General features: G+C 73.3%; 52 protein-coding genes and 2 pseudogenes (1 of these 54 running past the window's edge). 22 read left to right on the forward strand and 32 right to left on the reverse strand.

What is annotated here, in order from left to right:
* Window positions 1-132: 132 nt before the first annotated feature.
* The 3 genes from HNR25_RS00005 (at window position 133) to HNR25_RS00015 (ending at window position 2,489) form a co-directional block, all read left to right on the forward strand.
* Window positions 133-933: an exodeoxyribonuclease III gene (locus tag HNR25_RS00005; RefSeq protein ID WP_312862266.1), complete on the forward strand. Its 801-nt coding sequence runs from the start codon at window positions 133-135 to the stop codon at window positions 931-933.
* Window positions 934-971: 38 nt separating this feature from the next.
* Window positions 972-1,754, forward strand: coding sequence for an alpha/beta fold hydrolase (locus HNR25_RS00010; protein ID WP_184638600.1), 783 nt, complete (start codon window positions 972-974; stop codon window positions 1,752-1,754).
* 81 nt (window positions 1,755-1,835) lie between these two features.
* Window positions 1,836-2,489, forward strand: a complete 654-nt coding sequence (locus HNR25_RS00015) for an HAD-IA family hydrolase (RefSeq protein WP_221457789.1) — start codon at window positions 1,836-1,838, stop codon at window positions 2,487-2,489.
* Between the two features lie 370 nt (window positions 2,490-2,859).
* Here HNR25_RS00015 and HNR25_RS00020 read toward each other — a convergent pair.
* From HNR25_RS00020 to HNR25_RS00030, 3 genes and pseudogenes are all read right to left on the reverse strand, one after another.
* Window positions 2,860-3,246: pseudogene (locus tag HNR25_RS00020) on the reverse strand (tyrosine-type recombinase/integrase); the annotation flags it as partial.
* 241 nt (window positions 3,247-3,487) lie between these two features.
* Window positions 3,488-5,047, reverse strand: a complete 1,560-nt coding sequence (locus tag HNR25_RS00025) for an MFS transporter (RefSeq protein ID WP_312862267.1) — start codon at window positions 5,045-5,047, stop codon at window positions 3,488-3,490.
* Window positions 5,048-5,165: 118 nt separating this feature from the next.
* On the reverse strand, window positions 5,166-5,723 hold the full coding sequence (locus HNR25_RS00030; RefSeq protein ID WP_184632255.1) for a TetR/AcrR family transcriptional regulator: 558 nt from the start codon (window positions 5,721-5,723) through the stop codon (window positions 5,166-5,168).
* A 93-nt stretch (window positions 5,724-5,816) separates the two neighbouring features.
* Between HNR25_RS00030 and HNR25_RS00035 the strand changes: the two genes are divergently transcribed.
* Window positions 5,817-5,987: an FAD-dependent oxidoreductase gene (locus HNR25_RS00035; protein ID WP_184632257.1), complete on the forward strand. Its 171-nt coding sequence runs from the start codon at window positions 5,817-5,819 to the stop codon at window positions 5,985-5,987.
* Window positions 5,987-6,466: an FAD-dependent oxidoreductase gene (locus tag HNR25_RS00040; RefSeq protein WP_184632259.1), complete on the forward strand. Its 480-nt coding sequence runs from the start codon at window positions 5,987-5,989 to the stop codon at window positions 6,464-6,466. The genes HNR25_RS00035 and HNR25_RS00040 overlap by 1 nt, the downstream gene beginning before the upstream one ends.
* Here the strand turns inward: HNR25_RS00040 and HNR25_RS00045 are convergent.
* Window positions 6,408-6,830 (reverse strand): hypothetical protein, encoded by a 423-nt coding sequence (locus tag HNR25_RS00045; RefSeq protein ID WP_184632261.1) that lies wholly within the window; start codon window positions 6,828-6,830, stop codon window positions 6,408-6,410. The two genes, HNR25_RS00040 and HNR25_RS00045, sit on opposite strands and share 59 nt — an antisense overlap.
* Window positions 6,827-7,114, reverse strand: coding sequence for a hypothetical protein (locus HNR25_RS00050; RefSeq protein ID WP_184632263.1), 288 nt, complete (start codon window positions 7,112-7,114; stop codon window positions 6,827-6,829). Before HNR25_RS00050 ends, HNR25_RS00045 begins: the two co-directional genes overlap by 4 nt.
* Window positions 7,115-7,274: 160 nt before the next feature.
* Between HNR25_RS00050 and HNR25_RS00055 the strand changes: the two genes are divergently transcribed.
* The 4 genes from HNR25_RS00055 to HNR25_RS00070 all read left to right on the forward strand — a co-directional run bounded on the left by HNR25_RS00055 (window position 7,275) and on the right by HNR25_RS00070 (window position 9,053).
* Entirely contained in the window at window positions 7,275-7,598 is a 324-nt protein-coding gene (locus tag HNR25_RS00055) for a hypothetical protein (protein WP_184632265.1), read from the forward strand.
* A complete protein-coding gene (locus HNR25_RS00060; RefSeq protein ID WP_184632268.1) occupies window positions 7,595-7,981 on the forward strand; it encodes a hypothetical protein in 387 nt (128 codons plus the stop codon). Before HNR25_RS00055 ends, HNR25_RS00060 begins: the two co-directional genes overlap by 4 nt.
* A gap of 452 nt (window positions 7,982-8,433) precedes the next feature.
* Complete coding sequence (locus HNR25_RS00065; RefSeq protein ID WP_246463485.1) at window positions 8,434-8,643, forward strand: hypothetical protein; 210 nt, start codon at window positions 8,434-8,436, stop codon at window positions 8,641-8,643.
* Between the two features lie 32 nt (window positions 8,644-8,675).
* Entirely contained in the window at window positions 8,676-9,053 is a 378-nt protein-coding gene (locus HNR25_RS00070; RefSeq protein WP_184632270.1) for a hypothetical protein, read from the forward strand.
* Window positions 9,054-9,482: 429 nt separating this feature from the next.
* On the opposite strand, the gene HNR25_RS00075 is transcribed toward HNR25_RS00070, so the two are convergent.
* The 4 genes and pseudogenes from HNR25_RS00075 to HNR25_RS27200 all read right to left on the reverse strand — a co-directional run.
* On the reverse strand, window positions 9,483-10,007 hold the full coding sequence (locus HNR25_RS00075) for a GNAT family N-acetyltransferase (RefSeq protein WP_184632272.1): 525 nt from the start codon (window positions 10,005-10,007) through the stop codon (window positions 9,483-9,485).
* The gene (locus tag HNR25_RS00080) at window positions 10,001-10,486 is read right to left on the reverse strand and encodes a rhodanese-like domain-containing protein (RefSeq protein WP_184632274.1); all 486 of its coding nucleotides are present in this window, start codon (window positions 10,484-10,486) and stop codon (window positions 10,001-10,003) included. The genes HNR25_RS00075 and HNR25_RS00080 overlap by 7 nt, the downstream gene beginning before the upstream one ends.
* Before the next feature lie 162 nt (window positions 10,487-10,648).
* The gene (locus tag HNR25_RS00085) at window positions 10,649-11,629 is read right to left on the reverse strand and encodes a DJ-1/PfpI family protein (protein WP_184632276.1); all 981 of its coding nucleotides are present in this window, start codon (window positions 11,627-11,629) and stop codon (window positions 10,649-10,651) included.
* Window positions 11,630-11,678: 49 nt separating this feature from the next.
* Window positions 11,679-12,445 (reverse strand): annotated as a pseudogene (locus HNR25_RS27200) (Tn3 family transposase); the annotation flags it as partial.
* Between the two features lie 482 nt (window positions 12,446-12,927).
* Between HNR25_RS27200 and HNR25_RS00095 the strand changes: the two are divergent.
* The 3 genes from HNR25_RS00095 to HNR25_RS00105 all read left to right on the forward strand — a co-directional run bounded on the left by HNR25_RS00095 (window position 12,928) and on the right by HNR25_RS00105 (window position 15,669).
* Complete coding sequence (locus HNR25_RS00095) at window positions 12,928-13,518, forward strand: RNA-guided endonuclease TnpB family protein (RefSeq protein ID WP_376767387.1); 591 nt, start codon at window positions 12,928-12,930, stop codon at window positions 13,516-13,518.
* 221 nt (window positions 13,519-13,739) lie between these two features.
* Window positions 13,740-15,110 (forward strand): amino acid permease, encoded by a 1,371-nt coding sequence (locus tag HNR25_RS00100; RefSeq protein WP_184638604.1) that lies wholly within the window; start codon window positions 13,740-13,742, stop codon window positions 15,108-15,110.
* Between the two features lie 61 nt (window positions 15,111-15,171).
* Window positions 15,172-15,669 carry an NUDIX domain-containing protein gene (locus tag HNR25_RS00105; protein WP_312862269.1) on the forward strand — a complete coding sequence of 166 codons (498 nt, stop codon included), beginning with the start codon at window positions 15,172-15,174 and terminating at the stop codon, window positions 15,667-15,669.
* Window positions 15,670-15,729: 60 nt separating this feature from the next.
* On the opposite strand, the gene HNR25_RS00110 is transcribed toward HNR25_RS00105, so the two are convergent.
* Window positions 15,730-16,149, reverse strand: coding sequence for an ankyrin repeat domain-containing protein (locus tag HNR25_RS00110; RefSeq protein WP_184632278.1), 420 nt, complete (start codon window positions 16,147-16,149; stop codon window positions 15,730-15,732).
* Window positions 16,150-16,488: 339 nt separating this feature from the next.
* Here HNR25_RS00110 and HNR25_RS00115 point away from each other — a divergent pair, with 339 nt between their 5' ends.
* Window positions 16,489-17,004: a hypothetical protein gene (locus HNR25_RS00115; RefSeq protein WP_184632280.1), complete on the forward strand. Its 516-nt coding sequence runs from the start codon at window positions 16,489-16,491 to the stop codon at window positions 17,002-17,004.
* Between the two features lie 139 nt (window positions 17,005-17,143).
* On the opposite strand, the gene HNR25_RS00120 is transcribed toward HNR25_RS00115, so the two are convergent.
* The 5 genes from HNR25_RS00120 to HNR25_RS00140 all read right to left on the reverse strand — a co-directional run bounded on the left by HNR25_RS00120 (window position 17,144) and on the right by HNR25_RS00140 (window position 25,012).
* Window positions 17,144-18,907, reverse strand: a complete 1,764-nt coding sequence (locus HNR25_RS00120) for a hypothetical protein (protein WP_184632282.1) — start codon at window positions 18,905-18,907, stop codon at window positions 17,144-17,146.
* 34 nt (window positions 18,908-18,941) lie between these two features.
* Window positions 18,942-20,228 carry a site-specific integrase gene (locus tag HNR25_RS00125; RefSeq protein WP_184632284.1) on the reverse strand — a complete coding sequence of 429 codons (1,287 nt, stop codon included), beginning with the start codon at window positions 20,226-20,228 and terminating at the stop codon, window positions 18,942-18,944.
* 48 nt (window positions 20,229-20,276) lie between these two features.
* Window positions 20,277-20,768, reverse strand: a complete 492-nt coding sequence (locus tag HNR25_RS00130) for a hypothetical protein (protein ID WP_184632286.1) — start codon at window positions 20,766-20,768, stop codon at window positions 20,277-20,279.
* Window positions 20,769-20,857: 89 nt separating this feature from the next.
* Window positions 20,858-21,172, reverse strand: coding sequence for a hypothetical protein (locus HNR25_RS00135; RefSeq protein WP_184632288.1), 315 nt, complete (start codon window positions 21,170-21,172; stop codon window positions 20,858-20,860).
* A 240-nt stretch (window positions 21,173-21,412) separates the two neighbouring features.
* Window positions 21,413-25,012, reverse strand: coding sequence for a TM0106 family RecB-like putative nuclease (locus HNR25_RS00140; protein WP_184632308.1), 3,600 nt, complete (start codon window positions 25,010-25,012; stop codon window positions 21,413-21,415).
* Between the two features lie 251 nt (window positions 25,013-25,263).
* Here HNR25_RS00140 and HNR25_RS25540 point away from each other — a divergent pair, with 251 nt between their 5' ends.
* Both HNR25_RS25540 and HNR25_RS25545 read left to right on the forward strand, forming a co-directional pair.
* Complete coding sequence (locus tag HNR25_RS25540; RefSeq protein WP_246463487.1) at window positions 25,264-25,830, forward strand: RNA-guided endonuclease InsQ/TnpB family protein; 567 nt, start codon at window positions 25,264-25,266, stop codon at window positions 25,828-25,830.
* A complete protein-coding gene (locus HNR25_RS25545; protein WP_312862270.1) occupies window positions 25,827-26,183 on the forward strand; it encodes a transposase in 357 nt (118 codons plus the stop codon). Before HNR25_RS25540 ends, HNR25_RS25545 begins: the two co-directional genes overlap by 4 nt.
* Window positions 26,184-26,313: 130 nt before the next feature.
* On the opposite strand, the gene HNR25_RS26340 is transcribed toward HNR25_RS25545, so the two are convergent.
* From HNR25_RS26340 to HNR25_RS00205, 12 genes are all read right to left on the reverse strand, one after another.
* Window positions 26,314-26,964, reverse strand: a complete 651-nt coding sequence (locus tag HNR25_RS26340; RefSeq protein ID WP_312862271.1) for a septal ring lytic transglycosylase RlpA family protein — start codon at window positions 26,962-26,964, stop codon at window positions 26,314-26,316.
* A gap of 427 nt (window positions 26,965-27,391) precedes the next feature.
* Window positions 27,392-28,081: a sirohydrochlorin chelatase gene (locus tag HNR25_RS00155; protein WP_376767388.1), complete on the reverse strand. Its 690-nt coding sequence runs from the start codon at window positions 28,079-28,081 to the stop codon at window positions 27,392-27,394.
* Window positions 28,081-29,271 carry a uroporphyrinogen-III synthase gene (locus HNR25_RS00160; protein ID WP_184632314.1) on the reverse strand — a complete coding sequence of 397 codons (1,191 nt, stop codon included), beginning with the start codon at window positions 29,269-29,271 and terminating at the stop codon, window positions 28,081-28,083. Before HNR25_RS00160 ends, HNR25_RS00155 begins: the two co-directional genes overlap by 1 nt.
* A complete protein-coding gene (gene nirD / locus HNR25_RS00165) occupies window positions 29,268-29,702 on the reverse strand; it encodes a nitrite reductase small subunit NirD (RefSeq protein WP_184632316.1) in 435 nt (144 codons plus the stop codon). The genes HNR25_RS00160 and nirD overlap by 4 nt, the downstream gene beginning before the upstream one ends.
* Before the next feature lie 68 nt (window positions 29,703-29,770).
* Window positions 29,771-32,365: a nitrite reductase large subunit NirB gene (nirB, locus tag HNR25_RS00170; RefSeq protein WP_184632318.1), complete on the reverse strand. Its 2,595-nt coding sequence runs from the start codon at window positions 32,363-32,365 to the stop codon at window positions 29,771-29,773.
* Between the two features lie 255 nt (window positions 32,366-32,620).
* Window positions 32,621-34,060 (reverse strand): FAD-dependent oxidoreductase, encoded by a 1,440-nt coding sequence (locus HNR25_RS00175; RefSeq protein WP_184632320.1) that lies wholly within the window; start codon window positions 34,058-34,060, stop codon window positions 32,621-32,623.
* Between the two features lie 89 nt (window positions 34,061-34,149).
* Window positions 34,150-36,255 (reverse strand): molybdopterin oxidoreductase family protein, encoded by a 2,106-nt coding sequence (locus tag HNR25_RS00180; RefSeq protein ID WP_312862272.1) that lies wholly within the window; start codon window positions 36,253-36,255, stop codon window positions 34,150-34,152.
* On the reverse strand, window positions 36,252-37,646 hold the full coding sequence (locus HNR25_RS00185; RefSeq protein ID WP_184632322.1) for an MFS transporter: 1,395 nt from the start codon (window positions 37,644-37,646) through the stop codon (window positions 36,252-36,254). Before HNR25_RS00185 ends, HNR25_RS00180 begins: the two co-directional genes overlap by 4 nt.
* Window positions 37,647-37,925: 279 nt before the next feature.
* Window positions 37,926-38,789 (reverse strand): metal ABC transporter permease, encoded by an 864-nt coding sequence (locus tag HNR25_RS00190; RefSeq protein WP_184632324.1) that lies wholly within the window; start codon window positions 38,787-38,789, stop codon window positions 37,926-37,928.
* Entirely contained in the window at window positions 38,786-39,577 is a 792-nt protein-coding gene (locus HNR25_RS00195; RefSeq protein WP_184632326.1) for a metal ABC transporter ATP-binding protein, read from the reverse strand. Before HNR25_RS00195 ends, HNR25_RS00190 begins: the two co-directional genes overlap by 4 nt.
* Window positions 39,574-40,512, reverse strand: coding sequence for a metal ABC transporter substrate-binding protein (locus HNR25_RS00200; RefSeq protein ID WP_376767391.1), 939 nt, complete (start codon window positions 40,510-40,512; stop codon window positions 39,574-39,576). Before HNR25_RS00200 ends, HNR25_RS00195 begins: the two co-directional genes overlap by 4 nt.
* A 117-nt stretch (window positions 40,513-40,629) precedes the next feature.
* On the reverse strand, window positions 40,630-41,664 hold the full coding sequence (locus tag HNR25_RS00205) for an iron-siderophore ABC transporter substrate-binding protein (protein WP_184632330.1): 1,035 nt from the start codon (window positions 41,662-41,664) through the stop codon (window positions 40,630-40,632).
* Between the two features lie 303 nt (window positions 41,665-41,967).
* Between HNR25_RS00205 and HNR25_RS00210 the strand changes: the two genes are divergently transcribed.
* A complete protein-coding gene (locus HNR25_RS00210; protein WP_184632332.1) occupies window positions 41,968-42,765 on the forward strand; it encodes an MHYT domain-containing protein in 798 nt (265 codons plus the stop codon).
* The gene (locus tag HNR25_RS00215) at window positions 42,762-43,523 is read left to right on the forward strand and encodes a (2Fe-2S)-binding protein (RefSeq protein ID WP_184632334.1); all 762 of its coding nucleotides are present in this window, start codon (window positions 42,762-42,764) and stop codon (window positions 43,521-43,523) included. Before HNR25_RS00210 ends, HNR25_RS00215 begins: the two co-directional genes overlap by 4 nt.
* A 15-nt stretch (window positions 43,524-43,538) precedes the next feature.
* On the opposite strand, the gene HNR25_RS00220 is transcribed toward HNR25_RS00215, so the two are convergent.
* Together HNR25_RS00220 and HNR25_RS00225 are read right to left on the reverse strand one after the other, a co-directional pair.
* Window positions 43,539-43,874: a DUF2795 domain-containing protein gene (locus HNR25_RS00220; RefSeq protein WP_184632336.1), complete on the reverse strand. Its 336-nt coding sequence runs from the start codon at window positions 43,872-43,874 to the stop codon at window positions 43,539-43,541.
* Between the two features lie 205 nt (window positions 43,875-44,079).
* Window positions 44,080-44,952 carry an LLM class F420-dependent oxidoreductase gene (locus HNR25_RS00225; protein ID WP_184632338.1) on the reverse strand — a complete coding sequence of 291 codons (873 nt, stop codon included), beginning with the start codon at window positions 44,950-44,952 and terminating at the stop codon, window positions 44,080-44,082.
* Between the two features lie 278 nt (window positions 44,953-45,230).
* On the opposite strand from HNR25_RS00225, the gene HNR25_RS00230 reads away from it, so the two are divergent.
* The gene (locus tag HNR25_RS00230; protein ID WP_184638610.1) at window positions 45,231-46,220 is read left to right on the forward strand and encodes an aldo/keto reductase; all 990 of its coding nucleotides are present in this window, start codon (window positions 45,231-45,233) and stop codon (window positions 46,218-46,220) included.
* Window positions 46,221-46,253: 33 nt separating this feature from the next.
* Here the strand turns inward: HNR25_RS00230 and HNR25_RS00235 are convergent, their stop codons facing one another.
* Window positions 46,254-46,961 carry a metal-dependent transcriptional regulator gene (locus HNR25_RS00235; protein WP_184632341.1) on the reverse strand — a complete coding sequence of 236 codons (708 nt, stop codon included), beginning with the start codon at window positions 46,959-46,961 and terminating at the stop codon, window positions 46,254-46,256.
* Window positions 46,962-47,031: 70 nt separating this feature from the next.
* Window positions 47,032-47,613 (reverse strand): DUF421 domain-containing protein, encoded by a 582-nt coding sequence (locus HNR25_RS00240; RefSeq protein WP_221457392.1) that lies wholly within the window; start codon window positions 47,611-47,613, stop codon window positions 47,032-47,034.
* A gap of 355 nt (window positions 47,614-47,968) precedes the next feature.
* Here HNR25_RS00240 and HNR25_RS00245 point away from each other — a divergent pair, with 355 nt between their 5' ends.
* Window positions 47,969-51,346, forward strand: a complete 3,378-nt coding sequence (locus HNR25_RS00245) for a DNA polymerase III subunit alpha (RefSeq protein ID WP_184632342.1) — start codon at window positions 47,969-47,971, stop codon at window positions 51,344-51,346.
* Window positions 51,347-51,398: 52 nt separating this feature from the next.
* Here HNR25_RS00245 and HNR25_RS00250 read toward each other — a convergent pair whose 3' ends face one another.
* Window positions 51,399-52,586 carry an ROK family transcriptional regulator gene (locus tag HNR25_RS00250; RefSeq protein WP_184632344.1) on the reverse strand — a complete coding sequence of 396 codons (1,188 nt, stop codon included), beginning with the start codon at window positions 52,584-52,586 and terminating at the stop codon, window positions 51,399-51,401.
* A 300-nt stretch (window positions 52,587-52,886) separates the two neighbouring features.
* On the opposite strand from HNR25_RS00250, the gene edd reads away from it, so the two are divergent.
* The 3 genes in view from edd to eda are tightly spaced (each overlapping or abutting the next) and all read left to right on the forward strand, a layout consistent with a single transcriptional unit that may run on beyond the window.
* Entirely contained in the window at window positions 52,887-54,707 is a 1,821-nt protein-coding gene (gene edd / locus HNR25_RS00255) for a phosphogluconate dehydratase (RefSeq protein WP_184632346.1), read from the forward strand.
* Entirely contained in the window at window positions 54,704-55,726 is a 1,023-nt protein-coding gene (gene glk / locus HNR25_RS00260) for a glucokinase (protein ID WP_184632348.1), read from the forward strand. Before edd ends, glk begins: the two co-directional genes overlap by 4 nt.
* A protein-coding gene (eda, locus tag HNR25_RS00265) for a bifunctional 4-hydroxy-2-oxoglutarate aldolase/2-dehydro-3-deoxy-phosphogluconate aldolase (protein ID WP_184632350.1) crosses the window boundary here: on the forward strand, window positions 55,707-56,150 show its 5' portion. The gene runs 189 nt beyond the window's last position; the window shows 444 of its 633 coding nt (coding positions 1-444); its start codon is at window positions 55,707-55,709; the stop codon falls past the right edge of the window. The genes glk and eda overlap by 20 nt, the downstream gene beginning before the upstream one ends.

Here is a 56,150-nt window from a genome sequence, read left to right on the forward strand (position 1 = left end):
GACACCACCGCCTCCGCCCAACGCGACGCCGCACGCTCCAACCGCACCTACACCACCCTGCGCGACCTCACCCAGACACCCCCCACACCGACCTGACCCCGCCCCACCGACCGATTGACTACGCTTACCGACGTGCCCACGACGATCACCACCGTCAACGTCAACGGCCTCCGCGCAGCAGCACGCAAAGGAATCCTGGACTGGCTCGACACCACCGACGCCGACATCGTCTGCCTCCAAGAAACCCGCGCACGCCACGACCAACTGCCCACCACCCTCACCCACCACCCCCGCTACCACCTCCTCCTCGCCCCCGCCGACCAACCCGGACGCTCCGGCGTGGCCATCTACACCCGAACCCCGCCCACCACCCACCGCATCGGCTTCCACACCCCCGAATTCGACACCGCCGGCCGCTACATCGAAGCCGACATCGGCGACCTCACCCTCGCCAGCATCTACCTGCCCTCCGGCGACGTCGGCACCTCCCGCCAAGACACCAAACACCGCTTCATGGACGCCTTCCTGACCTACCTCACCCACCGCACCCGCGACACCACCGCCCACGGCCGCCACTTCCTCCTCTGCGGCGACCTCAACATCGCCCACCACACCCCCGACCTCAAAAACTGGCGCAACAACCGCACCCACTCCGGATTCCTCGACCACGAACGCGCCTGGCTCACCCGACTCCTCGACCACACCCGCACCACCGACGTCATCCGCCACCTCCACCCCCACCAAAACGGTCCCTACACCTGGTGGTCCTACCGCGGCCGCGCCTTCGACAACGACGCCGGATGGCGCATCGACTACCACCTCGCCACTCCCGAACTCGCCGCCACCGCAACCCGCCCCCGCGTCGAACGCGCCCCCACCCACGACACCCGCTGGTCCGACCACGCACCCGTCACCGTCACCTACACCCCATGACCACCCACCCACCCGCCCACCGACCCGAAGGGCCGCCCATGAGCCTGCCGATCGTCCTGGTCCACGGCCTCCGCCTCTCCAGCAGCATGTGGCAGCCCCAACTCGACCTCCTCACCGACCAAGGACGCCACACCCTCGCCTGCGACCTGCCCGGACACGGCAGCCGCCGCGGCGAAGACTTCACCCTCGACGCCGCCGTCCGCACCGTCCACGACGCCATCGACACCCTCGGCGGCCGCGCCCTCGTCGTCGGACTCAGCCTCGGCGGCTTCGTCGCCATCGCCACCGCCGCCGCCCACCCCCACAAAACCGCCGGACTCGTCGCCGCCGGATGCACCGCCCGCCCCGTCCAAACCCTCGCGCAGGTCTACCGGATCCCCACCGCCCTCCTCGACCGCCTCCCCGACAAAGGCCACGCCGTCAACGAACGCTTCCACCGCCTCACCCTCGGCCACGGCGCCAAAGCCGCCCTCGACGGAGGCCTGGCCATGGAAGCCGCCCGCGCCGTCATCGACGAAGTCGCCGACATGGACGTCCTCACCGCCCTCGGCACCTACCCCGGCCCCGTCTGGCTCATCAACGGAGCCCGCGACCACTTCCGCATCCACGAAAAACGCTTCTTCGACGCCTGCACCGACGCCCGCCTGCTCAACGTCCCCCGCGCCGGCCACCTCGTCAGCCTCGACCAACCCGACAACTTCACCCGCATCATCGTCGACGCCGCCGACGTCGCCTCCCTACGCCACCCCAACCCCCCGCCCCGACACCCCACCGCCACCCCCATGCTCGACGACCGCACCCGCCACGACCCCGCTCCCTGACCGCACCACCCCGACATGACCCGCCCAACATCCGCACACACGCACACACCACCGCCCCCGCCACCTAGACTCACCACCGTGATGATCAGTGCACAGGCGCTCCTGTTCGACATGGACGGCACCCTCGTCGACTCCGGCCCCGCCATCCAGCAATGCTGGGACCAATGGGTCGACGAATACGACATCGACCGCACCCGCTTCGACCAGGTGATCGGCCACGGAATCCCCGCCCGCCAAATCGCCGCCCAGCTCCTGCCCGCCGACACCGTCGCCGCGGCCACCGACCGCCTCGAACAACTCGAAATCGACCGCGCCCCCGACCTGCGCGTCCTGCCCGGCACCCGCGAACTCCTCGCCAGCCTCCCCGACGACGCCTGGGCCGTCGTCACCTCCTGCACCCGCCCCCTCGCCGAAGCCCGCATCAAAGCCGTCGGCATCGACCCCCCACTGCTCATCACCGCCGACGACGTCACCACCGGCAAACCCGCCCCCGAGCCCTACCTCACCGCCGCCCGCCGCCTCGGCGCCGACCCCGCCCACACCATCGCGTTCGAAGACGCCCCCGCCGGACTCGCCTCGGCCCGCGCCGCCGGAACCCGCACCGTCGCCGTCACCACCACCACCGCCGCAGACCAGCTCCACGGCCACGCCGACACCGTCGTCACCGACCTCAGCCACGTCGAATGCGCCCCCGCCCTCGAACCGCCCGTCGAGATCCACATCCACACCACCTGAGCCAGCCCCCGACCGGCACCGCCCCGCACCGGACACGCTCAGCGCACGCTCTGCCACCGGTGATTCACCGAGGCGAAAGAGCCGACACGGAGCCGACGTCCCGCCCCTCAGGGCGCTACGGGAGACGCTGGCCCCTACGGATCCACAACCGCCGCCGCCCGGCACCCGGACACACCGGACGCGAACACCGGCGGCCGACGGCGTCCGTGCGGGTCTCAGCCGCGACCGCGCGCACAGCGGAAGCGAGCGAAGGGGCACCACGACACGAGACCGGGCTGACCCCGTCGTCTCGCTGCGGAGGCTGGCACAGCAGACCGGTGCGGGGGGCGAGGAGGATTACTACAGGATTTAGCGGTAGCCCTCCGGCCGCTCACCGGTCAACGGTGAGCGCGTCCAGGGCGGCCGTCTTGTCGGCCTCGCTGGGCAGGGTGTAGCGGCGAGTGGTGTCGAGGTCGGAATGCCCCATCAGCTCGGCGACCAGGACCACGTCGACCGGTGCGGAGGCAAGGTCGCCGCGGCCGCGCACGAGGTCGGTGCCGAAGGTATGGCGCAGCACGTGCGGGCCGAACGCTTCGCCGTCGTCGGCCGGACCGATCCCGGCCGCGGCACCGAGCGCGCACACCGCGGTGTTCGCGGCCCGGGTGGACAGCGCCCCGCCGTCGCGGTTGCGGATCAGCGGCCCCGCGGCGGGCCGGCCAAGCTCGTCCAGCAGCTCTTCCAGGGAGGCACGGGCCTGGGCGTGCAGAGGCACGGCGCGGTCCTTTCCAGAAGTACGACGCTATGCCGCAGGGCGACCGTGTCCTGAGCGCCGGATCCCACTCGCAGGAACCTCAACCCCCGATCTCCGTGGACGGCCGATCGCCCCTGCTCCTCAGAACAGGCCAGTGGCGTGGCACCCCTGGGCGATCAGGCGCGATCCAGTCGGGCCTGGTGACCCAACTTGTGTGGTGCAGGCATACCTGTGTCTGGTCGGGGCGGCTAACAGCGATGCCTGGCTCTCAGTGGCCCTTGGTGACGTCCAGGTCCTTGGGCGTCAGGGCGAAGACCACGATGACCGAGACCAGCATGGCCACGGCCCCGATCCCGCCGACGAGCATCAGCCCGTGGGTGAAGGCCGCCTGAGCCTGGGCGACGGCCTCGATCCCGGAGGAGCCCAGGCCGGACAGGACGTGCAGGGCGCCGCCCAGGGATTCCTGGGCCACCCCCACCTGGGCCGGTTCCAGTCCGGCTGCGGCCAGGTCGGCGGACGATAGTTCGGCGCGGTACAGGGCTGACGCGATGCTGCCCAGGACGGCGATTCCCAGGACCGCGCCCAGTTCGTAGGCGGTCTCCTCGATGGCGGCGGCGCTGCCCGCGTGTTCGGCCGGGGTGCCCGACATGATGACCGCCGAGGCGATGGCCAGTGATCCCATGCCCGCACCGAGCAGGGTGAGGCAGATGGCGATCGGTGTGTAGGTGAGCGGTTCGGGGGCCAGAGCCAGGGCGGCGAAACCCGCGCCGGACAGGGCCAGGCCGCCCACCAGGACGGTGCGGGCACCGATGCGCTGGGCCAGGATCGGGGCCAGCGGCGAGAACACCGCGGCCGCGACGGCCATCGGCACCAGAGCGAAGCCGGCTTGCAGGGGCGACATCCCCTGCACGAGCTGGAGCCACTGCGCCGTGAGCAGCAGGGATGCGCCCATGGCGAACGTGGCGAACAGCGCCGCCACGGTTCCGGCGGTGAAGGAGGACGAGGCGAACAGGCGCACCCGCAGCAGCGGCGAGTCACTGTTCAGGCAGCGCACCACGAACCAGACCAGCAGGGCCAGCGCCACCCCCACCGCCGCGAGCGCCAAGGCGTCGGTGGGGCCTTCCTTGGCGACGCGCTTGATACCCCAGATCAGGGCGGCCATGCCCGTGATGGACAGAACGGTGGCCAGAGCGTCCCAGCGGCCCGGATCGGGGTTACGGGCCTCGGGGAGCAGGAGCACACCGGCCAGCAGTGCCGCGCCCATCAGTGGCACGTTGACCAGGAACGCGGCATGCCAGGTGAAGTGCTCCAGCAGCAGCCCGCCCACGATGGGGCCCACGGCCGCACCCATGGAGGCGACCGCCGCCCAGATGCCCAGGGCTCGGGCGCGCTCGCCCGGGTCGGAGAACAGGCTGCGGATCATCGACAGCGTGGCGGGCATGATCATCGCCCCGCCCACACCCAACAGGGCGCGCACCGCGATCACCATGGGTGCCGACTGGGCCACCACGATCAGCATGGAGGCTCCGCCGAAGATCGCGAAGCCGATCAGGAGCATGCGCTTGCGGCCCCACCGGTCGCCGAGTGTGCTCATGGTGACCAGGAGCCCGGCCAGGACCAGCGCGTAGATGTCCACGATCCACAGCTGCTGGGCCGCGGTCGGGGAGAGCGCTCTGGAGATCTCGGGGAGCGCGACGTTGAGGATGGTCATGTCCATGACCACCACGAGCAGGCTCGCTGCGAGCACGGCCAGGGCGGCCCAGCGGCGGCCAGGCGAGAGGTGTGCGGCGGTGGCGCTCGGGGTGTCGGAAGCGCGTGGGGTGGTCACGGGTTCTCCTGCGGGGATGCGTTCGTCGGCGCGGCGGTGCCTCCGGGCCGCACGTCCCGGGTTCTGGTGACCTGGGCGATTTGGCACGGGTCGGCCGTGGGTGTTGGGGTCATCGTGGTCACTGTCCGTCGTTGCGGTGATGGGTCGTGCCCGTGAGCACCATGGAGGTGACCATCGGGGTGAAGTCCTGTTGGGCGCACCGGCCGCTCTGGATGGCCCAGGCCGCTCCCGCGACCAGGCTGTAGAGGGCTTCGGACATCCAGGCAGCGCTCAGGAGCGGCGTGAACTCGCCGCTGGCCTGGCCGCGTTCGAACAGGCTGGTGACGGCCTGGTCGATGTCATCCCACACCGGGTCTTCCAGGTCCGGGTCGAGGTCCTGGCTCAGCGTGTGGAGCAGCGCCAGGTAGGGAGCGTTGTCCTCCAAAGCCGCCACCAAGCGGCGCACGGCCGAGACGCAGTCGCCCTGGTCGAGTGCGGAGGTCTCGACCGCCGCGTACATCTTCTGACCGGCCATGTCCGAGACCGCCTGCACGAGGGCGGCCCGCCCGGGGAAGTGGCGGTGCAGCGTCGCCCGCCCCACGCCCACTGCCTTGGCGATCTCGTCCTGGTTGGCGTTGGGGCGCCGCCCCAAGAAGTCGGCTGCCGCGAGCAGCATGTCCTCTCGTTCGTTCTTCATGAGTCAAAAGTACCCCACATGAGACTATAATGTCTCATTCATGGAAGGTGATCTGCCCTACCCGGCATCCACGCACCGTGAAACGGAGGACCCATGAGCGAGACCGACCACGTACTCATCGCTGGAGCGGGGGTCGCGGGCCTGACCGCGGCCCTGTGCCTGAACAAGGCCGGCATCGACGCCACCGTCTACGAGGCCCAGCCCGAACACGCCGGCGCCAGCTTCTTCATCTGGGAGCACAGGGCCAGCGGGTCCTGGACCTGATGGGACTGCTCCCTCAGGTCGTGGAACGCAGCCTGCCGATGCCCGACCGGTTCTTCACCCTCGGGGGTGACACCGGACGGGAGATCGTCCACGTGCCCTTCGACCTGGAGAAGAGCAACTCCGCCGGGGCGCGGTGCATCGACCGCTCCACCTTCATGAACATCCTGTTGGACCAGATCCACGAGCAGGGTGTGGAACTCGTGTACGGCAAGCGCCTGCACACGCTGGAACAGACGCCCAAGGCGGTGGAGGTGACCTTCACCGACGGCACCAAGGCTCGGGGCGATGTCCTGATCGGCGCGGAGGGCCGCAGGTCGCCCACCCGATCCCACCTGTTCCCTCAGAGGGCGTTTCGTGGGTTGATGTCCCCTTCTCCGCAGGGATTGGACAAGGCCGGCTGGTCTGGCGGCCGCTGGTGGGCTATGGGCGGTGCTGGGAGAACAATCCCGGCTTGGTCTCGACGAGGATGCCGCGGCTGACCAGGCGTTTGAGCTTGGAGCGCGTGTTCTCGACGTTCTTGGACACGATGGGCAGGTCCAGGCTCTGACACAGGTCCCGCGCGCGCAGCGGCCGGACGAGGTCGGCGAACGCATCCATGATCTGTCGGTAGGCCGGATGGTCGGGCAGCACGGCAGGCGGCTCCGCTGGATCGGCGCCGTCCTCGCCGACCAGGGAGAGCAGGGTCGTGCGGGTGATCCGCAGATGCGCGATCGCCTCGTCGATTTCTGCTGGCGTCGCGGTGAGCTCCTCGATACGGGCCCGGGTCTGCTCGGCCTCGCGGCACAGCGCCCGCTCGCGCGCATCGACGGCCGCCAGCAGCGGTTTCGCCTCGCGGCCGCTCATGCGCCGCGCCAAGAGGGGCTGGAGGTGTGGCGTCGGGCCATCACGTCGCTCATCGCCCAGTACACGCGCGACTCGGAACTGGCGGGCCGGTGCTCGTAGTCGCGGACCGGGCGCCGGTGCGGGGCCAGGGTGCCGTAGGTCTGCTCGATGACCCACCGCTTGGGCTGGGGAACGAACCCCCGGTCGGCCGGGTTGCGTTGCACGATGTCCACGCCGATGCCCAACGCGGCGCCGTGGTCCACGACGGCGCTCTTGAAGCCCTGGTCGACCAGGGCGGTTTCCACGGTGTCGGTCCGGGCGGTGACGCGTTAGCCCGCGTCGTTGCCGGCGGTGTCGGAGGGGACGGCGGCCGCGGCGCGGATGCTCCGGGTGTCCAGCACGACCAGGCTCGGGTCGGATAACCGTCCCCGCTTCTCGCGCGTATGCTGGCGCAGGAGGTCGTGGATGGTCTGGTCGGTTCCGTCGTCGCGCCAGGCGGCGAAACACGGTCCTGTCGCTCTTCCGAACGGCTGGGTACTACTCGAACACGGTGTACGCAGCGGGATGGTGGAGCTGAGCCTGCCCAACCGGTGGAGCCTGCTGCTCCACGTCATGTACCACCCCGGGCAGTCGGCCGAGAACCCCGCCGCGGACGCCGGCCTGGTCACCCGGTTGTGGCCCGAACCGCCGCTGGAACTGGACCTGCGCGCCCTGCCGCGGCTCGATGCCGACAGCGGGACCCAACTTCCAAAGCGCTTCCCGCGTTCCGCCGCGGAGCCCACGACATGAGCACCGAACACGCCGCCCCTGGCCGGAGCCGGGACGACATCCCAATCCCACTGCCCGTCGCGGTCGAGCTGGCGCGTACCGGGTACACCGCCTGGATCGCCACCACCGGCCTGGCCGAGAGGTCCAAGGACACCTACCGCGAGCGCGTCGAGGACTACCTGTCCTGGCTGGCCGCCACGGGAGACGACCAGCACGTCGGCGCCCTGGCCGAGGCGCGCACCCGCGACTGCGCGGTGCGCGACTACCGGCGCCACCTGCTCTCCGGTCATCGCCGGGGGCCGCCCGAGGCGCTTTCCCGGCGGCACGGGCCGCCTCCAGGCCCTCGCGAGCACCCCGCCCCCGGCCAGCCGCCCCACCCCACCCACCTACGTGACCACCGGTGAACACACGGTTCCCATACGAAGTGCAACGTTCACCGCGCGGTGGTTGGGGTGTGACAGCGCGTGTGTCGTCATGGAGCACGGTCCTTTCCGCGCCTCCGCCCCCGCTCCCCCACCCCGGGAGGCCGGAATCCACAGCGACAGAGGAGACCGCGCATGCCCATAGCCGACGCCCCGACAACCCCCCGATCCCCCCGCACCTTCGCTTGACCTTCTCCTTGATCGACTCGCGCTCGGCCTGAGCCAGAAGCTTGGTGGTCATCAGCAGGTCCTGAAGCGGTCCAGGTGCGCGCGCGAGGGCGGCTCGGCGTAGCGGCCATAGCGGGCCGCCTGCTCATCAGTGAGGAACTCAACCGGCATGCCCCCAGAAGCTACGAGTAGGGAGGAACGGCTTAGCGCCGGATCCTGCTCGCTTGTTCCTCAGCCCCGTAGTTACTCACCGGTTACTTGTCCTGTTGCCGTGCGTTCGGGAGAACACCCCCGCCGTGCTGGAGGAGACCCAGGACGGCGCCGGGCTGTGGGCGCTGGCGCGGGTGCACGAGTCCGTCCTGGAGCCGGTGTTGGCCGAGCACGCAGTGATGAGGGTCCCGGATCCTCACGGCTGGTCGGGCTACCGCGCCGAAGGCGTCCTGCACACCGGCCACCGGCTGATGATCAGCATCTGACACCCCGCCCCCGAAGAAGAAGGAGGACCGACGTGTTCGCCGAGACCGTCGCCGTTGACCCCCGCCACCTGAGTGCCCTGCTGGACACCCTCGCCCGCACCGACCCCACCCCGCCACCGCTCCCGGCCGCCCTCCAGGAGCTGGCCGACGTCCTGGCCGGACAGGACCCCGACGCCGACACGTGGCTGGTCCCGGCCGAGGCGCAGTGGACGGCCCTGCACTACGGCAACGCCCTGGATATCCACGGGCTGGACGAGACCGCCGCCGCCACCTACACCCACCCCGCCCTGCGGGCCGAGGACCACGTGCAACGCCAACTCCTGGCCCAGGCGCCGCGCACCGACGCCGCCATGGAAGCCCTGGCCGAGGCCGAACTGGTCCTGCACGCCTCCTACCTGGGGTGTTGGTAAGGAGCGTGTCACCAAATGCCGAGTAACCTGCGAGTAACTTAGCCGGGGTTCGCGGTGAGTGCCGTACTTCTGGAAACACACGGACCGGGCGGCCCCGCTGGCCCGTGGACCTTCCCGATGACCTCGCGACCGGATTCGCCTCCTTCATCGACCGCCTCGTCTCGGCCACCGACCTAGGGACGTCCACCCGCGACAAGTACCGGCGCAGCACCGCCGCGTTCCTGGTCTGGCTCGCCGCCGCCAGGGAAGCCGGCGCCCTGGACCAGCGCGCGCTGTTGCGGTTCCTGCGCACCGTGGCCCGCGACGCTCCGGTGCGGGACGGGCCATCTGTCACCTGGCTTATGAATCCTGTAGCAATCCAGTCTCGGCCCCCACCCGGACATCGACTTCAGCCCGTTCCGTGGCGAATACCGGCAAGGTGCCGGACGGCTACAGCCAGGCGGCGTGACCACCCACGGTCGCTCGGGTCGGGTTTTGTGCTGGGCGAGTGGGGAGTGAGAACTTGACCTTGGGTCGGGCTTGGGCTCCCGCACGGTGGTAGAAGCGGATGGCGTCGGTGTTCCAGTCGGGCGTCTGCCACTGTATTTGTGCGGCGCCGCGGGCTGCTGCCGCGTCCTTCACGGCGTTGAGCAAGGCGTGCCCCCAGCCCCCTCCTCGGTGCGGTTCGGTGACGAACAGGCAGTCAAGGTGGGCGTAGTCGGTTGCCTGCCAGGTGGAGAACTCCCGGGAGTAGGTGGCATAACCGATCAGTTCGCCTCCGTGGTCGACTACGAGGCACCATGCTCTCGGATGTGCCGAGAACAGCACGGGTTCCAGGCGGGTGGCGAGGTCAGCGGGCACGGGTTCGGCGCGCTCGAAGGCAGCGTGGGCGGCGCACAGCCGGGCTATCGCTGGCAGGTCTGCCGCGGTGGCCGGACGGATCACGCCGCCCGGCCGTGCAGTGTCCTTCAGCATGCGCAGGAGATGCCCGAGCGCGGGGCGGTCAGGTCGTCGACAGGGCGCTGCTCGACACTGGTGGCGGAGTTGTAGGCGAAGCCCTCGCGTGCCCAGTACTCGAAGCCGCCGAGCATTTCCTTGACCTGGTAGCCGAGGCGGGCGAAGGCCAGCGCCGCGCGGGTCGCGCCGTTGCAGCCGGGGCCCCAGCAGTAGGTGACCACGGTTTGGGCCGGGTCGATCAGTTGCGGTGCCAGGTCGGCGATCCGTGCGGTGGGGATGTGAAGGGCGCCGGGGATGTGGCCCTGGTCCCAGGCGGCATCGCTGCGGGTGTCGACCACCACGACGCCGGGTGCGCCCGATTCCAGATCGGCGTGGACGTCGGAGACATCCGACTCGAAGGCGAGACGGGCGGCGAAGTGGGCGGCGGCTTCGGCCGGAGCGGCGGCGGGCTTGTTCAGGACGGCGCTGGTGATCTCGGTGGAAGCGGTGGCAGGCATAGGGCGGGTACCTCTTGTTCTTGTTGGTCGGGGCGGGGTCTGGTGGGCCGTGCCGGGTTTCCCCGGCCGACGATGACTCCATCCTTTGATCTTTGAGCCCGCCCTGCGAGTGGCGTAAACGCCTTAAGTCGCGAAGATTTCGCCAGTTGTGCGGAGCGACCCTCAGGGGTGCGTGGGGACGCGGGTGAACGTCTTGCGGTAGGCCGTCGGCGTCGTACGCATCTGGCGGGTGAAGTGGTGCCGGTACGTCGCAGTGCTGTCGAAGCCGACCGCGGCGGAGACCTCGTCCACGGTGCCCTCGCCGGACTCGAGCAGCGGCAGGCTGGCAGCCACCCGCTGGGCGATGACCCAGCGCATGGGGCTCACGCCGTTGCGGCGGGTGAAGTGCCTCAAGTACGAGCGCTCCGACATGCGCGCGGCCCGGGCCAGGGCGGGCACGGACACCGGTGTGTGCAGGTGACGCAGCGCCCAGTTCATGCTCCGTGTGACGCCGTCGTCCTCGGGGCCGATCTCCCCCACCGCCGCCTCGATGAACTGGGCCTGCCCGCCCTCGCGGTGCGGCGGAACGACGAAGCGGCGCGCCACCGCGTTGGCGACGGCCGCACCGTGATCGGCCCGGACCAGGTAGAGGCACAGGTCGATACCGGCTGCGCTGCCCGCGCTGGTGAGGACATCGCCGTTGTCGACGTACAGCACGTCGGGGTCGACCTCGATCTCGGGATGCCGTTCGGCAAGCGTGCGGGCGTAGCGCCAGTGGGTGGTGGCGCGTCGGCCCTCCAGCAGGCCGGTCGCGGCCAGCGCGAACGCCCCTGAGCAGACCGACACCAAGCGCGCCCCTCGCGTATGGGCCTGCAGCAGCGCTTCCACCAGGGCGGGTGAGACTTCCGCCCCAGCCTTGGCCACCCCTGGCACGATCACCGTGTCCGCCGTGTCCAGCGCATCGAGCCCGTGCTCGACGCGCAGCGTGAACCCGCCGACCGCCCGCAGATCCCGGCCGGGCTGTTCGGCGCAAACCCGCAGCTCGTACCAGGGCAGGTCTTCCAGCTCGGGCCGGGACAGGCCGAAGACCTCCACCACCACGCCCAGCTCGAAGGGTGCCATTCCTTCGAAAGCCAGTACGGCCACCGCATGCGTCTTCGTCATGGCCGTATCTTAATGATCTCCAAGATCCAGCCATGCACGACGGTGGGGGTCAGCCGCCCAGGGCCAGGCGGTTGCCCGTGTTCAGGCGGATGTCGCCGTAGGGGTTCATGTTCGAGGAGAACAGCGGCGTGAGCCCGCTCCGGTCCTTGGCCGTCAGCGCGTCCTGCCACTCGGGTTCGGCCAGCACCTCCTGGAGCATCAGCGTGTTCACGTACACCAGGCACACCTGGAGGATGTGCAGGGCGAGCATGGTCAGCTCCTGCTCCTCGCGCCGGGTGGAGGACAGCTCGCCGGTCTTGCCCTAGAGGATCTCGCCGTGGATGCCGTGGGAGTTCTCCACCACGTTCAGCCCCGAGCCCACCTCGTACTGCACGTCGCGGTCGCGCAGGTAATGGGCGCAGAAGGCGGTCTTCTCGGCCCGTCCCACCTCCAGCATCGCCGCGTAGGCGGGGTGGGAGGCGTTGCGGGCCCCTCGATAGTGAAGTAGCGGCCCGGATGTAGCGCAGGTCGTCCTCGGAGTAGGCGTGCTCGCCCGAGGCCGCCCGGCGCAGCCTGGTGTTGGTGCCGTAGGCGTAGATCACCAGGATCAGCCGCTCCCACAGCTCCTCGGCCGTGATGGCCTCGCGGGTGCCGACCCCGGTGAACGCCTCCAGCATGCCGGTGCGTAGCGCGGTCTCCTTGAGTATGTCCAGCAAAGGGACCACACCCCACTTGGCGCGCACCGCCTTCTCCGACCGTCGCAGGTTGCGCGGCCCACCCCAGGCGGGGCAGCGCGTCGTTGAGCCCGGCCAGCTCGGTGACCATGTCGCCGTGCAGGACCCGGCCACCGTGGCCACCCTGCTCGGCCTGCCGGTGGGCGCCGACGCAGTCCAGGTGGTCGCGGCCGCCGCGCTGGCCCGTGAGAAAGCGTTGCGCCAGCTGGTGGTACTCACCGGAGCCGAGACCTACCTGACCGAGGCCGTGCACCAGCCCGCCAACGATGACCTGCACTGATATCCCCACGGCCGGAGGGGCCGCTTGTCCACCGAACACGCCCGCATTCCGCCGCTTCGTCTGGAACGCCCCCGCCGCGGTGACGACCCCGGCCTGCCCGCGCTGCTACACCACGGCTCGGAACCGCTGACGGCGCTTTGCCCCTCGCCGTAGCTTCGGCAGAACCGCGTCTTCATCTGGTGAAGAGATCCTTCATCAGATGAAACCGGTGCGGAGGCCTGGGGGCTGGATGCTGGCGGTCTCGATCCGGACCCGGGCTGCCACCACGGTTTCCCCATGGCTGTTCACTGCCGCCGACCTGGCCATTGCCCCTTTCCGGCTTATCTTGTCCGCCCCCTAAGCGGGCACAGCGCGACCTGTCCCGCAAGGCCAACGGCAGCAGGAACCGGGACAAGGCCAGGGTGAAGGTCGCCCGCGCCCACGCCCGGGTCGCACGGCGCGATTTCCACCACCGGCTCTCCACCCGGTTGATCCGCGAGAACCAAGCGGTGGCCGTGGAGACCCTGGCGGTGAACGGGCTCGCGCGCACGCGTCTGGCCGCGTCGGTGCACGACGCCGGATGGTCGGCGTTCGTGCACATGCTGGAATACAAAGCCGCACGGTACGGCCGCAGACTGGTCAGGATCGGGCGGTTCGAACCCACGTCCCGGGTGTGCTCGGTGTGCGGCGTCAAGGACGGGCCCAAGCCGCTGCACGTGCGCGAATGGGCGTGCAGCGGTTGCGGGGCCGTGCTGGACCGGGATATCAACGCGGCGGTCAACGTCGCCACGGCCGCCGGGCTGGCGGCATCAGCCCGTGGAGCGCAGGTAAGACCCGAACCCGTTCGGGCGCAGCGCGATGAAGCAGGAACCCGCCGAAGCGGCCGACCGGCCGCCGTAGGAATCCCCGGCTCTTAGCCCGGGGAGCGGAAGTCAACGCACCGTCCTGCACGCGCCATAACGCCACCGCGGGCCCGGCTATTCCGGCCCCTCCCCCGCCCCGGACCCCGGACGTGCGTGCGGCGCGACCGCCGACCGCGGCGCAGCCGATACCCTCGTTGGCCGTGACCAGGGACCGGACTTCGACCACGACCTCTTTCGGCACGTCAGAGCTGGCGCACTCGCTACGCCGCCGGCACATGGCGATGATCGCCATCGGCGGATCGGTGGGTGCCGGGCTGTTCATCGGCTCCGGTGCCGTCATCAGCACCGCCGGCCCGGCCGCGGTGCTCTCCTATGCGCTGGCGGGGACGCTGGTGCTGCTGACGCTGCGGGCGCTGGGCGAGATGGTGGTGGCCCGTCCCTCGGCGGGCTCGTTCTCCGACTACGCCCGCATGGCGCTGGGACCGCGCGCGGGCTTCTGCATCGGGTGGCTGTACTGGTGGATGTACAGCGTCCTGGTGGCGGCCGAAGCGGTGGCGGGAGCGGCCACGCTGGGTGCCTGGGTGCCGCTGCCCGGGTGGCTGCTGTCGCTGGCACTGCTGCTGGTGATGACGGGGGCCAACCTGATCTCGGTCCGCATGTTCGGCGAGACCGAGTCGCTGTTCTCCCTGGTCAAGATCGCCACGATCGTGGCGTTTCTCGTGCTGGGCGGGCTGTTCGCGTTCGGGCTGTGGCCCGATTCCGGGGGCGCCACGGTGGACAACCTGTGGGTCCACGGCGGTTTCGCCCCCAACGGCTGGGGCGCCGTGCTGGCTGCGACGGTGGTCGTACTGTTCTCCTTCGGCGGCGTGGAGATCGTCACGATCGCCGCCGGAGAGAGCGACGAACCCGAGCGCGGGGTCGCGCGAGCGACCACCAACGTGCTGTGGCGCATCGCCCTGTTCTACGTCGCCTCGATCCTGGTGGTGGTGATGGTTCTGCCCTGGGACACCGCCGAGCTGCTGCGCAGCCCGTTCGTGGCTGTGATGGAACGGGTCGGCGTGCCGGCCGCACCGCTGATCATGGAGGTGGTGGTGTTCATCGCGGTACTCAGCGTGCTCAACGCGGCGCTGTACACCTCCTCGCGGATGCTGCACGTGCTCACCCGCCAGGGCGACGCGCCGCGGGCGCTGGCGGCGGTGGGCCGGCGCGGGGTCCCCACGCGGGCGATCCTGATGGGCACCGTGGTGGGATACGCCTCGGTGATCGGCAACTACCTGTGGCCGGAGACGGTGTTCGCGTTCCTGGTGGCTTCCATCGGGGCGATCCTGCTGGTGCTGTTCGTGACGATCGTGTCCTCCCAACTGGTGCTGGGGCGCCGGCTGCGCCGGGCGGAACCCGACGCGCTGCGGTTCAGGATGTGGGGCTTTCCGTATCTGAGCTGGGCGACGCTGGCCGGCCTGCTGGCGATCCTGGGGGCGATGGCGCTGCTGCCCGACCAGCGGCTGCCACTGGCGGCGACCCTGGCCGCGGTGGCGGTGGTGCTGGCCGCCTACGAGCTGCGGCGGCGGTTGGGGCGCCGGCCGGTGAGCCGGAGCCCGCTGGGGTCGGCCGCCGCTCCGGACGACGGAGCCGGGGAGTCGGCGTGATCCTGGTACGGGCGCGCCCCCGCCTCGGGTGTCCGCGGGGGGCGGCCGTAGTCTGGCCGATGTGGCCGCCGATTCCGAATTCGCGTTCTTCGACGGGCTGCCCCGCACCCGCGGGGCGGCAGCCGCGCTGCTGGGCACCGCCGACGGGCGGCTGCTGCTGGTCGAACCGACCTACAAGCCGGGCTGGTCGCTGCCCGGAGGGGTCGTCGAGCGGGGTGAGTCGCCGCTGGCGGCCTGTCGGCGCGAGTGCGCCGAGGAGTTGGGGTTCGTCCCGGCGCTGGAGGCGCTGGTGTGCGTGGACTGGCTACCGCCGCAGCTGCACCCCGACGGGCGCCCGGCGACCGTGTTCGTGTTCGCGGGCGCGGTGGAGGATGCCGACCTGGGCCGGGTGCGGCTGCCGGCCGACGAGCTCAGTGACGCGGCTCTGGTCGGCCCCCGGGAATGGCCCGATCTGGTGAGCGACGGGGTGGGCCGGCGCCTGGACGCCGCGGTGGAGGCCGCCGCCCGGGGGTGCACGCGCTACCTGGAGCACGGCCGGCCGGTGCTGGGCCGAGGCTGAAGCGGCGGCAGGGCGGTGCCCGCCGCACCGGAGCGGGTTCGGTCGGCGCCGCGGCCGCGGTCAGGACTCGCCGGCGGTGAAGCGGTCCAGGTAGTGCCGCTTGTCGAACAGGCGGGCCGCCTCCAGTGCCGAAGGGCTGCCGGCGGCGGGGTCGGCGCCGTGGTCGACCAGGACGTCGACCACCGCGTCCTCGCCCTTGAACACGGCGCCGGCCAGGGGCGACTGCCCGCGGTCGTTGAGGCGGTCGGCGTCGGCGCCGCGCTCGCACAGCAGCGCGACGGTGCCGGCGTGTCCGTGGTAGGCGGCGAGCATGACGAGGGTGTCGCCCTTGTCGTTGGTGAGGTCGACCGGAACGCCCGCGTCGAGGTAGGCGGTCAGCGGTTGGGTGTCGCCGCGCCGGGCGAAGTCGAAGACGCGGCCGGCCAATTCGACGACCTCGGGATCGGGTTCGGGCGCGTCGGTGGGGTCTGCGTTGCTCACGGTTCCAGCCTAGGCGGGTCCGGCCGGGTGGGGCGACTTCACACAGGGTGACTTTACCCGGTTTTCGAGCGCCGGTCCGGTCGGCTGCGGCAGGGGCGCCAGCTGCGGTGGGCCACGCTTCGCGGTGTCGGGACTACGCGGGATAGGACGACGGATCCGTTCTCCTATGCCCAATTGGGCCTGAATGTCGCTATGGTGCTTGCTCAACTCCCCGTGGAGCCGCGTCGGACGGCGCCGCCCGTGCGGACGTCCGTTCGCACGGGCCTGCGCGACCCGCCGCAAACCGGTGGCGCGGCGCCGCCGGCCGCCTGCCGCCCCGAACACCTGAGGAGAAGACTCGTGCGACACTTCGTGGGATTCATCGCCGGACTGGTCCTCGCGCCCGTCCTCATCCTGGGCACCGGGTGGACGCTGCCGCGGTTCGCCGACCTGTCGGCGACCGGCCAGTCCATCGTCACCGCCGAGGGCGCGGTCGCCATCGGCGCGGGCGCGTCGGTCGCCCTGCTGGTGGCCCTGGCCGCGGTGCCGCCGCGGCTGACCCCGATGCTTCCGGGGATCGCCGGTCTGACACTGGTCGGGCTCACCGCGCTTCAGGTGCTGCGTCCGGCCTTGGTGGAGCGGGTCCCGGCGGTGGTCCCCGGCCTGGAGGGGGCGACGACCCTGCTGTCGATCGGGGCCTATCTGCCGCTGGGCCTGCTGCTGTTTTCGCCCATGCTGGCACCCTCGCGGTGGACCGGCGGGGACGGGGGACACGGCGTGACCGAAGAGGAGTACTTCGACGGCCTGTACGACGAGGACTACGAGGGCCGCGACGCCGACGACGGCCCCGCGCGCCGCCGCCCGGCCCGTGCTTGAGGGGTTCGGTGGTTGGTGCCGGATGCTCTCCCTCGGCATCGAGGCGCTGCCGGAGGATTCAGGCGGTGGATACCCGTCGTCTTTACATCGTAGATTCGCAAATCACCCGGCCGGGGCGGAGACGCCGGTCCGGCGGGAGTCACCGCCAGTCGGGCCCCCACGCCGAACTCGTGGACACGCCCGGCGGAAGCGGAGGCAGGCCGGGGGTGCCCGGGGAGCGCTCCGGGCGGTCGCGGGTACCGCCGTCGTCCTCCGCTGCGGCGTCGGGCACGACCGGCAGCGCCGCCGTCTCGGTGACGGGGGCCGCACGGCCTTGGGACGCGGTTTCCTCCGGGGCGGACGGCTCCTGCAGCGCCGTCTCCCCCGGCGCGCCGGGCCACGGCGGGGGCCCTTCCTCCGCCTCCTCCGGCGGGGCCGCATGGAAGGCCGCGGCGCCGGGCGCCGGTGCGTCGTCGTCGGCGCCGTCATGGCCGTCCTGACGCCCCTCCGGCTCCTGCGCACCCGGCCCATCGGCGCCGGAGAGCTCCCGTACGAATCCCGGGTACGTGTCGCCGCCGCCCGCCGGCTCGGCCCCGAAGACGACCGCGTCCGGAATACGCACCGCCAGGGGTGCACTGCCGACGTAGGGCCGAACGAGGCCGCCGAGGTCGGAACCGGGCCCCTCGTCGACGGCGGCGCCGCCGTCGACGGCCTGCGGCTGGGGGCCGGACGGCTCCTCGTGCCCGCCGGGCGCCGGTTCGCCCCGCTCCCCCGGCGCGTGGCCGGGGTCGGCATCGCCGGCGAAGTCCCGGGGCGCGTCGGCGGAGATGCCTGCCCCTGCGGGCTCGGCCGCGGAGCCCGCTCCCGAGCGGGCCCCGGTCGCGGCCGGGGCCGCGCGGCGCCACCAAGCGGCGGCCTCCTCCGCGGAGACCTCCTCGTCGGCCTCCAGCCAGCCGCGCACCATGGGGTGGCGCCGGCCCGCGTTCCACGAACGCGGGAAGGGCTGCTCGTCCAGCACGAGGACGTGCTCGCCGTCGACCGCGGGGATGTCGGCGGGAACCCCCTCGTTGCGCACCCACGATCCGTCCAGGGCCACGAGGTTCCACCATCCCTGGACCACGCGGGCCTGAGGGTCGGGCGGGGAGTCGCGGAAGGCGGCGACCCAGCGGGGGTCGGGGCGCCGGCCGGGCAGTCCGCGGCCGTCGGAGCCGAGGAGTGCGTCGGCGAGCAGGGTGTGCAGTTGGAAGTTGTCGCCGATGCCGTCGAAGAGGACGCGGAAGCCGCGCCCGGTGGCGCGGTCGAGGACGAGCGCGGACGTGGCTTCGGCCATGCGCAGCAGGGCGCGGATCTCGCCGAACTCCGACAGTGCGCCGCTGAGCTGGTTGGCGATGGCGACGAGTTCGGCGCGCAGCCCGGGATCGGCGCGCACGGTGCTGCGCACGCCCGACTGGCTGAGCATGGTCTTGGCGGCCAGGCCGTAGCGGCGGACGGTCCACCAGCAGACGGTGGCGGTGGGGGCGGACTCGCCCAGGCGCTGGGCGACGCGCTCCTCGGCGGCGGCGGTGACGTCGTCGGGTTCGGGCGGGCGTCCGCCGCCCGTGCGTTCCCAGGCGTGCAGGAAGACCGCCGCGCCCTGGCCGACGCTGCGCAGCAGGCCGACCGCTTCGGCGCCGGCGGGGCCGGGGTCGGCGCCCATCTCGACGAAGGCGCCGGCGACCACGGCGAGGTCGGCGGTGATGCCGGGGGCGGTGTGGCCGCCGCCGATGAAGGGGCCCAGCGCTTCCAGCGCCAGCTCGCGTTCGCTCGGCGGCGCCTCCGGCGCCAGCTGGAGCACCCGTTGCACGGCCGCAGGAAAACGCCCCGGGTCGGTGGAGACGGAGGCGTCGATCAGCTCCTGGAAGGCGGCACGAAACTCATCGATCACGTTCGCATCTTGACATATCCAGGACTCGAAGCGATCACAGACCCAAACGGGTCACCGCGTTGTCTTCGAGCGGACTGGCGGTGCGGATGTAGCCGTGGACGGTGCGGGGGTTGCTCCAGCGGCCCTGGCGCATGATCTCGCGGTCGCTGGCTCCGCCCATGGCGGCTTGGGTGGCGAACCCCGCACGCAGGGAGTGACCGGAGAAGGCGTCGGCGTCCAGTCCGGCGCGGCGCGTGTAACGCTTGACCAGGTCGGCGACGGCGCGCCCGGACACGGCTTTGGCGCCGATGCGCCCGTGGCGGTCCACCGGCGGGAACAGCGGGCGGCCGGTTCCGTCGGCCAGGTCGGTGCCGGTGTAGGTGTGGCAGCGGTGGGCGCCGGGGCCGGTCGCCGGCGCCTCTTCCAAGTGCCGGGCCAGGGCCGCGGCACCGCCGTCGCGGCAGGATTCGCGCAGGTCGGCCCAGTCGGCGAAGGCGCACACGGGGCAGGTCTGGGGGCGGCGCCCGCGGGGCAGGGCGACCTGCTGCTCGGTGCGGGCGTCCTGGTCGGTCTTGGTGGCGCCCAGGCGGACGACGAGCATGGGGGCGCCGGTGCGGTGGTCGGCGTCGAGGGCGGCGTCGTCGAACGTGAGGGCGGCGAGTTCGCTGCGGCGCAGGGCGCCGGCGAAGCCGGCCAGCAGCAGCAGGGCGTCGCGGCGGCGGGCCGTACCGCCCCGGGGGTCGCCGGGGTCCGGCAGTTCGGCCAGCAGGGCCTCCAGGGTGGGCAGCAGCAGTGGGCGTTTGCGGCGCGGTGCGGCGCGGCGGCGCCGGCGGACGCCGCGCAGCGTCATGCGCACGACCTCGCTGTGGGTGGGGGTGGCGAGCCCTTGTGCCCCGTGGACGGCGGAGATGGCGGCGGCTTTGCGCTCCAGGGTGGAGGGGGCCAGGGCCCACCGGCCGGGGTCGCCGGGGCGGACGGTGTCGGCGGCGGCCGCGAGGTAGACGGCGACGTCGACGGGGTCGGCGGGCAGGGACCGGCGGCCTTCGGACCGGCACCAGGCGGTGAAGGCGAGCCAGTCGGAGCGGTAGGCGCGCAGGGTGTTGGCCGATTGAGCTGAAGAGAGGTAGCGGCCCAGGGCGCCGGCCTGCTCGTCGTCGAAGCGGCGGCGCACGTCCTCCAGCGCGGCCTCGTCGACCAGGACGCTGCGGGTGCCGCGCACGAGGTGTTCGCGCACTTCGGCGGGGACGATCTCGGCGACGCCGCCGGGGTCGGTTCCGGTGTCGCGGTGTGCGCTGTCGTGTGTGCGGGGGGTGTCGTCGGCCACGGGGCCATGATGGCCCATCGCCGCCGGGCGGTGCGGGCGGGGGTGCGGCGCGGCGCCGCAACGGGCTCAGCCGGAGGCGATGCCGTTGCCGATGGCTTGGGCGATGCCGACGGGGGTGTCCAGGGAGAACAGGGCCACCGCGGAGACCAGCAGAGCGAAGGAGAACAGGACGGCGGCGATTTTGCGGCGCAGCAGGGCGGCCCATACGGCTCCGGCGACGGGGGCTCCCAGCGCGCACACGACCAGGCCCAGCAGGTACCAGGCGGCGGCGGTCATGCTGGCGCCGGCGCCCTGGTCCCGGCTGATCAGGGCGAAGCCTTCGGCGAGGAAGAGCACGAAGAACACCGATGCGCCCAGCGCCCACACCGCGGCCAGAGCGGTCCAGACCGCGGCGGGCCAGCGGCGTCGGTCGTCGAGCACGACCGGGGTGCGGCTGACGCCCGAGGCCGCGGCGGTCGCGGGCCCGGTGCGCCGGGCCGCCGGAGGGCCGGATTCGGCGGGGCCCGGGCCGGGTGCGGCCGGTCGGCCGGGCCGCTTGGACTTCTTCTTGGGCGACACGCGCTTCTCTCCGTGGTTCGGGGCGCGGGCGGGCCGTCCGGCCCGCCCGCGCCCCAACGTAGCGGCCGTGCGGCAGGGCGGTGTCCGCCTCAGCCGGCGAGCAGCAGGTGGACGGCGACGACGTAGACGACGGGCCAGGCCAGCAGCGCCAGCGACCACAGCGCGGCGCGGCGGTCGCCGGCGACGGTGGCGATCGCCGCGGCCAGCAGCGGAAGGCCCACCGACACGCTGAAACTCAGGGTGTACCACTCGGAGGCCGAGTTCTCGCCGGCGGCGATGGCGCGCAGATATCCCAGCGGCCCCAGTACCACGCTGGCTGCACACAGCAGGCCCGCGGTGATCCGTACTCCCAGAGGGTGGCGGGTGTTGCGGATCGGCCGGTCTCCGTTCTGTGCTGACGTCAACGGGGGAACCTTCTCCCAACGAAGCGGCCGCCGTGGGCGGCGCGGGGTGTGCGGGTAGCGGCGGCGCCGAAACGGCGGTGCCGCCGGGCGGGCGGGTCCGGGATCGCCGGAGCGCGTGGGGCCGTTCCGGTGCCGTAGTGCACATCCAACTCGGCATCGGCCCGTTGATCAACCCGGGAGCGGGTGCCGACCGGGTGAACGGGCGGTGGGTGTCGGCGGTAGCGGGGCCGGCGGCCCTCCTCACGGGTGCGGGTGGCCGGATGCGGGCCAGGGGGCGGCGTCGGCGCGCAGCCCGGCGAAGCCGGCCAGCACGCGCAGTTCGGCGACCGAGCGCGGGGACGATGCGCCCAGCTGGGGCGAGTAGACCAGCGCCGCCACGGTCTGAGCGCGTGAGAGAGCCACGTTGAGGCGGTTGCGGGAGAGGACGAAGTCGAGGCCCCGGGCGGCGTCGGCGGCGCTGGAGACCGTCATGGAGCAGATGACCACGGGGGCCTCCTGGCCTTGGAACCGGTCGACGGTGCCCACGCGCACCCCGGCCGGACCGGAGGCGTCCAGTGCTCGGCGCAAGGCGCGGACCTGCAGGTTGTAGGGGGCCACGACCAGGATGTCGGAACCGGTGATCTCGCGGTCGACCACGGCGCCGGGTTCGTGGAACGTGCGTCCGACCAGGTCGGACGCGATGGACACGACCGCTTCGACCTCTTCGGGGCTGTGGGTGGCGCGGCCGCTGTGGTCGGTCTCGTAGCGGTAGAGGCCGGCCGGAACACCGCTCATGGCGCGTTCGGCGGCGCTGGGGTGGGCATGCAGCATGCCGCGGTAGGACAGCTGGGAGACGGGGGCGCAGACGGCGGGGTGCATGCGTCGGGTCTGGTCCAGGAAGTAGCCCAGTTCGGGGTCGATGACCTCGGCGCCGCCGGCGAGGTGCTCCAGGGCCGAGGCGGCCGCACCCTCGCTGTGGGAGCCCTGGACGACCTGGGGCAGCTGCTGGGGGTCGCCCAGCAGCACGAGGTTGCGGGCGGCGGCCGACACGGCGAGGGTGTCGGCCAGCGCGAACTGGCCGGCTTCGTCGATGATCAGCACGTCGAGCGGATCGGCGGTCATCGCTTCGTTGGCCATGTTCCAGGCGGTGCCGCCGACGAGGTGGCCGCCGGTGTGGTCGGTGCGCCAGGCGGCGAGGTCCTTGGGGCTCTTGGGCTGGTCCCAGGGGGCGTCGGCGGCGGGTTTCTTGGCGGGCGGGCGCTTGGCGCACGGCAGGGGTGGGGACCCGCGGGCGGCGTGCAGGGCGGCCGTGAGGACGTTCTCGACGGCCTTGTGGCTGGTGGAGCACACGCCCACGGTGCGGCCGGAGGCGACCAGGCGGGTGATCAGGCGGGCGGCCAGGTAGGTCTTTCCGGCGCCGGGCGGGCCCTGCACGGCCAGGTAGGAGGAGTCGAGCCGTTCGGCGGCGGCGACGGCGGCGGCCACCGTGTCGCCGCCGTGGTCGGCGGGGTCGTCGAGCCCGGCCCCGTCGCGGGTGCGCGGGGGGCGGCGCAGCAGCACGTCGATGCCGGCGGTGCGGGGGAGCCCGGGCAGCTCCTCGACGGCCGCGGCCGCCACCGACCACAGCGCCTCGTCCTTGGGGGCCGACCGCACGGGGGCGCCGGGCAGCACCGCCGAAGGGGCGCGGGCGTAGGTCTCTCCTGGCGCGGAGGTCTCGACGAGGGTGAGGCGCTCGGGCGAGGCGGTTTCGACGGCGGCGTTGACGGTGTCGGCCTCCTGGCCGGGCGCTCCCGCATACAGCAGCCGGACCGAGTCGCCTGCGGTGAAGGGGTGGGGGCGGGCGGGGTCGGCGCGCAGCTCGACGTCGCGCCGGGCGAGTTTCCGGCGGCCGGTGGGTTCCTCCCAGCCGCCCAGGCGCGCCCGCAGCGGCACCAGGCACTCGTTGTCGGCTTCGAGCTCTTCGACGGGGGCGGAGACACGGCGGAAGTAGTCCCACCACGAGGGGTTCTCTTCGCGGCGGTAGTAGCCCACGAGCGCGGCCAGCAGCGCGCGGGCGCGCTGGTCGGGGCCGCGCTGGGCCGGGTCTTCGGCGACGCCCTCCGTCAGCGGGTCGGTGAGGGCCCGCAGCCGGGCCTCCTGCTCGTCGCGGAGGCGGCGCCGCTCGGCGGCGCGTTCGTCGGCGTCCTCGGCGACGAGTTCGCTCTGGCCGGACGGGCGCGCGGTGATGCCGTGCTCGGTACGCAGGTTCTCGAGCCAGTCGCGCAGGTCGGCGGTGGAGGCGCAGTCGTCGCGGTTGTAGTCGGCGATGCCGCGGGCGATCTTGTCGGCGCGGTCGGCCTCGCCGGACTGGACGGCGCCGAGGTAGTCGGCGTAGGCGTCGATGCTGGAGGCGGCGGTGGTGACGTCGCCGCTGCGGTGCCGGGGCAGGTAGAGGGGTTCGAGGTACTTGATGGAGTAGGAGCGCTGGGACACGCGCAGGCTCTTTTTGACGGTGGTGTAGAGGTCGACGAGGCGGCGGTGGCGCAGGAGTTCGTCGACGTCGGCCTCGCGGGTGCCGAAGGCCGCGGCCAGGAGTTTGAGGCGGTCGGCCTCGTAGGAGGCGTAGTGGTAGACGTGGGCGCCGGGGTCGGCGTCGATGCGTTCGCACACGAAGTCGACGAAGGCGGCGAAGGCGCGCTTCTCCTGGGCGCGGTCGTGGGCCCAGAAGGCGTGGAACTCCTCGGACTCCGCGGCCCCGGCGGGGCCGTCGGCTCCGGGGCGGGCACGGGTGACGGCGCCGAAGAGGTACTCCAGTCCGCGGCCGTCGGCGCCGTCGTAGTAGGGGTAGCCCTCCATGTCGAAGAAGACGTCGCCGGGGCTGGGCGGGGGCAGCGCGGCGAGGCCTTCCGCGGAGTGGACCTCGGCGATCACGGTCCCCTGGGGATCCTCGGCGCTGCGGGTGGCGTCTTGGCGCACTTGCAGCGCGGCCTGCTCGCGCAGCCGCGCGAAGGAGTGGCGGGGCATGGCGGCGGGCCGGTCGTCGTCGGCGGCGCCGGCCAGGGCGTCGATGGTGGCGATGCCGGCGTCGTCGAGGCGGCGGGCCTGGTCGGTGCGCATTCCCGCCACCAGCGAGAGGTGGCGGGCGCGGGCGCGGCCGGTGGCGCACAGGTCGCTGTAGCCGCAGCCGTCGCAGGAGGGGCGGGGCGCGCCCCACAGGGGGTCGGGCAGTGCGGGCGGGTGTGACAGGCGCTCCAGCAGCCGTTCGCGTACGCCCTGCAGGATGGGCAGGAAGTCGGCGACGCGGTGGGTGTGCACGCCGCGGTCGCCGGTGATGAGGTGCATGTGCTCCCCGCGGCCGGCGTCGGTGCGTTCCAGCGCTGCGGCGTAGGCGGTCAGTTGGAGGATCGCCGAGGGGCCGGGGTTGCGGGCGAGTTTGGTGTCCCAGGGCTCGTAGCGCGGCACGGTGCCGGGGCGGCGGGCGCCGGTGGCCGGGTCTACGGCGGTGGAGATCAGGAAGTCGGCTCGGCCGTGGAAGGCGGTTCCGGGGGCGAAGGCGTCGTAGAAGCAGGCCTGGTAGACGACGGGGGCGCCGGCGCGCATGGCTTCGGCGGTGGTCTCGGCGGCGGCGCGCAGGGCGGCGTCGGTGGGCGCGGGGTCGGCGACGGTGACGACGCCGTCGCCGAAGAGGCCGCGCAGGCGGTCGAGTTCGGCCTGTTCGTGGGCGGCGCCCTGCTGGGCGACGAGCGGGTCGAGGTCGGCGGGGGCGGGCGCGCCGGGCACCTCGGCGGCCGCGGCGATGCGCAGCGTACTGCGATGCTCGCATTCCATGGCGTCGACGAGGTCGGTCGGCGACACGACCCGGGCGTGCTCGGTTCGGAACACCCGCCGCTCCCTTCCCGCTGCCTGGTCTTCGCGCATTCTGCCACGTCGCGGCGGCCGCGCGCGGACGGTCGGCCGCGGCGGGGCGCGGGGCAGGGGTGCGGTTTCCGTCAGGCCCGGGACCGCCGGGGCGCGGTCACCTGACTTCCCGGAGGATGCCCCGGCCTTCAGGCCGGGGAGGAAATGCGGGCAGGCAACCGGCGCTTCTCCCGGTTCGACGCAGGAATGTCTCTGCCTCGTGTCATCTTCGCTCCATGCGGACGGCGTACAAGTGCCGGGCCTACCCGGACCCTGAGCAGGCGGCCCAGTTGGGTCGCACGTTCGGCTGTGTGCGCCTGGTGTGGAACAGGACCCTCGCTGAACGGCGCCATGCCTACCGTGAGCGGGGCGAGAACACCTCCTACGCCCGGACCGACGCAGCGCTGACCGGGTGGAAGAAGACCGCGGAGCCGGGGTTCCTGTCCGAGGTGTCCTCGGTGCCGCTGCAGCAGGTGCTGGGCCACCAGCACACCGCGTTTTCGAACTTCTTCGCCGGACGCGCCGCCTACCCCCGGTTCAAGAGCAGGAACGGCAAGCAGTCGGCGCACGACACCCGCAGCGCGTTCCGCATGCGCGACGGCCGGCTGTTCCTGGCCAAGCAGCAGGCGCCGCTGGCGTTCGTGCGGTCCTTCGACGAGACCGATCCGGCCGCGCTCGACCCCACGACGGTGGTCGTCTCCCGCGAGCCGGACGGGCGCTGGTACGTGGCCTTCGCCGTGGAGGCCGAGGACCCGCAACCCGCCCCGAGGCCGGTTCCGAGGTCGGCATCGACCTCGGGGTGACGGACCTCGCCGTGGTGTCCACCGGTGAGAGGATCGCCAACCCCCGCCACCTGGAGCGCAAAGCCCGCAACCTCAAGCGCTACCGGCGGCGCATGGCCCGCACGACCCCGGGCTCGGCCAACCGGAACACAGCGAAGAAGAAGGCCGCCGCCGCCCACCGCAAAGTCCGCCACGCCCGCACCGACTCCCTGCACAGAACCACCACACGGCTGGTGCGCGAACACGACGTGATCGCGATCGAGGACCTGAACGTGCGCGCGATCGGGACCTCAACGCGGCGAAGAACATCCGTGCGGCTGGTCGAGTCGCAGCCCGGGAGAGACCCCCGGGCGAGGCCTGGGGAGCCGATGTGAGACGGCACGGGTCCGCCCGTCCGCGGTCGGCGACGAAGCAGGAAACCGCTGCCGTGAGGCGGTCCGCGTAAGCGGGATCGTCCCCCGTCGGGGACGGTCGGAATCCCCCTCCTTCAGGCGGGGGAGGAAGTCAATCCACGACCTGCCACTGGACGTCGGTGACGCCGGCCGATGCCGAGGCGATCTGCTCGAAGGAGGCGGTGGACAGGTCCAGGCAGCGCCCGGCGACGAAGGGGCCGCGGTCGTTGATGCGCACGGTGACCGACGCGCCGTCGGCCGGGTTGGTGACCTCGACCATGGTGCCCATCGGCAGGCTCTTGTGCGCGGCGGTCATGGCTGCGGGGTCGAACCGCTCGCCGCTGGCGGTGGGCTGGGGCTCGCTGTACATGGAGGCCTCGCACGATCCGCCCCGGCCGGTGGCGCTCAGGTCCGATCCGCCGGAGCCGTCGTCGGGCTCGGGGTCGGTCTTCTCCTGGCGGGCGGTGCCGCTGACGGACTGTACGGCCGACTCCAGCGCCTGCCGGCGGTCGTGGCGGGCCTGGTCGTCGGTGCGGTCCTGGCCGGCGTCGGAGGGGGTGGGTCGGGCGTCGGCGGTTTCGGCGGGGGGCGGGGCGGTCTGCGCGGCGGCCGCACCGGGGCCTGAGGCGAGGGTGTCGACGGTGGCGGCGCCGGCCGTCCCGGCGGCGACGAGGGCGGCGCCGGTCGCGGTGACGACGAGGAGGGAACGCTTCTCTCGGAGGCGCTCGCGCAGGGAGGTGCGAGCGGTCTGGCGGTTGCCCACGGCGGTACGTCCTTCGAACGGGGACTGCGGACAGCCGCGCCGGCGGCCGCGGGGCGGGGCGGGACGCTCGTGCGCGGCGGCGCCACCCGAGCCCGGGGGAGGTGGCGGCGGCTTCGGTGCCGGGGGCGGGTATCCGCGGAGGCGGTCACCGAGTGCCGAAAGGGGATTATTCATCACGGGACGGTAACGCGTCCAGTGAGTGACGGTTTGCGGGAGCTTCACCGGGGCGGATTCGCCGCATGGCGTCCGGGCCCGCCCGGCGTGCGAACCGTATCCGGTCCGTCCGCGGTCCCCCGGGGTTCGTCACTGCCCCCGAACCGACTGTACCCGTGCGCACCGCTCGCATGTACCCGGGTCGGCCGGCTCGTCCCGGCGCCCCCGACCGCACCCGCCGGCGGGTGGGGCACACCGGCGCGCCGCGGCGGGTTCAGACCGCGGCCGGCACCGCGGCGCGGCGGTAGCGTGCGGCGACGGCGGCGACGACCCCGGCGTCGGGGCACAGCGGGCCCGCCACGGCGTCGGCGCCGGCCTCGGCCAGGCGCTGGTGGAACAGGCCGGGCGCCAGCAGCCACGACGCCAGCGCCACCCGCCGGTGCCCGCGCGAGCGCAACCGGCGCACCGACTCGGCGACCGTGGGTTCGGCCGTGGCGACGTAGCCCTCCTCGACCGGCGCTTGGAGACGGTCCGCCAGCCGCTGGGCGGCGTCGGCGACCTGGGCGCGCGCGTCGGGGTCGGAGGAGCCCGCCGCGGCCAGCACCACCGCCTCGCCCGTGCGCCGGCCGGCCTGGCCCAACCGGCGCACGGCCGCCTCCAGCAGGCGCTCGTCGCCGCCCAGCGCGCCGGTGACCACGGCGTCGCCGCGTCCGGCTCGCTCCAGCTGGTCGGGGATGTCGACACGCACGTGGTAGCCGGCCGCCAGAAAGGCGGGCACCACCACGACGGGGCCGTCGATGCCGGCGGCGACCTCGCCGACGTCGGGGGTGAGTACGTCGGCGAAGCCCAGCCGCACCGGGGCCTGCGACGCCTCGGCGACGGCGCGGGCCAGGCGGCGGGCCTCGGCGGTGCCGCGCGGGTCGCGGGTGCCGTGCACGGCCAGCAGCAGGGTCGGGACGTCCATCATGCTCCTCGGGGCGCGCAGTCACCGCCGTCCAGCGCGAGCCGGTAGCCGCGCTTGACCACGGTCTGGATGATGCGGGAGTCGCCCAGCGCGCTGCGCAGCCGGGCCACGGCGGTCTCTACGGCGTGGGCGTCGCCCTCGCCGCCCAGCGAGGCCAGCAGGTCGGCGCGGTCGCGCACTTGGCCGGGACGGCGGGCGAGCTCGCGCAGCATCCGCATCAGCGCGGGTGAGACCGGGCGGACCACGCCGTCGACGAGGACGGCGTGGCCGCGCAGCCGCAGGCGGTGCCCGGCCACCGGCAGGGTGGGGAAACGCTCGGGCAGCTCTTCGGCGAGGCGTTTGACCATGGCGCCCATGCGGGCGCGCTCGGGCCAGACGGTGGGGATGTCCTCGGCCATGAGCGGGCGCGCGGTGACCGGTCCCACGCACATGGCCAAGGTGTGCTCGCGCAGCTGCTCGGTCAGCGCGCGGTCGGCACCCAGGCGCCGGGCGCGCGCCAGCATCGAGGCGGCCGCGGGAGCGCTGGTGAAGGTGGCGGCGTCGACGCCGCCGGCGGCCACGTCCTCGATCAGCCGGTCCAGCGGCGCGGTGTCCTCGGGTTCGGTCCAGCGGTAGACGGGGACCTCCACGACGTCGGCCCCGGCCATGCGCAGGGCGGCGCAGAAGTCGGGCAGCGGGTCTCCGTGCAGCTGCACGGCCACGCGCAGCCCGTCGACCCCGTGTTCGAGCAGGTAGTCCAGCACTTCGGCCGAGGACTCCGAAGGCGGCGACCACTCCTCCCTCAGGCCTGCGGCGCGGATGGCGCCTGTGGCCTTGGGGCCGCGGGCCAGCATGCGCGAGGAGGCCATGGCGCGCACCAGCTCCTCGGCGCATCCCCAGGTGTCGCAGGCCTCCACCCATCCGCGGAAGCCGATTCCGGTGGTGGCCACGACGACGTCGGCGGGGCGGCGGGTCAGCTCGCGCGAGGCCGAGGCCAGGCGCTGGTCGTCGCTGAGCGGGACGATGCGCAGCGCCGGAGCGCTGGCGACCTCGGCGCCCTTGCGGCGCAGCAGCGCGGCCAGCTCGTCGGCGCGGCGGGCGGCGGTCACGGCGACGGTGAAGCCGGCCAGCGGCGCCACGGTGGCGGCGTCGTCGGGGCCGTCGTCGGGTGCCGGGCGGGCGGCGGGTGCGGTCGGCGGGGTGGGTGTCATGTGGTGGTGCCCTCGTCCGGTCGGGTGCAGACGTGGACCACGCCGTCGCGCAGCTCCACGGCGTAGGTGGACAACCCCACCTCGGGCTCGTCCAAGCACCGGCCGGTGCGCAGCGAGAACACCTGCTTGAGCATGGGCGAGGCGACGGTGGGCTCGCCGGCCCGGTCGCCGACGATGCCGCGGGACATCACCGCCGCACCGCTGAAGGGATCGATGTTGCCCACCGCATAGAGCACGTCGTCGTGCGTGCGGAAGACGGCTACCTGTCCCCCGTCAGGCAATAGGACGGCAACGCCGCGTTCGGCACCGAGTTTATCCGAGCCGCAGGCGGCGACCCGCAGTCGGTCGGGGTCGGCGGGCTCGCGGGCGGGCTCGTGGCGCGCAGCGCCCCCGGTCGGGGCGGTGGCGGGCTCGCGGGCGGGCAGGCTCATCGGCGTCGCACCTCCAGGTGGGCTCGTGCCCGCGGCGCACCGCGGGCCTGGCGTTTCGGCAGGACCGCTCAGACCGGGGTTCCGGCGGGCTCGTGGCGCGCAGCGCCCCCGCTCGGGGCGGTGGCGGGCTCGCGGGCGGGCGGCTCGGGCATACCCAGGGCGACGGGGCCGGTGGGGACCGGCTGGTCGCGCTCGATGTCGAAGGCGATGGTGGGGTCGGGGGCGTCGGGCGCGTTGGCGAAGGACACGAAGCGCTCCAGCTTTTCGGGGTCCTCCAGCACACCGCGCCACTCGTCGGCGTAGCCGGCGGTGTGGCGCTGCATGTCCTGCTCCAGCTCGGCGGCGATGCCCAGGCTGTCTTCGACGACGACCGCGCGCAGGTGGCCCAGGCCGCCGTCGAGCTGCTCGATCCAGGCGGAGGTGCGCTGCAGCCGGTCGGCGGTACGGATGTAGAACATCAGGTACCGGTCGATGTAGCGCACGAGGGTCTCGTCGTCGAGGTCGGCGGCCAGCAGTTCGGCGTGGCGTGGGGTGAAGCCGCCGTTGCCGCCGACGTAGAGGTTCCAGCCGGTGTCGGTGGCGATGATGCCGAAGTCTTTGCTGCGGGCTTCGGCGCATTCGCGTGCGCATCCCGACACCGCAGATTTGAGCTTGTGGGGCGAGCGCAGGCCGCGGTAGCGCATTTCCAGGCGGATGGCCATGCCCACCGAATCCTGGACGCCGTAGCGGCACCAGGTGCTTCCCACGCACGACTTGACCGTGCGCAGCGCCTTTCCGTAGGCGTGTCCGGACTCGAATCCGGCTTCGACCAGCCGGGCCCACACCGCCGGCAGCTGCTCGACGCGGGCGCCGAGCAGGTCGATGCGCTGGGCGCCGGTGATCTTGGTGTAGAGGCCGAACTCGCGGGCGACCTCGCCGATGACGACGAGCTTGTCGGGCGTGATCTCACCGCCGGGCACGCGCGGCACCACCGAGTAGGTTCCGTTGCGCTGGAGGTTGGCCAGGAAGTGGTCGTTGGTGTCCTGCAGCGCGGCCTGCTCGCCGTCGAGGATGTGGCCGCCGCCCAGGGAGGCCAGCACCGAGGCCACGGCGGGCTTGCAGATGTCGCAGCCGCGACCGGTGCCGTGGCGGTCGATGAGCTCGGAGAACGTGGACACGCCGGTGGCGGTGATGATCTCGACGAGCTCGGCGCGGGAGTACTCGAAGTGCTCGCACAGGGCGCTGGACTGCTCGATGCCGGAGTCGGCGAGCAGGTTCTTGAGCATCGGAACGCAGGAGCCGCAGCTGGTGCCGGCCTTGGTGCAGGCCTTGAGGGCGGGGATGTCGGTCTCGCCCTCGGCGATGGCGGTGGTGATGGCGCCCTTGGTCACAGCGTTGCAGGAGCAGACCTGGGCGTCGTCGGGCAGGGCGGCCACGCCGACGCCGCCGCCGGAGCCGCCCCGGTCGCCGGCGATGAGATCGAGGGGGTCGCCGGGCAGCTCGCGCCCCACCAGGGGCCGCAGGCCCGCGTAGGCCGAGGCGTCGCCGACCAGGACGCCGCCCAGCAGGGTGGTGGCGTCGTCGGAGACGACGAGCTTGGCGTAGGTGCCGCCGGGCGCGTCGTTGACGACGACCTCCAGGGCGCCTTCGGTGGCGCCTTGGGCGTCGCCGAAGCTGGCCACGTCCACGCCCAGCAGCTTGAGCTTGGTGGCGGTGTCGCCGCCGGTGAAGGCGGCGTCGCCGCCGGCGAGGTTGTCGGCGGCGACCTCGGCCATGGCGTTTCCGGGCGCGACCAGGCCGTAGACGGTGCCCTCGGCGCTGGCGCACTCGCCCACGGCGTAGATGCGGGGGTCGCTGGTACGGCAGGCGGCGTCGATCGCGGCGCCGCCGCGGGGGCCGATCTCCAGGCCCGCGGAGCGGGCGAGTTCGTCGCGGGGGCGCACACCCACGGAGAAGACGACGATGCCGGCGTCGACGATCCGGCGGTCGGGCCCCTCCTCGCCGAGCAGCACGCGCAGGCCGGCGCCGTCGGGGGCGGGTTCGATACCGGCCAGAGCGGCGCCGGTGTGGCAGACCACTCCGGTGTCGTCGACGAGCCGGCCCAGGACCGCTCCCCCGCCTTCGTCGACCTGTCGGGGCATCAGCCACGGCGCCATCTCCACCACGTGGGCCTGCATACCCAGCAGCGTGAGGGCGTTGGCGGCCTCCAGGCCGAGCAGGCCGCCGCCGACGACCACGCCGGCGGTGTCGCCGCGGCCGGTGGCGGCTGCGGCGGTGGCGGTGATTCCTTCGAGGTCGTCGATGGTGCGGTAGACGTGGCAGCCGGGCAGGTCGCGGCCGGACACCGGTGGCACGAACGCCGAGGATCCGGTGGCCAGGACGAGTTCGTCGTAGGCCAGGATCCGGCCGGCGGAGGTGGTGACGGTGCGGGCGCCGCGGTCGAGGGCGGCGGCGGACTCGCCCAGCAGCACCTGCACGCCGGGGCGTTCAGCCAGGTCGGGCAGCCGCAGCTCCTCTTCTCCGGAGCCGTCGAAGTAGGAGGACAGGGCGACACGGTCGTAGGCGGGGCGCGGTTCCTCACCGAGGACGGTGATCTGCCAGGGTGTGTCGGTGTCGCGGCTGAGGACGGCCTCGACGAGGCGGTGTCCGACCATGCCGTTTCCGATGACCACGAGCTGTCTCATGCCGGGTTCTTCTCCTCGCTGGTGGGCGGGGCGCCGAGCGCCGGCGGCCGCTGCTCTGTGCCTTTCAGGCAACCCGGAGCGTGTTTCACGACCGTCAGCCGTCGGTGAAGGCGGTGTTTCGTTTCCCTGTCATGGTCGGCCGCGCGCGGGTGAACGCTGTGCGCAGGCGGTTTCGCGTGCCGGTGCGGCAGGTCCGGCGTCCGCCGCCGTTGCCGACGGCGGCGGACGGGAACGCGGGCCCCGGCGCGGGGGGCGTCAGGTGGCCGCGACGGGACTGGTGGCGTTCCATCCCGACAGCAGCGCGTCGACGTCGCGGGTGCAGCCGCCGCAGCCGGTGGTGGCGCGCGTGGCTTCGGCGATGTCGGTGCGGGTGCGGGAGCCGTCCAGCCAGGCGGTCTCCAAATCCTGGCGGGTCACGGCGTTGCACCGGCACACGGTGGGGTCGGCTGCGGCTTCGGCCTGAGGTTCGGCCTCGGGGGCGGGGCGTCCGGTGAGCAGTGCGAGCCGGTCGGCGGGCACCGGGGCGCCGTCGTCGTACATCTGCGCGATGTCCGAGGCCGGTTCGGCGAAGCCCAGAAGCACGGCGCCGACGATGCGCTCGCGGCGCACCGAGAGCTTGGCGTAGCGGCCGCCGTGCGGGTCGGCGATGGTGACGGTTTCGGCGGTGTCGTCGGCCTCGGCCTCGCCCATCGCGGTCAGCTCGATACCCGCGGCCTTGAGCCGGGTGACGGGGCGGGCGCCGCTGTAGCGCGCCTCGGGGCGGGTTCCGGTGAGCCGGTCGGCCAGCACCGCGGCCTGCTCCCATCCGGGCTGGACGAGGCCGGCGCCGCCGCCGCGGTGCTGGGCGCAGTCGCCGGCGGCGTGCACACGGGGGTCGGCGGTGGCCAGCGTGTCGTCGACGCAGACGCCGTGTTCGGTCTCGATGCCGGCGTCGGCGGCGAGTTCGGTGTTGCCTTCGACGCCGGCGGTGACCACCAGCGCGTCGCCGGCCAGGACGCGGCCGTCGTCGAGTTCCAGCCCGGTGCCGGGGATCCAGCGGGCCGCCACCCGCCAGGAGTGCACGGACATGCCCAGTGCGCTGTACTGCTCGGCGAGGATCCGGGCGGCGGGCCGGTCGATCTGGCGGCGCATGATCCAGGGCGAGGACTCCACCAGGGACACCCGCATGCCGCGCCGGGCGAGGGCGCGGGCGGCCTCCAGCCCCAGCACTCCGCCGCCGAGCACGACGACGGGCCCGCCGGGGCGGGCGAGGGCGTCCAGGCGGCGGCAGTCGGCGGCGTCGCGCAGAGCGGTGACGCCTGGCGCGGGCGCGCCGTCGGAGGCGGCCAGTCCGGGGATGGGCGGGAAGGCGGCGCGGGCTCCGGTGGCCAGAACCAGGTCGTCGTAGTCCAAGTGGGTGCCGTCGTCGAGGGTGACCCGGCGGCGGGCGGTGTCCAGGCCACGGGCGGCGGCGCCGGTGCGCACGGCCACCGACGGCACCTGGGGCACGGGCAGGCGGATGTCGTCGGGCGTGTAGTCGCCGGCGAGCACCCCGGGCAGCAGGACCCGGTTGTAGGCGGGTTCGTCTTCGGCGCCCACGACGGTGACGCCGACGCGGTCGCCTGCGGGGTCGCGCCGGGCGACCTCTTCGGCGAAGCGGGCGCCGACCATGCCGTTGCCGATCACCACGATGCGGCGTGCAGGGTGTTGGGCCATGGTGTGTGGGTGCCGGAGCCGGCGCGGATGCGCGGGCGGCACCGCCTCCCTTCGTCAGCCTGGGGTCGGGGCGGGTGCGCGCGGCGGCCTCAGCCGCCGGCGGTCGGGGCGGTCGGGGCGGTCGGGGCGGTGTCGGCCGGTTCCAGTCGGACGGCGCTGACCTTGAATTCGGGCATGCGGCTGGTGGGGTCCAGGGCCGGGTTGGTGAGGTTGTTGGCGGCCTGGTCCCCGGCGAAGTGGAAGGGCAGGAACACGGTGTCGGTGCGCGCGTCGGAGCGGTGGCGGATGCGGGCCAGGGCGGCGCCGCGCCGGGAGACCACCCGTGCCCAGTCGCCTTCGGCCAGTCCGGCGCGGGCGCCGGTGTCGGGGTGGACTTCGACGTAGGCCCGTGGTTCGGCCGCGTCCAGCTCGGCGATGCGCCGGGTCTGGGCTCCGGACTGGTAGTGGCCCATCAGCCGCCCGGTGGTGGCGTAGAGGGGGTAGTCGGCGTCGGGCCGCTCGGCGGCGCCGCGGTGGCTCACGGGGGCGAAGCGGGCGCGGCCGTCGGGATGGGCGAAGGAGTCGAGGAACATGCGGGGGGTGCCGGCTTCGGGTCCGGGGACGGGCCAGAACAGCTCCTCTCCCTCGTCGAGCCGCTGGGGGGTGACGCCGGCGTAGTCGGCGCCGCCGCCCGCGGAGGCCCGGCCCAGCTCGGCCAGGACCGCATCGGGGCGGTCGGGGAAGCGTGCCGCGGGCTGTCCCAGGCGCACGGCCAGGGCACTGAGGACCTGGAGGTCGGTGCGCACCCCCTCCGGCGGGTCGAGCACGGCCCGGCGCCGCAGCAGGCGCCCCTCCAGGTTGGTCATCGTGCCCTCTTCTTCGGCCCATTGGGCCACGGGCAGCACCACGTCGCTCATCGCGGCGGTTTCGGACATGACGAAGTCGCAGGTGACGAGCAGGTCCAGGGACTGCAGCCGGTTTCGGACGCGTTCGGCCGAAGGCGCCGAAACCGCGGGGTTGGAACCCAGCAGCAGCATCGCGCCCGGCCCGTCCCCGGTGCCCAGGGAGTCGAGCAGTTCGAAGGCGCTGCGTCCGGGGCCGGGCAGCTCGTCGGGATCCACGCCCCAGGTGTCGGCCACGTGGGCGCGGGCGGCCGGGTCGTCGATCTTGCGGTATCCGGGCAGCTGGTCGGCTTTCTGGCCGTGTTCGCGCCCGCCCTGGCCGTTGCCCTGACCGGTGATGCAGCCGTAGCCGGCCCCGTCGCGTCCGGGCAGGCCCAGCGCCAGCGCCAGGTTGATCCACGCCGAGACGGTGTCGGTGCCCGTCGCGTGCTGTTCGCTGCCGCGGCCGGTGAGCACGTAGGCGCGGGCGGCGGTGCCCAGCAGGTGTGCCGCTTCGCGCACCCGGTGCGCGGGCACGCCGGTGACCTGTTCGGTCTGCTCGGGCCAGAATGCCGCGGCGTGGCGCCAGGCGTCGTCGAAGCCGGTGGTGCGGGCGGCGATGTAGTCGGTGTCGAGCAGGTCGGCGGTGCGGGCGGCGTGCAGCAGGCCCAGTGCCAGGGCGGCGTCGGTGCCCGGTCGGGGGGCCAGGTGCAGCCCGCCGTGGTCCAGCGCGTACTGGGCGGTGGCCGAGCGGCGCGGGTCGACGACGATCAGCCGGGGGGCGGTGAGGTGTCCCATCATCGGCGGCATGGTCTCGGCGGGGTTGGCTCCGGCCAGCAGGACCGTGTCGGCCGCGGCCAGGTCCGGCAGCGGGAACGGCATGCCGCGGTCGATGCCGAAGGCGCGGTTGCCGGCGGCGGCTGCCGAGGACATGCAGAAGCGGCCGTTGTAGTCGATCTGGGAGGTGCCCAGCGCCAGGCGGGCGAACTTGCCCAGCAGGTAGCTCTTCTCGTTGGTGAGTCCGCCGCTTCCGAAGACCGCGACCGAGTCGGCTCCGTGCTCGGCGCGCATGGCGGCGAGCCGGGCCGCGACGTGGTCCAGGGCGGTGTCCCAGTCGGTTTCGGCGAAGGCGCCGGAGCGGTCGGTGCGCAGCAGGGGGCGGGTGATGCGCTGGGGCGAGTGCAGCAGTTCGGCCGAGGTCCAGCCTTTGCGGCAGAGCCCGCCGCGGTTGGTGGGGAAGTCGGCCGGGCGGGCGGTGGGTGCGCCGTCGGGGCCGGATTCGATGCTCATGGCGCACTGCAGGGCGCAGTAGGGGCAGTGGGTGCGGGTGTTCACGAGGCGGCCACCGATTCGTCGTGGGATGCGGCCGCGGCCGCGCCGGGGCGGGCTGCGGGGCGCCGGAGGTAGAAGCGGCGGGTCACCGCCATACAGGCCAGGTAGAACGCCAGGAAGGCGGCGTAGGCGGGGATCGCGGTGTCGAAACTCATGAAGGACTGGCGGAACACGAGGTTGATGCCGACTCCGCCCAGGGCGCCGGCCGCCCCTACCAGGCCCAGCACCGCCCCGGAGATGCGCTTGTTGCGGGCGTAGGCCTGTTCGGCGGGGACGCCGGCGGCGATCTCGTTCTCGGCTTCGGCCGCGTAGACGGCCGGGATCATCTTGTAGGTGGATCCGTTGCCGATGCCGGTGAGCAGGAACAGGGCGATGAATCCGGTGGTGAACAGGGCGAGCGAGCCCAGCAGGGAGGCCGCCACGATCACGGCGGTGCCCGCCGCCATGGCGGCGAAGCCGATCAGCGTGACGCGGGCGCCGCCGAAGCGGTCGGCGAGCCGACCCCCCACGGGGCGGACGAGCGATCCCAGCAGGGGGCCGAGGAAGGTCACCGCGGCGGCCTCCATCGGGGTGCGGTCGAATTGGTTCTGCAGCAGCAGCCCGAAGGCGAAGGAGAACCCGATGAAGGAGCCGAAGGTGCCGATGTAGAGGAAGGAGAGGATCCAGAAGTGGCGGTCCTTGGCGGCGGCGATCTGGGCGCCCGCGTCGGACCGGGCGCCGGTGAGGTTGTCCATGCGGGTGGCGGCCACGACGGCGGCCGCCAGCAGCAGGGGGATGTAGAGCACCGCCAGCAGGTAGCCCTGGGCGGCGCCGAAGGCGGCGATGACGCCCAGGCCGGCGAGTTGGGCGGTGGCGACGCCGATGTTGCCGCCGCCGGCGTTGAGGCCCAGCGCCCAGCCCTTGCTGCGCTCGGGGAAGAAGGAGTTGATGTTGGCCATGGACGAGGAGAAGTTGCCGCCGCCCAGCCCGGCGGTGGCCGCCAGCAGCAACAGCAGCCAGAAGGGGGTGTCGGGGCGCTGGATGAGCACGGCGGCCAGGCCGGTGGGCACCAGCAGCGCGCACGCCGAGATCAGTGTCCAGTTGCGGCCGCCGAACTTGGGCACCGCCAGGGTGTAGGGCACCCGCAGGACGGCCCCGACCAGCGAGACCGCAGAGACGAGCAGGAACTTCTGCGCGGGCGTGTAGTCGAATCCGGCCTCGGGCGTCATGAACAGGGTCAGTACCGACCACAGGCTCCACACCGAGAATCCGATGTGCTCGGCGAAGATGGAGGCCCACAGGTTGCGGTTGGCGACACGGCGGCCCGTGGCGTTCCAGAACGCGGCGTTTTCGGGTTCCCAGTGGGTGATCCACCGTCCGCGGGTGCGGGACGGTGCGCTACTCGGTGCGGTCACGTCCGGGCCTTCCTCGGTCGACGACGGGGGCGCGCATCGTGACCGACGGTAGGCAGTCGGAGTTGCCTGGACGTGTCCTGTCGTAACACCCGGGAAACGGAGCGCTCACCTTGGTCGGGTGGGGTCAGTGAAGGGGTGCGCCGGCGGGTGCGGGGCGAGTGGATCCGCCGATGAGCGGCCTTTACGTTGTAGATTTCTTTTAGGGTGCGGGCGGTGTGCGATGCGTCTCGTGCCCCGGCGCCGACGCGCCGGGACACGAGGGGGCGGAGTCCCCGGCGCTCAGCCCGCCGGGGCGGCCCTGCGGCGCAGGCGGCGGGCCAGGACGCCGTGCTGGGGCCCCAGCAGGTAGGCCAGCCCGAAGCAGCACGCCTGGGCGAGGACGACAGTGCCGCCGGTGGCGACGTCGGCGTAGAAGCTGACGTAGGTGCCCAGCACGGAGGCGGCGGCCGAGACCGCGGCGGCGATGAGCAGCATGCGCTCGAAGCGGTCGGTGAGCAGGTAGGCGGTCGCGCCGGGGATGACCACCATGGCCACCACCAGGATGATGCCCACCGCCTGCAGCGCGATGACCACGGTCACCGACAGCAGCGCCAGCAGCAGCGCCTCCAGGCGGCGCGGGCTCAGGCCGACGGCGTGGGCGTGCACGGGATCGAAGGCGTACAGGGTGAGGTCGCGGTGCTTGACGGCGACCACCGCCGCGACCACCGCCGCCATCGCCAGGATCTGGCCGATCTGGGAGTCGGAGACGCCGAGCACGTTGCCGAAGAGGATGTGCATCAGGTCGGTCTCGGAGGGCACGCGCGATATCAGCACCACGCCGACGGCGAACATCGTGGTGAACACGATGCCGATCGCCGCGTCCTCCTTGACGCGCGAAGTGCGGTGGACCGTCCCGATCAGGGCGACCGAGCCCGCCCCGAAAACCAGCGCTCCCACCGCGAAGGGCAGGCCCAGCAGGTAGGACAGCACGACGCCGGGAAGCACCGCGTGGGAGACGGCGTCGCCCAGCAGCGACCAGCCGGTCAGCGTCATCCAGCACGACAGCAGGGCGCAGACGATGCCCGCGACGACGCTCACCAGCAGCGCGCGCTGCATGAAGTCGAACTGCAGCGGCAGAGCGAACCACTCCACGATCGCGCTCATCCGGGCCCTCCCCCGGTCGGCGGGACGATGCCGAAGGCCTCCATCAGCCGTTCGGGCGTAAGCACCTCGCCGGGCGGGCCGTGGGCCAGCAGCCGGCGCTGCAGCAGGGCCGCCTCGTCGCACAGCGCCCCCACCCCGACCAGGTCGTGGGTGGAGACCAGCAGGGTGTGGCCCTCGTCGCGCATGGCGGACAGCACCGCGGTGATGGTGGCTTCGGAGGCCCGGTCCACACCGGCGAAAGGCTCGTCGAGAAGGAACACGCGGGCGCCCTGGGCGATGCCGCGGGCCACGAACACCCGTTTGCGCTGGCCCCCGGACAGGGCGCCGATCCGGCGGTGGGCGAGCCCGGTCAGCCCGGTGCGCTCCAGGGCGGCGCCGACGGCCGCGCGGTCGGCCCGGCGCGGCCTGCGGGTGGGCCCCATGCGGCCGTAGCGGCCCATCATGACCACGTCGGCCACGCGCACCGGAAACGCCCAGTCGACCTGTTCGGCCTGGGGGACATAGCCCACCAGACCGCGCTTGCGCGCGGCGGCGGGGCCGGCGCCCAGGATCGCTACGCCGCCGGTGTCGGCGGCGGTCAGGCCCATGATGGCGGTCAGCAGGCTGGATTTTCCCGAACCGTTGGCACCCAGCAGGCCGCAGATGCGGCCCGGTCCCACGCTCAGGCTGACGTCTTCGAGGGCGCAGACGTCGCCGTAGCGCACGGTCAGCTGCGCGACGTCGAGGGCCGGCGCCGCGTCCGCGGCGTCCGGCCGCCCCGCGGCCGGGGTGGTTTCGGTGGCGCTCACGCGTCCTCCTCGCGGGTGAGTCCGGCGGCGACGGCTTCGGCGTCGTAGCGCAGCAGGTCCAGGTAGGTGGGCACGGGCCCGTCCGGCGGCGACAGGGAGTCGACGTAGAGGTCGGGGCCCAGCTCGGCACCGGTCTCGTCGGCGACCTGCTGCTGGATGCCGCTGTCGACGGTGGTCTCGCAGAAGACGGTGGCGACGCCGTTGGACCGTACGAACCGCACCACCGAGGCGACCCGGCCGGGGGTGGCTTCGGTGTCGGAGTTGACCGGCCACAGGTAGCGCTCGGCCAGTCCGGCGTCGCGGGCCAGATAGGGGAAGGCCCCTTCGCAGGTGACCAGGGCGCGCTGGGGCGGGTCGACACCGGCGAGGCGGTCCCGCAGGTCCTCGCCGATGGCGCGGATGCGCTGTTTGTAGTCCGCGGCCCCGGCGGCGTAGGTCCGGGCGCCGGCGGGATCGAGAGCGGTGAGGGCGGCGGCGATGTTGTCGACGTAGACCAGGGCGTTGTCCGGCGACATCCAGGCGTGGGGGTTGGGCTCGCCCGCGTGGCCGCCCGAGACGACGGGCACGGTCTCCACGCCGTCGGCCAGGACGGCGGTGGGCGCGTCGACGGGGTCGGTGAACCGGGTGAACCACGCTTCCAGGCCCAGTCCGTTGTGCAGCACGAGGTCGGCGCCGCGGCCCCGCAAGAGGTCCTCGGGGGTGGGTTCGTAGGAGTGGATCTCGGCGCCGGGGCGGGTGACGGACTCGACGTCGACCCGGTCGCCGGCGACGTTGCGGACCATGTCGGCGAGCACGGTGAAGGTGGTCAGCACGGTGAGGCGGCCGTCGTCGGGGTCGGGTTCGGCCCCGGCCGGCGTGCAGGCGGCCGCGCACACCAGGGCCGCGGCGGCCGCCGCCACACGGGTTGAAGCGAGGCGATCTCCTATGTTTGGCACGCCCAACTACTACCACAGGCGCGGCGCATCCACACCCGTCCGCCCCGCATACGCATACCCGCGCCCCGCCGGCGAGTGCGGTCGCCGGCGGGGCGCGGGTATGCGCGGGGTGCGGCCTCAGGCCTCGCCTTCGGCGGCCGCGCCGAGGTCGTCGACGAAGCCGTCCATCACCCAGGGGATCGTCAGCGGGTTGGGGGTGGAGATCGCCATGGACTCCTCGGGGGCCTCATAGCCGATGTAGGAGCCGTTCTCCACGGCCGGGATCTGCTGGAAGACGGGGCTCTCCTCCAGTTCCTCGCGCTCCTGGGCGGTGTTGAACCACATCACGAGCACGTCGGCGTCGATCCGGTCGGCGTTCTCCTGGCTGAGGGTGCCGTAGAACTGGCCGTCCTCGACGGGCAGGTCCTCGACGAAGCCGGCCGGGGAGAATCCGAGCTGGCCCATGATCCTGGGGCGGGCGTCGCCTTCGATGTAGAAACCGAACTCGCCGGTGGAGGGCATGACGGTGCCGACGGCGTGGGTCGTGCCCTGGAACTCGGGGTGCTCCTGGGCCAGGCCGTCGATGTAGGCGGTCGTGTCGTCGACGATCGTCTGGGCCTCGTCCTTCTTGCCGACGGCCTCGCCGATGGTGAGTGTCTGCTCCTGCCACCCGGTCATCCAGGGCTGGTCGAGGTAGGGGACGGTGGGGGCGACCTTGGTGAGCTGCTCGTACTCCTGCTCGGTCATGCCCGACTGCACGCCCAGAACGAGGTCGGGAGACAGTTCGGCGACCTGCTCGGCGGAGATGCCGTCGTCGGTGTTGATGAGCTCGGGCTTGTCGGCGCCCAACTCTTCGAGCTTCTCCAGGTCCCAGGGCAGGTAGCCCTCGTCGTCGCCGGCGTAGGTGGAGGCGTTCATACCGGCGGGCACGATGCCCAGTTCGAGCAGCGTGGCCTCGTCGGACCAGCCGACGGTGACGATGCGCTCGGGTTCCTGGTCGATCGTGGTCGAGCCGTGGGCGTGCTCGATGGTCACGGGGGACCAGTCGCCGCCGGAGGAGCCCGCGTCGGCCTCGGTGCCGGACGGGGCGCCGCAGCCGGCGGCGGCCACGGCTGCCGCCGCGACCAGGGCGATGCGGGTCGAGGGGGCCGAAGCCCTCGCCAATGAAGACATAGGGGGAGCCTTTCTCGGATCAGGGTCACAACTGCCTGCTGCACACGTCCAGGGGAGGCCAGGCGAGACTAGGTGAGGCTAGCCTAACCCACATTTCCCCTGGCGTGTCACCCCGGGGATCCCCCTGTCGCATCCGAACCGCCCGCACCTTCGACCGGCCGCCACGGCGGTCGCCGGACACGCGGGGATGGCCGCAGGCGGCCACCCCCGCCGGCACGTCGGCCCCCGCACCCGCTTCCGGTGTGGCGTACTCTGCACACGTAAGCCACAAAACGGACAAAACCCTTATCCCGGAAGTCCTCGATGATCGAACACTTCGCCTACGGGTGGACGACGCCCGTGATCGCCTGCGCGGTCTCCTTCCTCGGCTCGCTCATCGGTCTGCAAGCGGCGGGGCGGGCTCGGTACAGCCAGGGCCGGGTCCGCACCGGGTGGCTGGTGCTGGCCGCCTTCACTCTGGGTACCGCGGCGATCTGGGCGATGCACTTCATCGCGATGCTGGGGTTCTCGGTCGAGTCGGCCACCCTGCGCTACGACGTGCCGCTGACCGTCCTCAGCGGACTGCTGGCCGTGGCCGTCGTGGGGGTGGGGCTGTTCTGGAGCATGATGTGGCGACCCGGTTGGACTGCCGTACTGGGCGGCGGGATCATCATGGGCCTGGGCGTGGTGACGATGCACTACATGGGAATGGCCTCCATCCGGATGCAGGGCGAGATGCACCACGACCCCCGCTACACGGCCACCGCCGCGGCCGTGGCCCTGGTGGCCTCGACCCTGGCCCTGCTGTTCGCGCTGCGCCTGCGCGGCCTGCTCGCCATCGTGCTCGCCTCACTGGTCATGGCCGCCGCGGTGGCGACGATGCACTACACTGCCATGTTCGGCATGAGCGTGACCGCAGCGCCCGAATCCCCGCTCGACACCCCGGTCACCGGCGCCACCATGATGGACTTCTTCATGCCGATGTTCGTGGGACTGGGCCTGCTGCTGATGATCATCTCGCTGATCCTGCTGCTCTCCCCCGCCGAGAACCGCACGGATCCGGCCACGGACCGCGCCCCCGCGCACACGGCCGACCCCTCGGTGTTCACCCGCAGGCCGTGACCGTCGATCCCGCGCTGCGCACGGCTCTCGCCGACGCCGCCACGGTCAACGCCTTCTTCGCCGTGGACACCGCATCCGGCCCCGGCGCCGGGTACCCGGTGTCCGACCTGCGGCGCGCCGATCTGCTCGACGCCGAAGTCGCGGCCGTGCGCTCCGGACTCGCCGCCGCGGCCGGGATCCCGGCAGGGGCCGTCGAGCTGCGTGCGGCGGCCTCTGCGGCCTACCAGGGACTGGCCGCACGGCTCATGGCTCCCCAGACGGCCGCGGCGCTGTGCCACGGAATCGCCGCCCCTCCCGAGACGCTGCGCTGGCGCATGGCACGAGGCCGGCTGTACCCGGCGCTGGGCGGCGGCGCGGGGGCCGCTGCGGCAGCCGGCCGCCCCCGCGCCGAGGCGGCCGCCGACCTCCTCGCCGAGCACGTGGTGGCCGCCGTACTCGTGCCCGCGGCCCAGGCGCTTCGCGCGCGGATCCGCCTGGCGCCGCGGCTGCTCTACGGCAACGCGGCCTCGGCGCTGGCCGGGGCCGCGGCGGCGCTGGCCGCAGCCCGCCCCGGGCACGCCGACGACGCGTTCACGCTGGTGCGCCTGCTGCTGCAGCGGCCGCCGCTGCGCGGCCTGGGCGCCTATTCCCCCTCCCCCGCCGGGCCCGGCGAAGGGCCGCCGGTGTTCGCCCGCACGACGTGCTGCCTGTACTACCGCGTCCCCGGCGGGGGAGTCTGCGGGGACTGCCCGATACCCGCCCGCGCCCGCCGGGGCTGAACGGCCGCGGGCCGGTCAGGAGCCGCGGTTCTCGCCGAGCTCGTCTTCGATGGGGTTGACCGGCCCGGTTTCCCGGACCTGCTCGGAGACGCCGGACGTGGTGTGGTGCCGGTGCTGCTGGGCGCGGTCGGAGTCGTCGCGCTTCTGCCCGCCGAGCTCGTCCTGGGGCACGGCGCGCAGGACTTCGCCGGGCGCGTCGAAGTCCGCCGGGGGCATAGCCTGCAGGGCGCTGAGCAGGAACCGGTCGGCACCCTGATCCTGGGCGTACTCCACGATCCGCTCCTTGCCCACGGGAAAGTCCAGACCGGACAGGATCTGCTTCAACCCTTCGAGGTCGTGCAGTACCGCCATCGGGCGCTCCTTTCGATCGGCCGCTGCCGCCCGCGGCGCCGCACGGACCGGCGCGGCCGCTTCGGCGCAGCTCGCAGCAGCGGGTGTGCACCCGCCGACTACCCGGCGCCGCCCCTGCCATTCACACCCGGCCCGGCTCCGGGCACACGGCCGGTGCGGCGCGCGCCGCAGCGCGCAACCGGGGCGGCCCCGGGCGGCGCGGGCGTCAGCGGCCCGCCGGGGTGATGTCCGCGGCCTGCTCGGCGACGCGCCCGAGGAAGGCGGCGGCGCCCTCGTCGTCGGTGTAGCCGGTGCAGATGACGTGGTCGATCCCCAGTTCGGCGAGGCGTCCGCACTCGTCGACGACCTGGTCGACGCTGCTGTCGCGGCCCACCATCGCCAGAGCGGTCTTCTCGATCTCCGCGTAGGGGCGCCCCTCGGCGGCGCAGTGCCCGCGCAGCACGTCGAGCTTGTGCTCCAGGTCGGGGCCGGCGAAGAGGTTGCAGGCGTCGGCGTAGGCGGCGACGTAGCGCAGCGTCTTCTTCTCCCCTCCCCCGCCGACGAGGATCGGCGGACGCGGCCGCTGCACCGGGGCCGGGGAGTTCAGCGGACGCTCCAGCCGGTAGTGCGTGCCGTGGTAGGGGCTTTCGTCGCCCGACCACATGCGGTGGGCGATCTGCAGGGTCTCCTCCAGGCGCTCGAAGCGCTCGGCCGTGGGCGGGAAGGGCAGCCCCAGCCCGCGCGCCTCGCCCTCGAACCACGCGGCGCCGATTCCCAGCCACGCGCGCCCGCCCGAGAGCACATCCAGGGTGGTGACGCCTTTGACCAGCATTCCGGGGTGGCGGTACACGGCGCCGGTCACCAGTGTGCCCAGGGTGATGTTCTCGGTCACTCCGGCGGCGTAGGACAGCGCCGAGTAGCCCTCCAGCATCGGCTCCTCGGCGGCGCCGACCATCTCGATCTGCCATACGTGGTCCATGACCCACAGGCTGGACAGACCGGCCCCGTCGGCCTCGCGCGCGATGCGGGCGAAGGCCGGACCGATGTGCTCGGGGCTGCCGGCGCCGGTGAAGCGGGGAATCTGGATGCCGATGCGCATGGGCGGCTTCCTTACCGTGGTGCACCCGAATCCTCGGGTGTGCGTGTGTCGTCGGTGCCCATCGAATCAGCGCCCGCCCCCGCCGCCAAGCGCCGCGGCCCCGGCGGCCCCGGCAGGGCCGGGCGCGGCCGAGCCCCGCCCGCGGGGAGCCGCCCTGCTGCGGTGCCGGCACCCCGGTACGTGAAACCAACGCCACACTTTTTCCGTTACCATTGATAATGTATCATCGTTATCGGATAAGCGATAACAACGATCAAGCAAGGAGTGCCACCGTGGCCATGGAGACACGCCGTCTCGGCAGCACCGGCCCGCAGGTCTCGGCCCTGGGCCTGGGCATGATGGGCATGTCGGACCTCTACGGTCCGACCGACCGCGCCGAGGCCGTCGCCACCGTGCACAGAGCCCTGGACGCCGGGATCACCCTGCTCGACACCGGCGACTTCTACGGCATGGGCGACAACGAGATGCTGCTGCGCGACGCGCTGAAGGAGCGCGACCGCGGCAACGCGGTCATCAGCGTGAAGTTCGGCGGGATGCGCGGCCCCGACGGTTCATGGGTCGGCTACGACGCCCGCCCCGAGGCGGTGCGCAACTTCCTCGCCTATTCGCTGCGCCGCCTGGGCACCGACCACATCGACGTCTACCGCCCGGCCCGCCTGGACCCCCGGGTGCCGATCGAGGACACCGTGGGCGCCATCGCCGAGATGGTCGAGGCCGGTTACGTGCGCCGCATCGGGCTCTCGGAGGTCGGCGCCGAGACGCTTCGCCGCGCCGCCGCCGTGCACCCGATCAGCGACCTGCAATTCGAGTACTCGCTCCTGTCACGCGGCATCGAAGACGAGATCCTGCCCGCCGCGCGCGAACTCGGTATCGGCGTGACCGCCTACGGCGTACTCTCACGCGGGCTGCTGTCGGGCCACTGGAGCAGCGACCGCGACTTGGCGGCCGGCGACTTCCGCTCGGCAAGCCCGCGCTTCTCGGGCGAGAACCTGCGCCACAATCTGGGCCTGGCCGAGGCGCTGGGCACGGTGGCCGCGGAGAAGGGCGTCACGCCGGCCCAGGCCGCCATCGCCTGGGTCGCCGCGCGCGGCGAGGACGTCGTGCCGCTGGTGGGCGCGCGCCGGCGCGACCGGCTCTCGGAAGCGCTGGGCGCGCTGGACGTCGAGCTGTCCCGGGACGAGGTCGCCGAACTCGAAAGCGCGGTGCCTCCGGGCGCGGCCGCGGGCGAGCGCTACCCCGAACCGCAGATGCGCCAGCTGCCCGTCTGAGGCGCGGACGGCGCGGGGCGGGGCCCAGCCCGGTCAGCTCCGGCCCTCCTGCGCGGGGGCCGGGGCGATCCACAGGGCCTCGGCGGCGAGCAGGCCCAGGGCCTGCTCGCGCTGGGCGCCGGAGGTCCCGGTGCGCACGATCAGCGGTCCGCCGAAGGGCCGGCGCTCCACCAGTTCGATGCGCATGCCGATGCCGATGTCCTGCTCGGCAAGGTGGCGCAGCAGGTCGGGGTCGGAGTCGTTGACCCGCACGATGACCCCCCTGGTTCCCGCATCGGCCGCCGAAAGCAGCTGCGTCTCGCGCTCGGGGACGTCGCCCTCGCGGGTGGGGATGGGGTCGCCGTGCGGATCGGCCGCCGGGTGGCCCAGGTACGCCGCGATGCGGTCGACGAACCGGTCGGAGACCACGTGTTCGAGGATCTCGGCTTCGTCGTGGACCTCGTCCCAGGAGTATCCCAGCGCCTCGACCAGGTAGGTCTCCAGTAGGCGGTGGCGGCGCAGAACCGCCAGCGCGGCCTTGTCGCCGGTCTCGGTGAGCTGCACGTCCCCGTAGCGGCGGTGGGACACCAGGCCCAGCTCGCCGAGCTTGCGCAGCATTCCCGAAACCGAGGAGTTGGACACCGCGAGCCGCTCGGCCATCGCCGAGATCGTCACCGGCCCGGAACCGCGTTCCTGCAGGTCGTAGATGACTTTCACGTAGTCCTCGACCGAGGTGGACGGGCGCTCGGATGCGTTCTCCATGGCGGCCACGGTACCGCGCCGGGCCTGGTGGGAGGTGCTGTCGCCGCCCCTCCCCGCCGCGCGGCCGCGCTCACCCCTGCGGGCGGTCCCGCTCCAGCAGCTCCTCGATCCGCCGCAGGCGCTCATGCAGAGCGGCGGCGTCGGCGCCGGTGGCCGGGCGCCGCTCGGGGCGCATCTCCACCAGGACCGCGCCGCCGGGTTCGAGGACCACGCGCGTGGTTTCGGCGACGCTGTGCGCGCCCTGCTTCTTGATCAGCACGTCGACGTCGGAACGGCGGACGGCCAGGCGCCGCAGAGCCGCACGGTCGTAGCTGCCGTCGCGCGCCAGGACGATGGGCGTCCCGTTGAGCGCCCGCCACGTCCACGCCCGAGCCGCGGCGCTGCGCACCACCAGGGCGTCGGTGGCGAGCAGGACCACAGCGCCCAGCAGCCCGCCGACCAGGGAGTAGTCCTCACCGATGATGGCGTTCTGCACGACGTTGGCCAGCAGCAGCATCAGGGCCAGGTCCATGGTGTTGAGCTGGGCCGTGTCGCGTTTTCCCAGAACGCGCAGTAGGACGGCCAGCGCGGCGTAGACCGCGACCGTGCGGATCACCTTCTCCAGCAGCGGCACGCCGCTGACCGCCAAGTCGCTCCAGATCGCGCTCCACATGGCGGGCCGTTTCCGTTTCGGGTGCGGGGCCCGGCAGGACCCCCGGGGGCCGGAGCGCGGCGACCGGATGCGCCGGGCGGTCCGCGTGCGCCGCGCGCCGACCATCGTGGCGCCGCCACGGCCGAAACCCCCGGCGCCACGCCGCGTGCTGCCCTTTCCACGGCGACCGCCGCTGTGGTTTCGCCTGTTCATGGTTCTATCCATGATCATCCGTGCGGTATCGTTCGTACACGAGTTCGATTTCGGCCTGTCTTCCCCGGGCGCGGCACCGACTGCCCAGCCCTGGCCGCGACAACGGGGGAGCCATGGCCGCAGCACTCGTCGCCACCGCGGCGCGCCCGGAGGGCCGCCGCTGATGACCGACGCTTTCGCCCACCTGCACACCGCCTCCGCGGCGTCGATGCGCCACGGCACCGCGCCGCCGCAGGCGCTGGTCGAGCATGCGGCCGAATCGGGCATGGACATGCTCGCGCTGACCGACCGCGACGGCCTTTACGGCGCCGTCAAGCATGTGCGCGCCTGCGAACGGACCGGGATCCGCCCCGTGCTGGGGGCCGACCTGGCCGTGGCCGCTCCCGGGGGCGGCCGGGTGGTCGTGCTGGCGCGCGGCGGGCGCGGCTGGGCCTCGCTGTGCCGTCTGGTCAGCGCCGCCCACGCCGCCGGGACGCGCGGGGTTCCCGCCGTATCGCACGCGATGGTGGCCCAGCACGCCCAAGATCTGGTCGTGCTCGCCGGGCCGGAGTCCGACGTCGGTCTGGCGGCGGCCGAGCACCACATGGAGCGCGCCCGCCGGTGCCTGCGGCGCTGGCGCGATACCGCCGAGACCGCCGTCGAACTGGTCGACCACTACGGGCCCGCCCAGCACCGCCGCGCCACCGCGATGCTGCGGCTGGCCGAGGAGACCGGCACGCTGGCGGTGCTGAGCAACGCCGTGCGCTACCCCGACCGCTCCGGCGCCGAGGTCGCCCGCGTCCTGGACGAGGCGCGGCGCCGGCTTCCCGGCGGCGGGCCGCCGCCCGAGCCCTGCGGCTCCCAGGCCTACCTGAAGGACACCGCGGAGATGGCCGGTGTCGCCGAGCGCATCTGCGGCCCCGACCGCACCGCCGTGCGGCGGCTGCTGGCCCACACCCGCGCCCTGGCCGCCTCCTGCAGCCTGGATCCCGGCGCCGACCTGGGCATGGACCGCCACCACCTGCCCGAGATCCCCGGCGCCCGCGACCGGCTGTGGCTGGCCTGCCGGGACGGCATGGACCGGCTGGGCCTGGAGGGCGACGCGCGCGCCCGCGCCCGGCTGGCCCGCGAGCTGGAGGTCATCGAGCGCAAGGGCTTCTCCGCCTATTTCCTGACCGTGGCCGACATCGCCCGCCGCATCCGCGAGAACGGCATCCGCTGCTCCATCCGCGGTTCGGGAGCGGGAAGCCTGGTCAACCGCCTGATCGGGATCTCGGCGGTGGATCCCCTGGCCCATGGTCTGCTGATGGAGCGCTTCCTGGCCGAGAGCCGCACCGGCCTGCCCGACATCGACCTGGACGTGGAGTCGGCCCGCCGGCTGGACGCCTACGGGGTGATCCTGGACGCCTACCCCGATGCCGCCTGCGTGTCGATGGCGGAGACCTACCGCGCGCGCAGCGCCATCCGCGACGCGGGATCGGTGATGGGCATCCCGCCCCACGAGATCGACGTGCTGGCCAAGGCGTTCCCGCACATCCGCGCCCGCCGGATCCGCGAAGCCTGCGCCGACCTGCCCGAGCTGCGCTCCGGCGCCCTGGCCGACTACCCGGTGGAGACGCTGTTCCGGCTGGCCGAACGGCTGGACGGGCTGCCCCGCCACATCGCCCTGCACCCCTGCGGCATCGTCGTCTCCGACTCCCTCCTGCGCGACCGCGCGCCGCTGGAGCCCAGCCGGATCGGCTACGACATGGTCCAGTACGACAAGGACGACGTCGAGGAGATGGGGCTGATCAAGCTCGACGTCATCGGGGTGCGCATGCAGTCGGCCATGACCCGCGCGCTGGCGGAGATCGAACGCACCGAAGGCCAGCGCATCGACGTGGACGCGCTGCCCGCCGACGACCCCGCGACCTATGCGATGATCCGCTCCTCGGCCACCCTGGGCTGCTTCCAGATCGAGTCGCCGGGCCAGCGCGAGCTCGTCAGCCGGCTGCGCCCCGACGGCATGGACGACCTGATCGCCGACATCTCCCTGTTCCGCCCCGGTCCGGTCAACAGCGACATGATCACCCCCTTCGTCGCCGCGCGCGACGGCGAGCGCGCTCCCGCGGCCCCCACCCCGGTGCTGGAGGGGGTGCTGGCCGATACCGGCGGGGTGGTCGTCTTCCACGAGCAGGTCATCGCCGTGCTGCACGCCATGACCGGTTGCGGGCTGGACCAGGCCGAGGCGATGCGCCGGCAGCTGGGAACCGAGGCCGGAACCGAGGAGGTGCGCCGGCGATTCACGGCCCTGGCCGGCGAATGCGGCCACAGCGAGCGGGTGATCGACGAGGTCTGGGGGATCCTCTCCTCTTTCGGCGCGTTCGGGTTCTGCAAGGCCCACGCCGCGGCCTTCGCGCTGCCCACCTACCAGTCGGCGTGGCTCAAGCGCCACCACCCGGCGGCCTTCTACGCCGGGCTCCTCACCCACGACCCGGGCATGTACCCCCGCCGCACCGTCATCGACGACGCCCGCCGCTTCGGCGTCGCGATACTGGGAACAGACGTCAACCGCTCCGAGCGCGAATGGCGGGTGGAGCCGGTGCCCCGGTGGGGTGCGCTGGGTGTCCGCGCCGCGCTGGCCGACGTCAAAGGCATCACCGACGCCGAGATCGACGCGCTGGTGGCCGGGCGCCCCTACTCGTCGCTGCACGACGTCGCCGCCCGGGCCCGCCCGTCCCGCGGGGTGCTGGAGGGACTGGTGCGGGTGGGCGCCTTCGACGCCCTCTACGGGATCGGCGCGGAGTCCGCGCGCACGGGCGGGCCCACCCGGCGCGATCTGCTGCTGCGGGTGGGTGCGCTGGAGCGCACCGCGCGCCGGCCGCTGAGCGGCGGGCAGCTGCCCATCGCTCTGGAGGCCGCCGCGGAGGAGGTCCCCCGCGACGCGGGGCTCGCACCGATGACGCCGGCGGAGGAGGTGCAGGCCGAGTTGGAGGTGCTGGGCTATGACGCCTCCCGGCACCTGCTGGACTGCTACGCCGAGCTGACCGCCGCGCTGGGGGCGCTGTGCGGCGCGGTCCGCGCCCGCGACCTGACGGCGGTCGCGTCCGGAACCCGGGTGCTGGTGCTGGGGGCGAAGGTGGCCACCCAGACCCCGGCGGTGCGGTCGGGACAGCGCATCGTCTTCACCACACTGGACGACGGCACCGGCCTGGTGGACCTGACGTTCTTCGAGTCGGTCCAGGAGCGCTGTGCCGCCACCGTCTTCGGGTCCTGGCTGCTGGCGGTGCGCGGGACGGTGCGCCGGGCCGGATCGGGCCTGCCCACGGTCAACGCCACCGACGCCTACGACCTGGAGGAGCTGGCCGAGGTCTGGAAAGAGGGCGGCGAGGACGCCGCGGCGGCGCTGCGCGAGCGGCTGGGCCGCTCGCCCGCGCACAAGCCGGTCAGCGGTGTCGGGGGGCGCCGGGTCCGCTACGCCAGCGGATACGCGCTGTCGCCCTATGCCGACGTCGCACCGGCGGGGGCGGCGGGCGCGCCCCGCAAGCTCTGGCACGCCAGCCCGGGAAGCGCCGGCCGGTGAGGGGCCGCGGGCCGCGGGCCGGGGAGGCGGGCGGCACCGGGCCGGGGAGGCGTCACCGCCGTGCGGCGATGCGGGCGTTGACGGCTTCGGGCGCGAGGACGTGTTCCAGCGCCATGGCGGCGGCGCCGCGCAGGCCCGCCTCTTCGCCGCTGCGGTTGCCGACGACGCGCAGCTGGCGGGTGGCCAGCGGGATGGAGCGCTGGAACACGACCTCGCGCACGCCGGCCACGAGGTGGTCGTGGGCCCGGTCCAGCAGCCCGCCCAGCACGATCACCTCGGGGTTGAGCAGGTTGACCGCGCCGGCCAGCACCTCGCCGAGGCGGCGTCCGGCCTGGCGCACCAGTGCAGCGGCGGCGGAGTCGCCCTCGTGGGCCAGCGCGGCCAGCTCGGCGACCCCGCCGGCACGGCGGTCCCGGGCGTTCATACGCGCCAGCAGCGCCGGGCCGGCGGCCACGGCTTCCAGGCAGTCGGTACCGCCGCACCGGCAGGGGGTGCCGTCGCCGTCGCGCACCGGGATGTGCCCGATCTCCCCGGCGGCGCCCAGCGATCCGCGCAGCAGCTCGCCGCCGGCGACGATGCCCGCGCCGATGCCGGTGGAGACCTTGACGAACAGGAGGTCGCCGACGCCGGGGTGCACGGCGCGGTGCTCGCCCAGGGCCATGACGTTGACGTCGTTGTCGATCAGGACGGGTGCGGGGAACCACTCGGCCACCAGGGACGCGATGTCGACGCCGCCCCAGTCGGCCAGCACCGGCGGGGTCTCGGCGCGCCCGGTGGCGAACTCGACGGTGCCGGGCAGGCCGATGCCGCTGCCGCAGACGTCGCCGGTGCCGCGGCCGCATTCCTCCAGCAGCCGCTGCCAGGTCTCCAGCAGCCAGGGCAGCGCGGCACGGGGGCCGTATTCGAGCTCGGGCGAGCCGCTGTCGCCGGCGAGCAGGCGCCCGCTCAGGTCGCAGACGGCGGCCTGGCTGTGCGAGACGCCCAGCGCGGCCGCGAGGACGACGCCTCCTGCGGCGTCGAACTCCAGGCGGGCGGGCGGACGCCCGCCTTGGGAGGGCGCGGCGCGGTCCTCGGAGACCAGGCCGTGGCGCAGCAGCTCGGTGACGCGCAGCGCGACGGCGGGGCGGGAGAGTCCGGTGGCGCGCCCGATCTCGGTGCGGGTGGCGGCCTCGCCGCTGCGGATCAGCTCAAGCACGTGCCCGCTGGACGCGGGGGCGGATGCGGCCTTGCTACGGGGCATGCCTCATTGAACCATGCTTGCGCATGGAGACGACCAGAATATGTGCACTTCTGTAAAAGAATGTTCATAAGTTAAGGTTGTCTGGAACCTGAAGTGCCCGATACCTTTCCAGAGGCTCTGCGTCCGACCGCGGCGCGCCCGCCGGCCGCCGATCCCCGCACCCCCTGTGCCGACCGGCCCCTGGAGTACCGCCGCGTCCCCGGCTCCGCGTGCACGCCGCACCGCAGGCGGCGCCGCGGAGGCCGGGCGCGGCCCTCCGGGTGCGTCCGGCCCCTTTCCCAGCCACCGAACGGAGCCCGCATGACCACGCCCCATCCGCGTATAGCCGAGGTCACCCGGCGCATCGCCGAACGCAGCGCCGACACCCGCGCCGCCTACCTGGAGCGGATGCGCGCCGCCGCCGCGGAGGGCCCCGCCCGCCAGGGCCTGGGCTGCACGAACCTCGCCCACGGCTTCGCCGCCTGCGGGCCGGGCGACAAGCTCTCCCTGGGCCACACCGCCAAGCCCAACATCGCGATCGTGTCGGCCTACAACGACATGCTCTCGGCCCATCAGCCGCTGGCCGACTACCCCGCCCAGCTCAAGCGGGCCGTCGCCGAGGCCGGCGGTGTCGCCCAGTTCGCCGGCGGCGTGCCGGCGATGTGCGACGGCATCACCCAGGGCCGCGACGGTATGGAACTGTCGCTGTTCAGCCGCGACGTCATCGCGATGGCCACCGGCGTCGCGCTCTCCCACGACATGTTCGACGGCGCGCTGATGCTGGGCGTATGCGACAAGATCGTTCCCGGGTTGCTGATCGGCGCGCTGACCTTCGGCCACCTCCCGGTGGCGTTCGTGCCCGCCGGCCCCATGCCCTCCGGCCTGCCCAACAAGGCCAAGGCGGCGGTCCGCCAGCGCTACACCGAGGGCAAGGCCGACCGCGCCGAGCTGCTGCAGGCCGAGTCGGAGGCCTACCACGCGCCGGGCACCTGCACCTTCTACGGCACCGCCAACTCCAACCAGATACTCATGGAGGTCATGGGCCTGCATCTGCCCGGCGCCAGCTTCGAGCAGCCGGGAAGCGGGCTGCGCACCGCGCTGACCGACGAGGCCGGGCGGGCGGTGACGGGCCTGACCGCGCTGGGCGGGCAGTACACCCCCGTCAGCGAGGTCGTCGACGAGCGCGCCGTCGTCAACGCGGTGGTGGCACTGCTGGCCACCGGCGGATCGACCAACCACACCCTGCACCTGGTGGCCGTGGCCCAGGCCGCCGGAATCGAACTGACCTGGGACGACTTCGCGGCGCTGTCGGAGGTCGTGCCGCTGCTGACCCGGATGTATCCCAACGGCGCCGCCGACGTGAACCGGTTCCACGAGGTCGGCGGGATGCCGTACCTGATCGCCCAGCTGCTGGACAGCGGACTGCTGCACGAGGACGTCGCCACGGTCGCCGGCCGCGGTCTGACCCGCTACCGCCGGCGCCCCGTGCTCGGCGACGACGGCCTCGCCTGGGGCGAGGAGCCCGCGGAGAGCACCGACACCACCGTGCTGCGCGCCGCCGGCGACCCCTTCAGCGCCGACGGCGGGCTGCGCATGGTCCGCGGCAATCTGGGCCGGGCGGTCGTCAAGGTCTCGGCGGTGGAGCCGGAGAACCGCGTCGTCGAGGCGCCCGCGCGCGTCTTCGACAGCCAGGCGCAGCTGCAGGACGCCTTCGCCGCCGGGGAGCTGGACGGCGACGTGGTGGCGGTCGTGCGCTTCCAGGGCCCTCGGGCCAACGGCATGCCCGAGCTGCACAAGCTGACCCCCACGCTCGGAGTGCTCCAGGACCGCGGACACAAGGTCGCACTGGTCACCGACGGCCGCATGTCCGGCGCGTCGGGCAAGGTCCCGGCCGCCATCCACATCTCCCCCGAGGCCGCGTCCGGCGGCCCGCTGTCGCGGGTGCGCGACGGCGACCTCCTCCGCGTGGACGCCGAGGCGGGCACCCTGGAGGCGCTGGGCGCCGACGATCTGGACGAGCGCCCCGCGGCCGAACCGACCGTGGACTCCTCCGCCGGCACCGGCCGCGAGCTCTTCTCCGCCTTCCGCGCGTCCGTGGGGCCGGCCGAGCGGGGCGCCGGCGTGTTCGGGGCGCTGCGGTGAGCCGCCCCCAGCCGCCCTCGCGGGGGCGCCCCTGGCTCGTCGCCGACATCGGCGGCACCAACGCCCGCTTCGGGCTGGTCGATACTCCCGGCGCCCGCCCGGAACGGGTGCGCCGCCTGGACGGGGCCGACCACGCCGACCTCGCCGCGGCGGCGACGGCCTACCTGGAGCAGGTCGGCGCATCCGCGGCGCCGGGCGCGGCGTGCGTGGCGGTGGCCGGCCCCGTCGGCGGCGACCGGGTCCGGCTGACCAACTCCCACTGGGACTTCTCGGTCGCGGCCACCCGCGACCGGCTGGGCCTGGACCATCTGGAGGTCGTCAACGACTTCGCGGCGCTGGCCCTGTCGCTGCCGCGACTGGGCGGCGACGGCGACCTGGTGTCGCTGGGCGGCCCCGCAGCGGCCCCCTGCGGCCCCAAGGCCGTGCTGGGTCCGGGCACCGGTCTGGGCGTGGCGGGGCTGGTTCCGGCCGAGGGCGCCGGGTGGGTCCCGGTGCCCGGCGAGGGCGGCCACGTCGACGTTCCGGCGATCGACGAGCGCGAGTGGGAGGTGGTGCGCCTGCTGCGCGCCCGGCAGGGCTCGGTCACCGCCGAATGCCTGCTGTGCGGGCCCGGGCTGAGCCGGCTGCACGGGGCGCTGGCCGAGGTGCGCGGCGTGCGCGCGCCGGAGCGCACCGCCGCCGAGGTCTGCGCCGAGGCGCCCGGCGACCCGCTGTGCGCCGAGGCGCTGGACGTGTTCTGCTGCCTGCTGGGCGGCTTCGCCGGAAACGCCGCGCTGAGCCTGGGCGCGACCGGAGGCGTGTTCCTGGGCGGGGGGATCCTTCCCCGTATCATCCCCGTGGTGCGCTCCAGCGGCTTCCGGCGCCGCTTCGAGGACAAGCACCGCATGACCGACTACCTGCACGGCATCGCCACGCAGCTGATCGTGGCGCAGGACCCGGCGCTGCTGGGCGCGTCCGCCCGGCTCGACCAGCGCCTCGCAACCGGACAAGGAGGCGCGTATGAACCCGCGCAGCAGTGAGGACCTGTTCGATCTCGCCCCGGTGGTGCCGGTGGTGGTCCTCTCCGACGCCGCCGACGCGGTGCCGCTGGCCCGCGCACTGGTGGCCGGCGGGCTGCCGGCGGTGGAGGTGACACTGCGCACCGACGCCGCACTCGGCTCGATCGAGCGCATCGCCGCCGAGGTCCCCGGCGCCGTCGTCGGCGCGGGCACGGTGACCTCGCCCGAGCAGGCCGAGCGGGCCGCGGCCGCCGGGGCCGGATTCCTGGTCTCCCCCGGTTGCACCGCCGGGCTGTACGAGGCGATGGCCGCCACCGGGCTCCCGGCGCTGCCGGGGGTGTCCACGGCGTCGGAGGCGATGGCGCTGCTGGAGCGCGGGGCCACGGCGCTGAAGTTCTTCCCGGCCGAGGCGGCCGGGGGGCGGGCCTATGTGAAGTCGCTGGCG

This window comes from Streptomonospora salina, assembly GCF_014204715.1.
Classification (GTDB): domain Bacteria; phylum Actinomycetota; class Actinomycetes; order Streptosporangiales; family Streptosporangiaceae; genus Streptomonospora; species Streptomonospora salina.

Excerpts from the sequence above, each read along its gene's own strand:
- HNR25_RS00125 (WP_184632284.1), bottom strand. The coding sequence starts at position 20,228 with ATGGGCCATCATGGCCCCGTGGCCGACGACACCCCCCGCACACACGAC.
- HNR25_RS00075 (WP_184632272.1), bottom strand. The coding sequence starts at position 10,007 with ATGCTGAAGGACACTGCACGGCCGGGCGGCGTGATCCGTCCGGCCACC.
- HNR25_RS00225 (WP_184632338.1), bottom strand. The coding sequence starts at position 44,952 with ATGCGCATCGGCATCCAGATTCCCCGCTTCACCGGCGCCGGCAGCCCC.
- HNR25_RS00080 (WP_184632274.1), bottom strand. The coding sequence starts at position 10,486 with ATGCCTGCCACCGCTTCCACCGAGATCACCAGCGCCGTCCTGAACAAG.
- HNR25_RS00045 (WP_184632261.1), bottom strand. The coding sequence starts at position 6,830 with ATGAGCGGCCGCGAGGCGAAACCGCTGCTGGCGGCCGTCGATGCGCGC.
- HNR25_RS00060 (WP_184632268.1), top strand. The coding sequence starts at position 7,595 with ATGAGCACCGAACACGCCGCCCCTGGCCGGAGCCGGGACGACATCCCA.
- HNR25_RS25540 (WP_246463487.1), top strand. The coding sequence starts at position 25,264 with ATGCGGACGGCGTACAAGTGCCGGGCCTACCCGGACCCTGAGCAGGCG.
- HNR25_RS00190 (WP_184632324.1), bottom strand. The coding sequence starts at position 38,789 with ATGAGCGCGATCGTGGAGTGGTTCGCTCTGCCGCTGCAGTTCGACTTC.
- HNR25_RS00100 (WP_184638604.1), top strand. The coding sequence starts at position 13,740 with ATGGCGATGATCGCCATCGGCGGATCGGTGGGTGCCGGGCTGTTCATC.
- HNR25_RS00205 (WP_184632330.1), bottom strand. The coding sequence starts at position 41,664 with ATGTCTTCATTGGCGAGGGCTTCGGCCCCCTCGACCCGCATCGCCCTG.
- HNR25_RS00040 (WP_184632259.1), top strand. The coding sequence starts at position 5,987 with ATGGGACTGCTCCCTCAGGTCGTGGAACGCAGCCTGCCGATGCCCGAC.
- HNR25_RS00230 (WP_184638610.1), top strand. The coding sequence starts at position 45,231 with ATGGAGACACGCCGTCTCGGCAGCACCGGCCCGCAGGTCTCGGCCCTG.
- HNR25_RS00055 (WP_184632265.1), top strand. The coding sequence starts at position 7,275 with ATGGTCTGGTCGGTTCCGTCGTCGCGCCAGGCGGCGAAACACGGTCCT.
- HNR25_RS00245 (WP_184632342.1), top strand. The coding sequence starts at position 47,969 with ATGACCGACGCTTTCGCCCACCTGCACACCGCCTCCGCGGCGTCGATG.
- HNR25_RS00035 (WP_184632257.1), top strand. The coding sequence starts at position 5,817 with ATGAGCGAGACCGACCACGTACTCATCGCTGGAGCGGGGGTCGCGGGC.
- HNR25_RS00240 (WP_221457392.1), bottom strand. The coding sequence starts at position 47,613 with ATGTGGAGCGCGATCTGGAGCGACTTGGCGGTCAGCGGCGTGCCGCTG.
- HNR25_RS00015 (WP_221457789.1), top strand. The coding sequence starts at position 1,836 with ATGATCAGTGCACAGGCGCTCCTGTTCGACATGGACGGCACCCTCGTC.
- nirB (WP_184632318.1), bottom strand. The coding sequence starts at position 32,365 with ATGAGACAGCTCGTGGTCATCGGAAACGGCATGGTCGGACACCGCCTC.
- edd (WP_184632346.1), top strand. The coding sequence starts at position 52,887 with ATGACCACGCCCCATCCGCGTATAGCCGAGGTCACCCGGCGCATCGCC.
- HNR25_RS00160 (WP_184632314.1), bottom strand. The coding sequence starts at position 29,271 with ATGACACCCACCCCGCCGACCGCACCCGCCGCCCGCCCGGCACCCGAC.
- HNR25_RS00235 (WP_184632341.1), bottom strand. The coding sequence starts at position 46,961 with ATGGAGAACGCATCCGAGCGCCCGTCCACCTCGGTCGAGGACTACGTG.
- HNR25_RS00010 (WP_184638600.1), top strand. The coding sequence starts at position 972 with ATGAGCCTGCCGATCGTCCTGGTCCACGGCCTCCGCCTCTCCAGCAGC.
- HNR25_RS00250 (WP_184632344.1), bottom strand. The coding sequence starts at position 52,586 with ATGCCCCGTAGCAAGGCCGCATCCGCCCCCGCGTCCAGCGGGCACGTG.
- HNR25_RS00155 (WP_376767388.1), bottom strand. The coding sequence starts at position 28,081 with ATGGACGTCCCGACCCTGCTGCTGGCCGTGCACGGCACCCGCGACCCG.
- HNR25_RS00175 (WP_184632320.1), bottom strand. The coding sequence starts at position 34,060 with ATGGCCCAACACCCTGCACGCCGCATCGTGGTGATCGGCAACGGCATG.
- nirD (WP_184632316.1), bottom strand. The coding sequence starts at position 29,702 with ATGAGCCTGCCCGCCCGCGAGCCCGCCACCGCCCCGACCGGGGGCGCT.
- HNR25_RS00030 (WP_184632255.1), bottom strand. The coding sequence starts at position 5,723 with ATGAAGAACGAACGAGAGGACATGCTGCTCGCGGCAGCCGACTTCTTG.
- HNR25_RS00220 (WP_184632336.1), bottom strand. The coding sequence starts at position 43,874 with ATGGCGGTACTGCACGACCTCGAAGGGTTGAAGCAGATCCTGTCCGGT.
- HNR25_RS00210 (WP_184632332.1), top strand. The coding sequence starts at position 41,968 with ATGATCGAACACTTCGCCTACGGGTGGACGACGCCCGTGATCGCCTGC.
- HNR25_RS00085 (WP_184632276.1), bottom strand. The coding sequence starts at position 11,629 with ATGACGAAGACGCATGCGGTGGCCGTACTGGCTTTCGAAGGAATGGCA.